Raw genomic sequence first — 48,843 nt, forward strand, 5'->3', positions numbered from 1 at the left:
CGGCGTGCTCACCATGGCTGAAATTCAGGCGCGCAACGTCCATGCCCTCCTCGACGAGAGCAAGAACCTTCTCATCGGTTCCGACAGCGGGGCCCAGGGTGCAGACGATCTTGGTTCGACGAGTCACGGCGTCCACGTTAGTCCTCCTTATTCCGCTCTGTGGAGTCTCCCGCTAACCCGCCGGTATCCATCTGGCGAACATCAGCCTCCGCCTCGGCCTCCTCGTCGGCCTTTCCGAGGGCGACGGGCGCGTCGTCCTTCGCCGGTCCGTCCTGCTCGGGGCCGGTTTCCGACGGTGCCGTCGCCGGGTCGTCGACGAACACCGACTCCTCGCGCCCCTTCGGGGCGAGGAGGAAGTAGGCGATGGCGCCGGCGAAGACGAGCGCCGCGGTGAAGACATTGATCCGGACGCCGAAGATCAGGGTGGCGTGGTCGTCGCGCATCAGCTCGATGAAGAACCGGCCGAGGCAGTAGCCCGCGACGTACAGCGCGAAGAGGCGGCCGTGGCCGATGCGGAAGCGGCGGTCGACGATCACGAGGAAGGCCGCGACCAGCAGGTTCCAGATGAGCTCGTAGAGGAACGTGGGCTGCACGACCGCGAGGACGACGCCGGTGCTGTGCCCGTCGAGCACGTCGGGGCCGCGCTGGCCCACGTCGTTGGCGCGCTCGTAGATCTCCAGGCCCCAGGGCAGCGTGGTGGGGCCGCCGTAGAGCTCCTGGTTGAACCAGTTGCCGAGCCGGCCGATGGCCTGGGCCACGATGATCGCGGGTGCGATCGCGTCTGCGAACGGGCCGAGCTTGATGCCCATCTGCCGGCAGCCGATGGCGGCGCCGACGCCGCCGAGGGCGACCGCGCCCCAGATGCCGAGGCCGCCGTCCCAGATGCGGAAGACGGCGCCGAGGCCGCGGCCGTTCGGGCCGAAGTAGGTGCTGAAGTCGGTCAGCACGTGGTAGAGCCGGCCGCCGATGAGGCCGAACGGGACGGCCCAGACCGCCACGTCGAGGACCTGGCCGGGCTTGCCGCCGCGGGCCACCCAGCGGCGGTCGCCCCACCAGCAGGCGACGACGATGCCGATGATGATGCACAGCGCGTAGGCGCGGATCGGGACGGGCCCGAGGTGCCAGACGCCCTGCGGAGGACTCGGGATGCTCGCGAGGATCACGCCCGTCACCCTACTGACCGCCCGCGCGGGCCGTCACTGCGAGCGCAGCCGCTCCCACAGCTCGGGCCAGGCGACGGTCCGTCCGGTGTAGAGCTGCACCACCGGATCCCCCGTCTCGCCGGGGGCCGGCACGGCCCGACGGTGCGCGAAGGCCCCGTCGAGCACGGGCGACGGGTCGCCGATCCAGAGCACCGCGCGGGCGTCCTCGGGCGGGCTGCCGAAGTAGTAATACGCCCGGTGCCCGCTGTACGCGCGGGGAAGACCCTCGTCGCGGCCGAAGAAGTCGACGGCCGCGGCGAAGGGGTAGCTCTCGGCCACGATGACGGTGCCGTCGCGCTCCGCGGGCGGCAGCGTCCGGTACGCGGCGACGACGGTGTCGGACAGGCCGCGGAGCATCGTGTCCCCCTCGACGAGCATCGTCGCGGGCGCTCGCAGCGGGGGCGTGCCGATCCGCTCCGCGACTGCCGGCGACCACACCGGCGACGCCGCGATCCAGCTGGCGGTGGAGCCGAGGAGCGCGAGGACCGCGATGGCGCGGAGCACGCCGCCGGCCCGGCGCCCACGCCGTGCCAGCCATCGCTCGGCGACGACGGCGCCCGCGGCCATCGGCAGCGCGTACACCGAGGCCAGGTAGTACGAACGGCCGTGCGTCAGCACGATCGCGACCACGACCAACACCAGGGCGACGCCGAGGAAGCGGTACGGGCGCAGGTCGCGCGAGCGCAGCAGCGCGACGACGCCGGCGAGCAGCAGCGGCAGCCCGATGAGCAGGCCCGCGCCGAACAAACCGACGAGCGCGAACCCGGCGCCGCCCGGCCACTCCGCCCGCACGACGGCCCCCATCCGGGTGTACGCCCAATCGTGCCCGGCCTGCCACCACAGCGTCGGGGCGATCGCGACCACCGCGAGGGCGCCGCCCGCCCAGAGCGCGGGCCGGGTGAGCAGCCGACGGGGCCCGCAGGCGAGGGCGGCGAGCGCCACCGCGATCCACAGCGCGGGCACGAGGAACTTGGTGAGCAGGGAGAGCGCCGTGACGGCGCCCGCGAGGAGCAGGAGGCGGTCGTCGCGGGTGCGCACCCAGCGGACCAGCAGGTACAGGAGGAGCGTCCACCACAGCGGGTCGAGCGAGTAGGTCGCGAGCCAGTGTCCGACGGAGCTGACCAGCGACATCGCGACCGCCGCCGCGGCGAAGGCCTGCGCGCCCGCGCGGCCGCCGAGCTCGCGGGCGAGGAGCCCGGCGAGCAGGGTGATCGCCACGACCGCGAGCGTCGCGGGCAGGCGCAGCACGACGAGGTTCCCGTGCGCGAGGTGATCGAGGCCGGCGGCGAGGAGGGGCACGAGCGGCGGCTGGTCGAAGTACCCGGCGGCGGGATGGTCGCGCCCGGCGACGACGAAGTAGGCCTCGTCGAAGAAGTAGCCGTAGTTGCGGCTGCCGAGCAGCATGACGGCGAGCACGACGGCGCCCACGAGGGCGAGCGGCGGCCGCGCGATCGGCGGGAGCGCGCCGCGCGATCCGGCGGTCGGAGCGGTGTCGGTGGTGATGACCTGCGATGTCATGCCTTCGACCGTCGCCGATCGGGCGCGACGCCGGTAGCGCCGTTCGGCGGCCCGTCGACCGACGAAAGGAGGTACCGGCCCCGTCGGGCCCCTCCCTACGATGGCTGCATGCCCCTCGCACCCGACGTCCGCACGCGAACCGCCCACGCGGCGCTGCTCGTGGTGTCGGCGGCGGGCACCGTCGCGCTGGTGATGGCGCTGTTCCCCGCGCTGCGGGGCGCCGGCCTGTGGCTGGGCGCGGCGGCGATGCTCGCGGCGTCCGCGGCGGTCGGGCTACTGCGCCCCGTGCTCGCGGCGCCCGTCGTCGCAGCCGCCTGCTGCTACCTGGTGCTCGGGCCCTGGGCCGAGGCGACGGCGTCCGGCGCAGCGATCTGGGTCGCGGTGGCGGCCTCGCTCGTCTCCTCGGCGGCGGCGCAGACGGCCCGGAGCCGCCGCGAGGCGGTGATCGCCTTCGCCCCGTTCGTGGTCTTCGCGGCCGCGGTGGCGGCGTCCTCGCACTCCGTGTGGGGCGCGCTCGGCTCGCTGGCCCCGGTGTTCGGCGGCACGACCTTCGGGCTGGGGCTGCGGCTGCGCGACGCCCAGCGGGAGCGGCGGGCCCTCGCCGCGCGGCAGGCCCGCGCCGACGAGCGGCTCGCGCTGGCGGCCCAGCTGCACGACCTCGCGACGGCGCGGCTGACCCGGATCGTGCTCGCGGCGCGCGCGACGGGGCAGCCGGGGATCGAGGAGGACGCGCAGGCCGCGCTCGCCGACCTGCGCCGGGTGGTGGTCGGGCTGCAGACCGCCGACGCCCCGCCCGCCCCGCTGGCGGTCGGCGGGCTCGTCGCCCCGGCCGATCTCGACGGCACCATCACGGACGCGGTGGACCGGGCCCGGGACACGGGCCAGCGCGTCGACCTGAGCGGGAACGTCGCCGCGCCGCTCCCCCGCGCGAGCGCCGACTGCCTGGCCCGCGTCCTCGAGGAGGGCCTGGCGAACGCGCGCAAGCACGCGGCCGGCGCCCCGGTCGACGTCGAGGTCACGGACCGCGGTGTCCGCGTGCACAATCCGTCGGCCGCCCCCGATCCCGCGCTCGCCGCGACCGGGAGCGGAACGGGACTGCGGGGCCTCGCGGCCCGCACCGCGCTCGTCGGCGGCACACTCCGGCACGGCCCCTCGCCCGACGGCGGCTGGACCCTGCAGGCCGATTTCCCGGCGGCCGCCCGATGACGACGGTGCGCGTCCTGGTGGCCGACGACGACCCGCTCGTACGGGAGTACCTGCGCTCGACGCTGTCGGCGGAGCCGGACCTCGACGTGGTCGCGACCGCGGCCGACGGGGCCGCCGCGGTCGAGGCGGGCATCGCCCACGCGCCGCAGGTCGCGCTGCTCGACGTGCGGATGCCCGGCGTCGACGGGATCGTCGCGACCCGGGCGCTGCGGGACCTCGATCCGCCGATCGCGGTCGTGCTCATCACCACCCTCGACACCGACGCGGTGCTGGTCGACGGTCTGGCCGCGGGCGCGGCGGGCTTCGTGGTGAAGACCGCCGAGCCGGCGCTGCTGGCGTCGGCGGTGCGCACCGCGGCGGCGGGCGGCTCGCTGCTCTCCCCCGACGCCCTGGCGCGCCTCGTGCGCCTCGCCGGCGACCGGCCGCGCCGCGACCCGCGCATCGACGCGCTCGGCGAGCGGGACCGCGACGTGCTGCGCGAGCTGGCGACGGGCGCGTCGAACGCGGAGATCGCGGCGCGCCTGTTCCTCGCCGAGTCCACGGTGAAGGGCTACGTCTCCGCGCTGATGACGCGCCTGGACTGCGCGAACCGGACGCAGCTCGCGCTGCTCGGGGCGGCGCTGTGAGCGCGCCCGACCTGGTGGTGCTGGGCCTCGGGCCGGCGGGGCGCGCGGTCGCGCACCGCGCCGCGGCGGCGGGCCTCCGAGTGCGAGCCTTCGATCCCGCGCCGGACGCGCGCTGGCGGCGCACCTTCGGGCTGTGGGCCGACGAGCTGCCGGCGTGGCTCCCCGCCGACGTGGTCGCGGCGGTGTCGTCGCCGCAGGTGATCGCGCGGACCCGGCGCGACCTGCGGCGCGAGTACGCGATGCTCGACGTGGACGCGCTGCAGGGCGCGCTGCCGCTGGACGGGGTGGACGTCCGCGCCGAGCGCGCGGGCCGCGACGGGCACGGCGCGGCGTTCGTGATCGACGCGCGGGGGCCGGCACCGTCGACCTCCGCGGACGTGCCCCGGCAGACCGCGGCCGGGGTGCTCGTCCCGGCGGGCGCGCACGAGGAGCTGTGGATGGACTGGCGGCCGGCGCCCGGCGTGCCGGACGACGCACCGGCGTCGTTCCTCTACGCGGTCCGGGTCTCGCCCGATGCGGTGCTGCTGGAGGAGACCTGCCTCGCGGGCGCGCCGGCGATCACCGTCGACGGGCTGGAGGAACGGCTGCGGGCGCGGCTGGCGGCCCGCGGCGTCGCGGCGGGCGAGCTGCACGAGCGGGTGGACTTCCCGCTGCTGCACGCCGGGCCACGGCGCGGGCGCGGCTGGTGCGGGGCGGGCGTGCGCGGGACGACGCTGCACCCCGCGACGGGGTACTCGGTGGCGGGCTCGCTCGCCTTCGCCGATGACGCGGTCGCCGCGGTGCGGGACGGGAGGAACCCGGTGACCGCGGACGCGGTGGCGGCGCACCGCCTGCGGGCGGCCGCGCTGCGCGCGCTGCTGGGGATGTCCCCGGCGGAGCAGCGCGACTTCTTCGAGGTCTTCTTCGGGCTCCCGGACCCGCGGGTGCGGGCGTTCCTCTCGCCGCGCTCCCCGGCGACGACGAACGCCGCAGCGATGGCTGCGGCGTTCGCGGCGGCGCCGTGGGGGCTGCGCCGGCGCCTGGCGCGGGGGGTTGCTCCTGTGGTTACTCCGCGGGCTTCTCGCCGGCGGCGTTGACCTCGGCCTGCTCGATGTCGAGCGCCTTGGCCTGGCCGATCAGGTCCTCGAGCGCGGCGGGCGGGAGCGCGCCGGCCTCGTTGTAGACGAGGTTGCCCTTCTTGAAGACCATGAGGGTGGGGATCGACCGGATGTTCGCGGCGGCCGCCAGGCTCTGCTCGGCCTCGGTGTCCACCTTCGCGAAAACCACATCGGGATGGGTCTCCGATGCCTTCTCAAAGGTCGGCGCGAACGCGCGGCAGGGCCCGCACCAGGAGGCCCAGAAGTCGACCAGCACGATATCGTTGCCGGTCACGGTCTGATCGAACTTGTCTGCGGTCAATTCAACTGTCGCCATACCCCCTCCAACGATTTTGCCGACTCCATGATTCCCATTCGCCAAAATGTCGGATGGGATCGCTATTGTCTACTCGGGCGCGCACCCGCGCGCCGCATGTACACCGAGTACATCTACTAAGGGGATACACATGACCGACGTGCTTCGCGCAGGAAACCAGCTCGGCCTCGGGGAGACCCTGGACTCCGCCAACGGCGGCTACACGCTGACCCTGCAGAGCGATGGCAACCTCGTGCTCACCGAGGGCACCGGCACCGTGGTGTGGGCCAGCGCGACCGACGGCAAGGGCGTCGAGCGGGCCAACTTCCAGACCGACGGCAACTTCGTGCTGTACAACGGCGCCGGTGAGGGCGTCTGGTCGACCAACACCGAGGGCTCGGGCGCCGACCGCATCGTCCTGCAGGACGACCGCAACCTCGTCGTCTACGCCGGCGACGCCGACAAGTGGGCCTCCAACACCGCCACCGACCAGCCCGCCCCGGCTCGTCAGGCCGCCCCGGAGCCCGAGCCCGTCGCCGCCGAGGCGCCGGCCGCTCCCGCGCCGCGCACCCACACCGTCGCCTCCGGCGACACCCTGTGGGCCATCGCCGAGCAGTACCTGGGCGACGGCAACCGCTACACCGAGATCGCGCAGCTCAACGGCATCGCGAACCCGGACCTGATCAACGTGGGCCAGGTCATCACCATCCCCTGATCGCCGAAGATCACGCTCTGAATCACGAAACCGGCCTGCACTCGCCCAGCGAGTGCAGGCCGGTTTCGTCGTGTCGGGGCCGCGCGGCCGAGGTCAGCGGTGGCGGGGATGGCAGCCGAGGGACGCGGAGACGACGGCGAGCGGCGTGCTCGCCAGGCGGAGGTTGTGGCGCTCCTCCGGCGTCATCGTCCAACGGGCGTGCAGACGACGGGCGAATGCGTACATGGTGCGGTTCCTTCTCGGCGGATCGGTCAAACGTGATCCATCGAGTATCGAACCGAACCACCGAGCGGGGCAACGCTTGTCGCGTTAAGACCGCGTATCGGTCACGCTAACCGTCATTCGCCGCGCAACAGCCCCTTCGCCACGTGCGTCACCTGGATCTCGTTGCTGCCGGCGTAGATCATCAGCGACTTCGCGTCGCGCGCGAGCTGCTCCACCCGGTACTCCGCCATGTAGCCGTTGCCGCCGAAGAGCTGCACGGCCTCCATCGCCACCTCGGTCGCGGCGCGCGAGCTGTACAGCTTCATGGCCGAGGCCTGCGCCAGCGTCGGCGGCTTACCGGCGCGCGAGGCCTCGATGGCGGTGAACAGCATGTTCTGCACGTTGATCCGCGCGATCTCCATCTCCGCCAGCTTGAGTTGGATGAGCTGGAACTTCCCGATCTCCTGGCCCCACAGGGTGCGCGAGCGCGCGTAGTCGATCGACAGGCGCTGCGCCTCGTTGATGATGCCCAGGCTCAGCGCCGCGATGCCGATGCGCTCGGCGGTGAAGCCCGCCTTCGCGGACGCCCCGCCGCCGCCCGGCGTCTCCTCCGTCTCGCCGAGCAGCCGGTCGGAGCCGAGGCGCACGTCGTCGAAGAACAGCTCGCCGGTGGGCGAGCTCATCATGCCCATCTTCTTGAAGGCCTTGCCCTGCGTGAGCCCCTCCATGCCCGTGTCCAGCACGAACGTGAGTACCTTGCGGTCGCGGATCGGCGTGCCGTCGCCCTCGTCGAGCTTCGCGAAGACGACGATGGTGTCGGCGTGCGGGCCGTTGGTGATGAAGGTCTTCTGTCCCTTGAGGATGTACCCGCCGGAGCCGTCGCGGCGCACCGTCGTCTTCATGCCGCCGAGGGCGTCGGAGCCGCTGTCGGGCTCGGTGATCGCCCACGCGCCGACCTTCTCCATCGTGACCAACTCGGGCAGCCAGCGCTTCTTCTGCGCGAGCGTGCCGCGGGACTTGATGGTGGACACCGTCAGCCCCATGGAGACGCCCATCGAGCCGATGAGGCCGAGGCTGACGCCCGCCATCTCGACGTTGAGGATGAGGAACATCGACGAGCTGAGCGTGCTGGAGCCGCCGGCCTTGGGCTTCTCCCCCGCCTCCTCGGCGGCCAGCTCGGCCTCGAGGTTCTCGCGGTTGACCTGGTCGATGCCGAAGGTCTGGAGCATCTTGCGGGTGATGTCGTACGGCGGCAGCGCGCCGGTCTCCAGCTCGTCGACGTGCGGGCGCACCTCCTTGTCGATGAACGCCCGCAGGGCGTCCCGCACCATCAGGTCTTCGTCGGACCACTCGAACACCGCAACCTCCATCAATAGAACGTGTTCTACATGTTGGGGTCCATCCTCGCACCTCGCGCCGCCCGACGGTGCGCGACCCCCCGGGAAGGCCTTGACCTCAACCATCGTCGAGGAAATACCGTCGGGGCATGGAGAGCTACACGGACGCCCGCATCCTCACGCAGCCGATCGGGTACTGGGCCGGCACGGCGAGCCGCGCGGTGGTGACCCGTATCCGCGCGACGTTGGAGGGCCACGGGCTGACGCAGCCGCAGTGGTGGGCCCTCAACTACATCGCGGTCCGCCCCGACGGTGTGCCGCTCGACGAGGTGGTCGAGTTCCACCGCGGCTTCGTCGACACCGGCGATGCGCTGCGCCCCGACGTGGCGTGCCTGGTCGCGACGGGGCTGCTCGACGAGGCGGACGGCGCGCTCACCGTCAGCCCGGCCGGCGAGCGGCGGCGCGCGGAGACCTGGCCCGACGTCCACGCCACCCTCGCCGCGATCCGTGAGGGCGTCACCGACGAGGAGTTCATCACCACGATCCGCACCCTGCAGCGGATGATCGACAACGTCGGCGCGACCGCCTGGCACGCCTGAGTCAGTTCACCTTGCGCTCCAACGCGTCCCAGAACGGGGCGCGGAGCACGAACTTCTGGATCTTGCCGGTGGCGGTCCGCGGGAGGGACTCGACGAAGTCGATCCGCTTGGGACACTTGTAGCCGGCGAGGTGCTCGCGGGTGTGGGCGATGAGTTCCTCCGCGGTCACCCCGTCGGCCACGACGATCGCCGTGACCAGTTCGCCCCACTTCTCGTCGGGGATGCCGATCACCGCGACCTCGCGCACCGCGGGGTGCAGGGCCAGCGCGTCCTCGACCTCGATCGACGTGACGTTCTCGCCACCGGAGATGATCACGTCCTTCTTCCGGTCGGCGATGGTGAGGTAGCCGCCCTCGAAGGTCCCCCGATCGCCGGTGTGGAACCAGTCGTCCTCGAGCGCCGCAGCGGTCTCGACGGGCTTGTTCCAGTACGCCGTGAGCGCGTGATTGGTCCGGGTGAGGATCTCGCCGTCCTCGTCGATCCGCAGCTCCACGCCGAGGGCGGGTGCGCCGGCGCGACCGAGCCGGCGGGCAACCTCCATCGGGTCGTCGCCCGCCCACTCGGCGCGCTCGCGGTTCACCGTGATCAGCGGCGACGTCTCCGTGAGGCCGTAGATCTGGATGAACTCCCAGCCCAGCTCGAAGCGCACCCGGTGGATCACGCGCGTGGGCGGCGGCGCGCCCGCGCAGATCACGCGGACGGTGCCGGCGCCCGGGATGGGGCCGTCCCACTCGGCGGCGGCGTCCAGCGCCGCGGTCACCACGGCGGGCGCGGCGCACATGATCGTCACGCCCTGGTCGCGGACCCGGCGGAGGATCTCGGCACCGTCGACCTTGCGGAGGACGACGTGCTTGATCCCGACCCCCGTGGCGGCGAAGGGCATGCCCCAGCCGTTGGCGTGGAACATCGGCAGGGTGTGCAGCAGCACGTCGTTGTCCGTGAGGGCGACGTGCAGCCCGAAGACCGTGGCGTTGAGCCACAGGTTGCGGTGCGTGAGCTGCACGCCCTTGGGCCGGGCGGTGGTGCCGGAGGTGTAATTGATGGTGGCGGTGGCGGTCTCGTCGCCCGCCCACGGCTTCGGCTCCGACGGGGCGCCCGCCGGGCCGAAGATCCGCTCGTCGTCCCGGCCGAGGACGAAGACGTGCTTCGCGGTCACGGTCTCGGCGAGGTGCTCGACCTCGGGGTCGAGCAGCAGCACGTCGGCGCCCGAGTCCTCGACGATGTACTCGACCTCCGCGGGCGCGAGCCGGAAGTTGACCGGGACGAGGATCCGGCCCCACCCGGAGACGCCGAAGAACGAGGTCAGCAGCCGCGCGGCGTTCTGGGAGACGATCGCGACGCGGCCGCCCACGGGGATACCCAGCTCATCGAGGCGCGCAGCCTGCCCGCGGGCCAGGGCCGCCATCTCGGCGTAGGTCTTCTCGCCCCACGACGGTGCCGGCTGATCCGGCTCGTCGACCATGCCGATGCGGTCGGGATAGACGATCTCGGCCCGGTTCAGGAAGTCGCGTACACCCAGATTGACGAACATGCCGTCAGGCTACGTGCGGGCCCGACGGCGAGGGGTCAGAACGCGAAGGTGGTGTAGCCGGTGGGGCGGGCGGCGACGATCTCGTCGATCGCGGCGAGATCCTCGATCGTCGGTTCCCACTCGGAGGCCGCGACGTTCGCGGCGATCTGCTCGGCGCGGCTGACGCCGGAGATCACGGATCCGACGGCGGGCTGCGCCGCGAGGCCGCCGATCGCGACGTCGAGCAGCGAGACGCCGCGGTCGTCCGCGAACGCCTGGAGGCCCTCGATGATGTCGAAGTCGGCGCCCTCGAGCCGGTGCGTCTCCTGGGCGAGACGCGTTCCCGCGGGGGCGGCCTGGTCGCGCTTGTACTTGCCGGTGAGCAGGCCGTAGGCCAGGGGGAAGTAGGGCAGCAGGCTCATGCCCAGGCTGTCGAGCGCGGGCACGAGCTCCGTCTCGGCGCTGCGGTTGTAGAGCGAGTACTCGTTCTGGGCGGTGATGAAGTGGGGCGTCCCCAGGGTCTCGGCCAGCCAGTCGGCGCCCACGACCTCCCAGGCCGTGAAGTTCGAGCAGCCGATGTAGCGGACCTTGCCGGACGCCACCAGGCCGGAGAGCGTCTCGAGGGTCTCCTCGAGCGGCGTGACCCGGTCGGGCGTGTGCAGCTGGTAGAGGTCGATGTAGTCGGTGCCGAGGCGCCGCAGGCTGCCCTCGACCGCCTTGTGGATGTAGTTGCGGCTCGCGCGGACGCCGTGGTCCTCGCCGTAGAGGCCCTGGGTGTCCATGCCGAACTTGGTCGCGACGACCACCTGGTCGCGGCGCGATCCGAGGGCCCGCCCGAGCAGTTCCTCGCTGGCGCCGGAGCCGTAGCTGTCGGCGGTGTCGAACAGCGTGATGCCGGCGTCGATGGCCGCGCTCACCACCTCGTCGGTGGCGCGCTGGTCGATGCGGCGGCCGAAGGCGTTGCAGCCCACGCCGAGCGTCGAGACGATGAGGCCGCTGGTTCCGAGGGGTCGATAGCGCACGCCGACCACGGTACGCAGTTCCGGCCGGGCCGTTGCCGCCCCGTCATATCTCTGACTAGAGTCAGAGATATGACGGAGGACCTGGCGCAGGTACGACGGTTCAACCGGGCGGTCACGCAGCGGCTCGGCGTGCTGCAGGACCAGTACCTCGCGCGGGACCGCCCGCTGGGGCAGGCACGGCTCCTCTGGGAGATCGGCCGTGCCGACGGCGGCGTCGACATCCGGGACCTGCGCACCCGCCTCGACCTCGACTCCGGCTACCTCAGCCGTCTCCTGCGCGCGCTCGAGTCGGACGGGCTGGTCACCGTCGGGCAGGACGACGGTGACGGCCGCGTCCGGACCGCGCGGGTCACCCCCGCGGGCGCGGCGGAGTACGCCGAGCTCGAGTCCCGATCCGAGGACGCCGCGCACGCGCTGCTCGATCCGCTCTCGGCCGGCCAGCGGGGGCGGCTCGTCGCGGCGATGGCCGAGGTGGAGCGGCTGCTGGTCGCCTCGCTGGTGCGGGTCGACGAGGCCGACGCGATGTCGGCGGCGGCGCGATTCGCGGCCCGGGCGTACTACGCCGAGCTCGGCGAGCGGCTGCAGGACGGCTTCGATCCGGGCGTCGGCGGCGCGGTCCGGGACGCGGCGATCACGCCGCCCGCGGGTCTGCTGCTGGTGGCGACGCTGCGCGAGGAGACCGTCGGCTGCGGGGCCCTCGCCTTCCAGGACGGCGGCTTCGCCGAGGTCAAGCGCGTGTGGGCGGCACCGTCGGTGCGCGGCCTCGGACTCGGCCGGCGGATCATGGCCGACCTGGAGGACCGGGCCCGCGAGGCCGGCGTGCGGACCGTGCGGCTGGACACCAACGGCAACCTCACCGAGGCGATCGCGCTGTACCTCAAGCTCGGATACCGCGAGGTCGAGCGGTACAACGACAACCCGTACGCGCACCACTGGTTCGCCAAGGACCTGTGAACCGCGCTCGCAGACCCGCGACGGGCCGGGCACGAAACCAGTCGATCAGCGAGATTCAAATCCGCGAGGCTCCCGCGCGGGTCGCGCATTAGCCACCCGCGAGGACGAAACAGCAGGTGAGGAGGCCCGCGCGCGCGACCCGACCGGCGGAATGCGACGCCCGCCCCGGTCCTTCGCCGGGGCACACACCTGAGGACGGCCGACACGGCCCGACCTGTTCCTATCGTTGCCGCATGCCAGCGACCGAACGACCGATCCGCGCCGATTCCGCGCGCATCGTCGCCGACGTCCTGCGCCAGGCGATCCACGACGGCACCTACCGCGGGACCCTGCCCGGCGAGGACGACCTCGGCGACCAGTTCTCCGTCTCCCGGGGCACCGTGCGCGAGGCCCTGGCGATCCTGCGCTCCGAGGGCTGGATCCGGCGGGGCCCCCGGGTGGGCACCGAGGTGATCGCCCGCACCGTCGACCACGGGCTCGACAGCCTGCGCGGGCTCCGCGAGACCCTCTCGCTGCACGGCGAGATCCGCAACCGGGTGCGCGCGGCGACGCGGCTGGTCCCGCCACCGATCGTGGCGGAGAAGCTGGGGATCCCCGCGGGCGACGAGGCGGTGTACCTCGAGCGGCTGCGGTTCCTCAACGACGAGCCCGTGAGCCTCGACCTGACGTACCTCGTCGCCGACATCGGCGACCTGCTGCTGGAACAGGACCTGGAGAACGAGGACGTCTTCCCCCTGATCGAAGCGGTCACGGGCCGTCGCCTGGGCACCAGCGACTACTGCCTGACCGCCGCGGCGGCCGATCCGCACACCGCCGCGAACCTCGAGATCGCCACCGGCTCGCCGCTCCTGCTCTACGAGCGCCTCACCCACCTCGAGGGCGGACGCCCCGTCGACCTCGAGTACATCCGCATCCGATCCGACCGGATCACCCTGCGCGGCACCCTGCATCGCGACTGACCGCACCGACACGGAGGAACACACCCATGGCACAGGTCGAACAGCGCGTCGACGTCCCCGTCACCATCGACGCCTCCCTCTGCATCGAGGGCTGCAACATCTGCATCGAGGCCTGCCCCCTCGACTCGCTGGCCCTCGACCCGAGCACCAACCGCGCCCACATGTACGTCGACGAGTGCTGGTACTGCGGGCCCTGCGCCGCGCGCTGCCCGACGGGCGCCGTCACCGTCAACATGCCCTACCTCCTGCGATAGCCCGTCCCAGCCCGGAGAACCCAGCCATGACATCCACCCTGCGCGCGATCGCCGTCGTCGCCGCCACCGCCGCCCTCGCGTCCTGCTCCCTCGAGCCCGCGGCCGACGAGTCCACCCAGACCCTCGTGGTGGGCTATCAGTCCAAGACCATCAACACCGTGACCGCGGGAACCCTGCTGCGCGCCAAGGGCTTCCTCGAGAAGCGCCTCGCCGGGATCGGGAAGTTCCGCGTCGACTGGCAGGACTTCGACACCGGCGCCCCGATCACGAGCGGCATGCTCGCCGGCAAGATCCAGATCGGCTCCATGGGCGACTACCCGCTGCTGATCAACGGATCCCGCGCGCAGTCGAGCCCTGACACCGAGACCGCGATGCTCTCGGTGACCGGGTCGAGCGCGCGGGGCGCCCTCAACTCGGTGGTGGTCTCCCCCGGCTCGCCGCTGCGCTCGCTCGCGGACCTGCGGGGCAAGCAGGTCTCCGCGTCGGTCGGCTCCGCCGGGCACGGCACCCTCGTCGCCGCGCTGAGCCGCGCGGGCATCGCCGTCGGCGATGTCACCGTCGTGAACCAGCAGCCGCAGGTCGGGGCGAGCGCGCTCGAATCCGGCCAGGTCCAGGCGCTGGCGCAGTTCGTCGCCTGGCCCGGACTCCTCGTTCGCCAGGGTAGGGCCCGCCTCCTCTACGACGGCGGCGAGCTGAACACGCCCACGCTGCACGGGGTCGTCGCCAACAAGAAGTACGCGGCGTCGCACCCGGACGTGGTGCGCGCCTTCCTCGAGGCGCAGCTCGACGCCACCGACTTCCAGCGGGAGCACCCCCTGCAGGCCGCGCAGGACGTCGCGCAGGCCAGCGGCCTCCCGGCCGAGGTCGTCTACCAGTACAACGGCCCGGGCGGCACCGACCCCAACCCGACGCTCGCCGCCCCACTCCTCGGAGCGCTCAAGGGCGACATCGGGTACCTGCAGTCGATCGGCCAGTTCGGCACACCGCTCGACGTCGACCGGTTCGTCGACCCGAAGCCCCTGGCCGACGCGCAGGTGGCGCGCGGCGGATTCCAGTACGACGCGGGCACTCCCGCGCCGAAGCCCACCGCGGAGATCTGGTTCGACGGCGCCGACGCCACCGAGACGGTCCCCGACGCGACGGCGCTGATCCGCTCGCTCGCCACGACCGACCGGAAGGTCCGCGCCGCGTACGTCTCCGACGCGCTGACCGGAACCCGCTGGTACGCCGACCAATCACTGTGGCTGCGCGACGGCGCGACGCTCGTGCCCTTCGCCGGCCCCGACGCCCGTGACCGCTACCGCGCGGAGCACCCCGGCGCAGTCCCCGTCGAGTACCGCGCCCTCCTCGAGGAGGCCCGACGGTGACCGCCCTCGACTCGCTCCCCGCCGCGGCGCTCCGGCGACCGGCCGCCGCTCCCGCCCGCCGCGCCGTGCTCCCGGCGTGGCCGGTGCGGGTGGCCGTCGTCGCCGCGGCGATCGGCGTCTGGCAGCTGCTCACCACGCAGCACGTCGCGCTCGGCTGGATCCGGTTCGACACGCTCCCGTCGGCGAGCGCCGTCGCCGAGCGGTTCGCGCAGTCGGTCCGCACCGGCGAGTACTGGCTGGACCTCGCGCAGTCCCTGATCCGGATCGGCACCGGCTTCGCGGTCGCCGCGGCGCTCGGGATCGCCGCGGGCGTCGCGCTCGGCCGTTCCCGCGCCGCCGAGCTGACCTTCGGCACTCTCATCGAGCTCGTCCGGCCCATCCCCGCGATCGCGCTGGTCCCGGTGATGATCCTGCTGCTCCCGTCGTCCGAGGCGGGCATGGTCGCGATCACCGCGACGGCCGCGTTCTTCCCCATCGCGGTGAGCGTGCGGCACGCCGTCCGCGCCCTCCCGACCGTGTGGGAGGACTCCGTGCGCACCCAGGGCGGCGGCGACCTCGCCGTGCTGTGGCGCGTCGTGCTCCCCGGATCGCTGCCCGGCGTCTTCTCCGGGCTGTCGGTGGGCGTCGGCGTCGCGTGGATCTGCCTCGTCTCCGCCGAGATGATCTCCGGGCGCCTCGGAGTCGGCTACCGCACGTGGCAGTCGTACACGCTCGTCGACTACCCCGCGGTCTTCGTCGGCATGCTGACGATCGGCGTGCTCGGCTTCCTCACCTCCGCCGTCATCGAGCTGGCCGGCCGCCGGGTCACCCGCTGGCTGCCGCGGGGCGACCGATGAGCGCCCCGGCGGTCAGCCCGCCCGCGCAGCGCGACGGGCTGCGACTCAAACTCGACACCGTCGACCTCGGCTACCGCGGCGCGACCGCCGTGCGCGCGCTCGACCTCACCGTCGAGCCCGGCGAACGCCTGGTTCTGACGGGCCCGTCGGGCTGCGGCAAGTCGACCGTGCTGCGCGCGCTCGCCGGGCTGCTCCGCACCGACGCCGGTGTCGTCCTCGCCGACGGTGCCCCCGTGACCGGCCCGGATCGCGACCGCGCCATGGTCTTCCAGGAGGACGCCCTCCTGCCCTGGCGCACTGTCGAGAACAACGTGCGGCTCGCGCTCGCGCTGCGGGGCGTGGCCCGGCACCGTCGCGCCGACGAGGCCCGGCGGTGGCTCGCCGAGGTCGGGCTGACCGCCTACGCGAAGCACCTGCCCCGCGAGCTGTCCGGCGGCATGCGGCAGCGGGTCCAGCTCGCCCGCGGCCTCGCGGGTGCGCCCCGCGCCGTACTCATGGACGAGCCCTTCGGCGCGCTCGACGCGCAGACCCGCGGCGACATGCAGCGGCTGCTGCTGCGCACGCTCGACGCCCACCCCGCCACCGTAGTCTTCGTCACCCACGACGTGGACGAGGCGATCTTGCTCGGCGACCGCATCGTCGTCCTCGGCCGCCGCGGCGAACCCGTCCGCGCGTCCTTCGACGTGCGCCGCGCACCGTCGGCCTCCGCCCTGCGCGCGGGCGTCGTCGACGCCCTCACCGACCGCTGACCAGCATCAGGAGTTCCATGGACATCCCCGAGATCGCCGACCGCACCCGCCTGGACTGCGACGTGCTCGTGATCGGCGGCGGGACCGCCGGCACGATGGCGGCGCTCACCGCGGCCGAGGCCGGCGCCGACGTGCTGCTGCTCGACAAGTCGCACGTGCGGCACTCCGGCGCGCTGGCGATGGGCATGGACGGCGTGAACAACGCCGTCATCCCCGGCAAGGCCGCGCCCGAGGACTACGTCGCCGAGATCACCCGCGCCAACGACGGCATCGTCAACCAGAGCACCGTCTACCAGACGGCGACCCGTGGTTTCGCGATGATCCAGCGCCTCGAGCGGTACGGCGTGAAGTTCGAGAAGGACGAGTACGGCGAGTACGCCGTGCGTCGCGTGCACCGGTCCGGCTCGTACGTGCTGCCGATGCCCGAGGGCAAGGACGTGAAGAAGGCGCTGTACCGGGTGCTGCGGCAGAAGAAGATGCGCGAGCGCATCCGGATCGAGAACCGCGTGATGCCGGTGCGGGTGCTGACCACCGGCAGCGGGTCCGATCGGCGGGCCGTGGGCGCGGTCGCCTTCAACACGCGGACGGGCGAATTCGTCGAGATCCGTGCCGGCGCGGTCGTGCTGGCGACGGGGCCGTGCGGCCGGCTGGGCCTGCCCGCGTCGGGGTATCTCTACGGCACCTACGAGAACCCGGCGAACGCCGGCGACGGTTACGCGATGGCCTATCACGCGGGCGCCGAGCTCAGCGGCATCGAGTGCTTCCAGATCAATCCGCTGATCAAGGACTACAACGGGCCCGCGTGCGCCTACGTGGCGAACCCGTTCGGCGGCTACCAGGTGAACGCCCGGGGCGAGCGCTTCGTGGATTCGGATTACTGGTCCGGCCAGATGATCGCCGAGGTGAAGTCCGAGATCGATTCCGCCCGTGGGCCGATCTACCTCAAGGTCTCGCATCTGCCGGAGGAGACGCTCGGCGAGCTGGAGTCGATCCTGCACACCACCGAGCGACCGACGCGTGGCACCTTCCACGCGAACCGCGGCCACGACTACCGCACGCACGACATCGAGATGCACGTCTCCGAGATCGGGCTGTGCGGTGGGCATTCCGCATCCGGGGTGTGGGTCGACGAGAACGCCCGCACCACCGTGCCCGGCCTGTACGCGGCGGGCGACCTGGCGTGCGTGCCGCACAACTACATGATCGGCGCCTTCGTCTTCGGCGAGCTTGCCGGGGCTGACGCGGTGCGGCACGCGCGCACGACGACACCCGTGGCGGACGGCCTGGAGTCGCAGGTCGCCGCCGCGCACGAGCTGATCTACGGCCCGGCGCGCAGGCCCGACGGTCCGCCGCAGCCCCAGGTCGAGTACAAGCTGCGCCGCTTCGTCAACGACTACATCGCGCCGCCGAAGACCGCACCGAAGCTGACCATCGCGATCGAGACCTTCGAGCGGATGCGCGGCGAGGTGGACGGCCTCGGGGCGCGGACGCCGCACGAGCTGATGCGCTGCGTGGAGGTCTCGTTCATCCGCGACTGCGCGGAGATGGCGGCGAAGGCGTCGCTGGCGCGCACCGAATCCCGGTGGGGGCTCTACCACGACCGCCCGGATCTGCCGGAGCGCGACGACGAGCGGTGGGGCCGGCACCTGAACCTGAGGTTGGGCGCCGACGGCGAGATGGAGTTCCTGACCCGGCCCGTGGCGCCGTACCTGGTGGCCGTCGACGAGTTCGACCACATCCCGGGGTCGTCGGCCACCGTCGAGGTGCTGGGGCCGCTGGCGGTGGCGCCGATCGGCGCGATCCCCGCTGCGGCCGAACGGCCGGCATCGGTGCCCGCGGTATCGCCACGGCTGCGCGAGCTGCTCGTGCTGGACGGCCCCTCCGTCGCGGAACTCTCTCCGTTCCTGTCCGATCCGGACACGACGGTGCGGCGCAGCGCGGTGTCCTTCCTCGTCGAGGGCGCGCCCGACGGCTTCCTCGCTCCCCTCGTCGCTGCGCTCGGCGACGCGGACGCCGCGGTCCGGCGCGCGGCCGCCGCGGGTCTGATCGAGCTGGTGGAGGTGCTGCCGTCCGCGGACGGGCTCGCCGAGTTCCTCGGCTCGGCGGACGCCGTGGTGCGGGCGGCCGTCGGCAACCTCCTGCGCTCGCTCAAGGCCGGGACGGTGGAGCAGTTCGCCGCCCTGCTCGGCGACGGCGACCATCGCGTACGCGTGGTGGGCGTGAGCGGGCTGGTCTCCCACGACGATTGGGCCGCGCTGGCGCCCGCGACCGACGACGCCAACCGGGAGGTGCGGATCGCCGTGGCCGCGGGCCTGGCGACCGTGGGCCGCGGCGGTGTCGATGCGGTGCGCGGCCTCGCCGGTGACCACGACCCGCTGGTCCGAGCCGCGGCTTTCGAGGCCCTGGGCGTGCTCGGCGATGCCACTGACCTCGACCTGCTCGGTGCCGGCCTCGCCGATCGGGCGTGGCAGGTGCGGCAGGGGGCGGCGCGGGGCGCCGTCGCGCTGGGGCCCGACGGTGCCGTCGCCGCACTCGAGTCCGCCCTCGGCGACCCGCACCTGGACGTGCGCAAGGCGGCCGTCGTGACGCTCCGAACGTGGCCGGAGGTGCCGGCGGTCGCCGCCGCACTCACCGCCGCGCTGGAGGACTCCGACGCCGACGTCCGCGCGCACGCGCGGCTGGCACTCGCGGCAGTGTGACGCGCGCTCAGCCCGCAGAGGGGTGCGCGGTCACCGGCAGGCCGATCTCCAGCATGCGAACGATCGACGGCGGGGTGAGCAGGCGCAACTCCCCCGGCGGTGCGGCCGGGGTGTAGCCCTCGAAGCTCCAGCGCAGCCAGGCGTCGTGCCACCGGAGGTATGCGTGCGTGCCGTCGGTGACCACGGCACCGTCGGGCGGCGTCGCGGTGACGGGCTCGTTCCCGGCCCGGCGCTCGGCGCGCAGCGCCCGGTCCATCGCCTTCGGCGTGTTCTCGACGTCGGGGTTCGCGAGGGCCCAGAGCCGCTTGAACTCGCGGTAGTCGGCGTTGCGGCACTCGCCGCACGGGCGGTGGCCGGCGGCGTAGGCGGTGGCCTCGTCGAAGAGGAAGAGCTGTGTGTACTTGCGGGGCTCGGGTTCCCGCGGCGAGCGGTAGCGGCCGTTGAAGTCGAGCCGGCACGCGATCCACATGGCGTTCGCGTGCTCACGGACGACGGTGCCGGTCTCGTCGTGCAGGATCCCGCGGTTGCCCAGGAAAGCACCGCGGGCCGGATCGGCGACGATCCGGCCCCACGGGTCGATCCTGTTGCGCAGCGGCATCGCCGGCGGTCTCTAGACGGTGAAGCCCAGGGCGCGCAGCTGCTCGCGGCCGTCGTCGGTGATCTTGTCCGGGCCCCACGGCGGCATCCAGACCCAGTTGATCTTGGCGTCGGTGGCGAGGCCGGACGAGACCAGCGCGGCGCGGGTCTGGTCCTCGATGACGTCGGTCAGCGGGCACGCCGCCGAGGTCAGGGTCATGTCGATGGTGACCGCGGCGTCGTCGTCGACCCGCAGGTCGTAGACGAGGCCCAGGTCGACCACGTTGATGCCCAGCTCGGGGTCGACCACGTCACGCATGGCCTCCTCGACGTCGAACAGGGTGGGCAGGTTCAGCGGGTTGTCGCCGGCCTGCGCCGGGTCGGCCGCGGTGCCGGCGGCCTCAGCAGTGTTCTCGCTCATGCCGTCTTCTCCTCCGAGTCGATGATCTGGGACAGCGCGTCCTTGAACGCCATCCAGCCGAGCAGTGCGCACTTGACGCGCGCGGGGTACTTCGCGACGCCGGCGAAGGCGATGCCGTCACCGATGAGGTCCTCGTCGCCCTCGACCTGGCCCCGGGACTGCAGCATCTCCGTGTAGGACTGCAGCATCTTCAGAGCGTCGCCGACGGGCTCGCCGATCACCTGGTCGGTGAGGACCGAGGTGGAGGCCTGCGAGATCGAGCAGCCCTGGCCGTCGTAGGAGACGTCGACGACGGTCTCGTGGTCGTCGGACAGGTGCACCCGCAGGGTCACCTCGTCGCCGCAGGTGGGGTTGACGTGGTGGACCTCGGCCTCGAAGGGCTCGCGCAGCCCGCGGCCGTGCGGGTGCTTGTAGTGGTCCAGGATCACGTCCTGGTACATCTGCTCCATGCGCATCAGATCACCCCGAAGAACTTCTGAGCCTTGACGATCGCGTCCGCGAGCACGTCCACCTCGGCGGGCGTGTTGTAGACGCCGAAGGAGGCGCGGGCCGTGGCGGCCACGCCGAACCGGCGGTGCAGCGGCCACGCGCAGTGGTGGCCGACGCGGATGGCGACGCCCTCGTCGTCGAGCACCTGCCCGAGATCGTGCGCGTGGATGCCGTCGACCACGAAGGAGACGGCGCTCCCCCGGTCCCGGTTCTCGGTCGGGCCGACGATCCGCAGCCCCTCGATGGCGTCGAGTCGGTCGAGCGCGGCGCCCACGAGCGCGTGCTCGTGCGCGGCGACGTCGGCCATGCCGAGGCCTCCGAGGTACTTCACGGCGGCACCGAGGCCCACGACCTGCGAGGTCATCGGCACGCCCGCCTCGAAGCGCTGCGGCGGCGCGGCGTAGGTCGAGCCCTCCATGGTGACGGTCTCGATCATCGAGCCGCCGGTGATGAAGGGCGGCAGCTGCGCGAGCAGCTCGCGCTTGCCGTAGAGCACGCCGACGCCGGACGGGCCGTACATCTTGTGGCCCGAGAAGGCCGCGAAGTCCACGTCGAGGTCCGCGAAGTCGACGGGGCTGTGCGGCACCGACTGGCACGCGTCGAGCACCACGAGGGCGCCGACGGCGCGGGCGCGCGCCACCAGTTCCGGCACCGGCGCGATCGCGCCGGTCACGTTGGAGGCGTGCGTGAACGCGACGATCTTCACCGAGTCGTCGAGCTCCAGCGAGTCCAGGTCGATGCGGCCCTCGGCGGTGACGCCGTACCACTTGAGCGTGGCGCCGGTGCGGCGGCACAGCTCCTGCCAGGGCACGAGGTTCGCGTGGTGCTCCAGCTCGGTGACGACGACGGTGTCGCCCTCGCGCAGGCGGTGCCCGCCGAGGACGGCGGCCGAGCGGTCGTCGCCGAGCGTGTACGCCACCAGGTTCAGCGACTCGGTCGCGTTCTTGGTGAACACCAGCTCGTCCGGCGAGACCCGCACGAACTCCGCGATCGCGGCGCGCGCGTCCTCGTAGGCGTCGGTGGCCTCCTCCGCCAGCTGGTGCGCGCCGCGGTGCACGGCGGCGTTGTGCGTGGTGAGGAACTCCCACTCGGCGTCGAGCACCGGGCGCGGCCGCTGCGAGGTGGCACCGGAATCCAGGTAGACCAGCGGCTTCTCGTCGCGGACCGTGCGGGACAGGATCGGGAAGTCGGCGCGGATCGCGTCGATGTCCAGGGCGGACTTCACCGAGGCGGTCATGCTCCGACGGCCTCGGTGAACTTCACGTAGCCGTTCTCCTCCAGCTCGTCGGCCAGCTCGGAGCCGCCCGACTCCACGATCCGGCCGTTCACGAAGACGTGCACGAACTCGGGGTGGATGTACCGCAGGATGCGGGTGTAGTGCGTGATGAGCAGGACGCCGCCGTGCTCGCGCTCGGCGTAGCGGTTCACGCCCTCGGAGACGACGCGCAGGGCGTCGACGTCCAGGCCGGAGTCGGTCTCGTCGAGGATGGCGAACTTCGGCTTGAGCAGGCCCAGCTGCAGGATCTCGTGGCGCTTCTTCTCGCCGCCCGAGAAGCCCTCGTTGACCGAGCGCTCGCCGAACTGCGCGTCGATGGACAGCTCGCCCATCGCCTCCTTGACCTCCTTGACCCAGTGCCGCAGCTTGGGGGCCTCGCCGCGGACCGCGGTGGCGGCCGAGCGGAGGAAGTTCGACATGGAGACGCCGGGCACCTCGACGGGGTACTGCATGGCCAGGAACAGGCCGGCGCGGGCACGCTCGTCGACGGTCATCGCGAGGACGTCCTCGCCGTCGAGGGTGATGGAGCCCTTGGTCACCTCGTACTTCGGGTGGCCGGCGATGGCGTAGCTCAGCGTGGACTTGCCGGAGCCGTTGGGGCCCATGATCGCGTGGGTCTCGCCCGAGTTGATCGTCAGGTCGACGCCCTTGAGGATCTGGATCGGCTCGGCGTTCTCGTCGGCCTGCACGACGTTGACGTGCAGGTCACGGATTTCCAGAGTGGACAAAATGATTCCCTATCAGTCTTAGACGCCGGCGGTGGCGAGTTCGTTCTCGATGGCTGCGGAGAGCCGCTCACGCAGCTCGGGGACGGAGATCCGGTCGATCAGCTCCTGGAAGAAGCCGCGCACGACCAGGCGGCGGGCCTCGTCCTCGGGGATGCCGCGCGAGCGCAGGTAGAACAGCTGCTCGTCGTCGAACCGGCCGGTGGCGCTGGCGTGGCCCGCGCCCTCGATCTCGCCGGTCTCGATCTCCAGGTTCGGCACCGAGTCGGCGCGGGCACCGTCGGTGAGGACCAGGTTGCGGTTGAGCTCGAAGGTGTCGGTGCCCTCGGCCTCGGCGCGGATCAGCACGTCGCCGACCCACACGGTGTGCGCGTCGGGCCGCTTCGAGGACGGATCGCCCTGCAGCGCGCCCTTGTAGACCACGTTCGACTTGCAGTTCGGCACCGAGTGGTCGACCAGCAGGCGCTGCTCGAGGTGCTGCCCGTCGTCGGCGAAGTAGAGGCCGAACAGCTCGGCGTTGCCGCCGGGGGCGTCGAACTGCACTCGCGGAGTCATGCGGACGAGCTCGCCGCCGAGCTGCACCGCGAAGTGCCGGACGTGGGCGTCGCGGCCCACGCGCACGTGGTGCTGGGTGACCCACACGGCGTCGTCGGCGAAGTCCTGCGCGTCGATGATCTGCAGCGCCGCACCGTCGCCGAGGATGATCTCGATGTTCTCGGCGACCGTGCCCGAACCGGTGTGATCGAGCACGACCACGGCGCGGGCGTGCCGCTCGAGCCGCACCTGGACGTGGGTGAAGGCCGTCTTGCCCTCGCCCGGTCCGGCGATCCGCACGAAGACGGGCTCCGCGACCTCGGCCTCCTTGGCGACGGTCAGCACGAAGGCCTCCGTCATGGAGGTGAAGGCCTGCGCCGCGACGCGGTCGAAGGGCGTGCCGCCCTGGCCGAGGCGCTCGTCGCCCTTGGCGACGGTCTCGAAGGTCACGCCCTCGGGCGTGGCGTCGACGGTGGCGGTCACGGCCCCGTCGGCCTGGGCGGAACCGTCGTGCAGCCCCTTGAGGCGGCGCAGCGGCGTGAACCGCCAGGCCTCGTCGCGGTGGCTGGGGATCTCGAAGGCGGCCGCGTCGAAGGACGTGAACAGCTCGCCCTTGTTGGCGACGGGGTGGGCCTCGACGGCCTCGTTGAGAGTGTTGCTCACTAGCCCACGGACCCTTCCATCTGCAGTTCGATCAGGCGGTTCAGCTCGAGCGCGTACTCCATCGGCAGCTCCTTGGCGATGGGCTCGACGAAGCCGCGCACCACCATGGCCATGGCCTCGTCCTCGGTGAGGCCGCGGCTCATCAGGTAGAAGAGCTGGTCGTCGGAGACCTTCGAGACGGTGGCCTCGTGGCCCATCGTCACGTCGTCCTCGCGGATGTCGACGTACGGGTAGGTGTCCGAGCGGGAGATCGTGTCGACCAGCAGCGCGTCGCACTTCACGGTGGACTTGCTGCCGTGCGCGCCCTTGTTGATCTGGATCAGGCCGCGGTAGCTCGCCCGGCCGCCGCCGCGGGCGACCGACTTGCTGACGATGTTGCTCGACGTGTTCGGCGCGAAGTGCACCATCTTGGAGCCGGTGTCCTGGTGCTGGCCCTCGCCGGCGAAGGCCACGGAGAGCACCTCACCCTTGGCGTGCTCGCCCATCATCCACACGGCCGGGTACTTCATGGTGACCTTGGAGCCGATGTTGCCGTCGATCCACTCCATGGTGGCGCCGGCCTCGGCCTTGGCCCGCTTGGTGACCAGGTTGTAGACGTTGTTCGACCAGTTCTGGATGGTCGTGTAGCGGCAGCGGCCGCCCTTCTTGACGATGATCTCGACGACCGCGGAGTGCAGCGAGTCCGACTTGTAGATCGGCGCGGTGCAGCCCTCGACGTAGTGCACGTAGGCGTCCTCGTCGACGATGATCAGGGTGCGCTCGAACTGGCCCATGTTCTCGGTGTTGATCCGGAAGTAGGCCTGCAGCGGGATGTCCACGTGGACGCCCTTGGGCACGTAGATGAACGAGCCGCCCGACCACACGGCCGTGTTCAGCGCGGAGAACTTGTTGTCGCCCGCGGGGATCACCGAGCCGAAGTACTCCTCGAAGAGCTCCGGGTGCTCGCGCAGACCGGTGTCGGTGTCCATGAAGATGACACCCTTCTCCTCCAGGTCGGCGCGGATCGAGTGGTAGACGACCTCGGACTCGTACTGGGCGGCGACGCCGGCGACCAGGCGCTGCTTCTCCGCCTCGGGGATGCCGAGCTTGTCGTAGGTGTTCTTGATGTCCTCGGGCAGGTCCTCCCAGGACTCGGCCTGCTTCTCCGAGGAGCGCACGAAGTACTTGATGTTGTCGAAGTCGATGCCGTCGAGGTCACTGCCCCAGGAGGGCATCGGCTTCTTCTCGAAGATGCTCAGGGCCTTGAGGCGCTGGTTCAGCATCCACTCCGACTCGTTCTTCTTGCCGGAGATGTCGGCGACCACGGCCTCGGAGAGGCCGCGCTGCGCCGAGGCGCCGGCGGCGTCGGAATCGTGCCAGCCGTAGCCGTAGGTGCCCAGGGAGGCGATGGTCTCCTCCTGGGACAGCGGGCCGTTCTCGACCGTTGTCATCGAAGCTCCTTAGCGGGTTGCTCGCGGACCACGCGCTCAAGGGGCACGTGGGTGGTGCATGCGCGGTCACCATTGGCGATGGTGGCCAAACGCTGTACATGAGTTCCCAACGCCTGTTCGATCGCCGAAATTTCGGCCTCGCACAGTTCGGGGAACTCGGATGCGACCTCCGACACCGGGCAGTGGTGTTGGCAGATCTGGACGCCGTTGCCCACTTCTCGGGCATCGGCGGAGAATCCGGCGTCCGAGAGGGCCGCCGCGATCCTACGGGCACCGTCCACCGGGTCCGCGGACTCGGTGGGGCTGATGGTGCCGATGGCCTGCTCGGCCCGGCGCCGCGCGAAGGTGCGCACCGCCTCCTCGCCGCCGACCTCGCGCAGAGCGCGGAGGGCGTCGACCGCCAGGGCGTCGTAGCCCTGGCCGAGGCGACGCCGCCCGGAGGGCGTGAGCAGGAACTCCTTCGCCGGACGTCCCCGCCCCCGGCCGCCCAGGCCCGACGGTGGCGCGACCGTCACGTCGCCCGCCTCGAGCAGATTGTCGAGGTGGCGGCGCACGGCGGTGGTCGTGATCCCCAGGGCCTCGCCGATATCGGCCGCGGTGGCCTGGCCCCGGTTCATGAGCAGCCCGACCACGGCGTCACGGGTATCCCCGTCACGCTGGGCCGATGAGGCGTGCGCCTCGTGCTGCTCGTATTTCACAACACGATTGTTTCCTAATTCGCCCAGCACTTCCAGCAAGGTCAGGCTAAGCTCAGCCCTCGCCGACCGACCGGCCGTCGGGCGTCAGCCGCCTCCCGAGGTGCTTCGTTGTGCGCAGCACCAGCGACCGGTCGACGATCGCGACCTCCGCGTCCGACTGCTCGATCACCGCCTCCACCCGCGCCACGTCGTCGAGCCCCGGCAGCCACATCGCCAGCACGATGTTGCACGTCCCGATCGACGTGGCGAGCAGCCGCACGTCCCGCAGCGTCCCGAGGCGGCGCAGCACGCGGTCGGTGGACCGCGCCGGGGCCCGCAGGAAGAACCAGGCGTAGACCGGCCGCTCCGAATACCGTCGGGCCACCTCGGTACGGACCACGACGCCGTCCGCTGCCAGGACCGTGTTCAGAGCGGCCCGCGCCCGGTCCACGCCGATGCCGGCTCGCTCCGCGAGATCGGCGGCGCGGATCCGCCCGTCGGCGGCGAGCGCCGACAGCACACCGTCGAACTCCGCCCCCGACAGGCCCGCCCGCTGCCGTCCGTGCGACCGCGGTACCGCCTCGAGCGCGGCGAGTTCCTCGTCGGAGAGGGTGCGCAGCCGCCACGACCGGGCGTCGGAGGCGATCGTGGTGCAGACGTGGGTCCGCGAGCTCATCACCCCGCGCACGGCGCCGAGCCGGTCGAGCAGGTACTCGCCGAGGCGGTCGTCGCCCTCGACGGCGACGGTGATCACCAGGTCGCGGCCGCCCGCGGTGACGTCGATAGTGATCGCCTCGGCGTCCCCCGCCACCTCGGCGGCCACCTCGAGGGTCCGCCCGGGCTCGCACGAGAGCTCGACCAGCGCGAGCACGGTGCGCCGCGAGAACCGATAGGCCGTGACCCACGCGTAGCCGCCGTCGCGCAGGCGCGCCCACCGCCGCGCCGCGGTCACCGGGTCGCAGCCCAGAACGGCGCCGATCCGCGACCACGGAGCGCGCGGCACCACCTGCAGCGCGTGGATCAGCCGCAGGTCGTCGGTGTTCAGACCGTCCCGCCCCGCGGACGTGTCCTGGATCACTCCGCCGTCCGGAATCGGACCTCGGTCGGATGAAACTGCGTTCATGAACGAATTCTCGCCGCTTTCCTGCATCAGTGCGGTCGAACCATCCGAAAGCCGGATCATTCTTCACACCCAGCCCACCGCCCGAAAGACCTCACCCATGGCACAGCCGATCACCACGGCCCGCTCCGACCACCGCACCGGGTTCACCGCGCGCGACCTGTGGCTCCCCGCACTCGCGGCACTCGTCATCACCGCGGTCTTCCAGTTCATCGGACCGTGGACCATCAGCCTCGGATTCGCGAAGATGACCGTCTACCCGATGGTCTGGGGCCTGATCGCGGGCGCGATCGTCTCCGCGCAGCGGCTCGTCCCCTTCACCCCGCGCATGTGGAAGGTGGCCGACCGCCTCATGGCGACCGCCGTCGCCATGCTGGTCACCCTGCTGGGCTTCACCATCGGGCCGAACCTGCCGACGCTGGCCAAGGCCGGACCTGCCCTGCTGCTGCAGGAGGTCGGCCACCTCTTCGGCACCATCGCCCTGGCGCTGCCGATCGCGGTGTTGCTGCGCATGGGCCGCGCGACGGTCGGCGCGACGTTCGCCATCGACCGCGAGGCGAGCTTCGCGATCGTCGGCGGGAAGTACGGCACGGACTCCGAGGAGTACCGGGGCGTGATGTCGATGTACGTCTTCGGCACCATGTTCGGCGCCATCGTCGTCGCGCTCGCGGCGTCCACCGTGACCTCGCTGAACATCTTCGACCCGCAAGCGCTCGCGATGGGCGTCGGCGTCGGTTCCACCTCGATGATGGCGGCCGGCCTGGCCGCGATCACCTCCGCGCACCCGGAGATGGCCGATCAGGTCAAGGCGCTCGCCACCACGTCGAACATGATCACGATGATCCTGGGCACCTACGTCGGAGTGTGGATCGCGCTCCCGCTCGCCGACAAGGTGTACCGCTTCCTGACCCGCAAGCGCCCCGAGCACGCCGCGAAGGTGACCGCCGAGGTGGTCGCGGCCCGGGAAGCCGGAGCGCCCATCCAGGCGGAATCCACCGACGTCGCCGTGAACGTCCCGCTCAAGGTCGCGATGCCGATCGTCCTGGTGCTCGGCGTCGTCACCGCCACCATCGCCGCGAAGCGGTTCGACCCGTGGATCCTCCTCGGCTACGCCCTGGTCGCCGTGGTGACCCTCGCGGCGATCGGCCTCGGCCGGGCCGTACGGGACCGGATTCCGATGATCATCTGGGCCAGCGTCATCGGCACCGCCCTCTCGAGCCCGTGGTCCCCCGTGCAGGCGTCCATCGTCAAGGCCGGCGCGTCGATCAACTTCCTCTCGCTCTGCTGCGTCGTGCTGACGTGCGGCGGCCTTGCCATGGCCCAGAACCTGCCCGCCCTGCGCCGCATCGGCTGGCGGATCGTCCCCGTCGGGATCGTCGCCATCATCGCCTCGTTCCTCCTCGCCACCGTCATCGCCGAGTTCGCCCTCGGCCTGTGGCACTGACCTCCGACCGCACACCGAAGGAGAACCCCATGACCGTCACCGCCGGAACCGACCTGCACGCCGCCGTCGCGGCCGCCGTCGCCGAGGACGCAGCCACCCTCATCGTCCTGTCGCACGACCTGCACGAGCACCCCGAGCTCGCCTTCGAGGAGCAACACGCCGCCGAAGTCCTCGCCGACCTCTTCGAATCCCGCGGCTTCGCCGTCGAGCGGGGCGCGTACGGCCTGGACACGTCCTTCACCGCGACCACCGGCACCGGGGACCTGCACGCCGTCCTCTGCGCCGAGTACGACGCGCTCCCCGGCCTCGGCCACGCGTGCGGCCACAACGTCATCGCCGGGATCACCACGGGCGCGGCCCTCGCCCTCGCGCCGCTCGTCGACGAGCTCGGCCTCACCCTCACCGTGCTCGGCACGCCCGCCGAGGAGCACGGAGGAGGCAAGGTCGAGCTGCTCCGGGCCGGCGCCTTCGAATCGGCCGTGCTGTCGGCGATGGTGCACCCCATCAACGGCGACGCGGCCGCGGAGGTCTCCGCCGCGGACGTCACCATGCAGTCCGTCGACCGGTTCGACGTCGTCTTCCGCGGCCGGTCCGCGCACGCCGCGGCGGCTCCGGACCAGGCGATCAACGCCGAATCGGCGGCGGCCCTGGCCCAGGTCGCGATCGGCCTGCTCCGCCAGCACGTCCCCGACGGCATGCGCCTGTCGGTGGTGGGCAACGCCGCCGGCCGGGTCACCAACATCGTGCCCGCCGAGGCGCGCCTGTCGGCCGAGGTCCGGTCGGCGGACCTGGAGCAGATGCTCGCGATCAAGCAGCGGATGCTGGCCTGCTTCGAGGGCGCCGCCATCGCGACCGGCTGCACCTGGGAGCAGCACCGCGCCGAGCCGCGGTACCTCTCGATCACCCCCGACGCCGCCCTGGCGGCCGCCTGGGACGCGAACCTGACGCGCTCCGGGCGCGACGTCGCGCGACATCCCGCGGACGGCGGCGGGGGCTCCACCGACATGGGCAACGTCAGCCGCGTGGTGCCCAGCATCCACCCGGTGATCTCCATCGCCGACGCGGGCGGGCCGCCGCACACGATCGAGTTCGCCGCGGCGGCGCGCACCCCGCAGGCCGACGCCGCGGTGCTCGACGGAGCCACGATCCTGGCCGGCACCCTCGTCGACGTCGCGCGCGACCCGGAGGTGCGCGCCGACCTGCTCCGGCGCTTCGCCGCGCGGCCCGAAGGCGCGACGACGATCGACCAGAACATCGACTGACGCGGCGCACCGGGCCGCGCGGGCCCGGGCACCGTCTACTCTTGCGGACGTGCGCGCTACCCCCTCTCTCCCGGCTCCCGTGCGCACGTTCGCGGACTACCTCGGCCTGACCAAGCCCGGTGGGGCACCGTCGGGCATCGCGGCGAGCGGCCCCGGCGGCACGGTGAACCGCCTGCACACCGACGAGCAGCAGTACCCGGACCTCAACGCCCAGGAGAAGCGGACGGTCCGCACGATCGCGACCTTCGGCGGCGTCGGCGCCGTGCTCATCGCCTTCGGCGCGCTGGGCGTGGGCGCGTTCCCGGTGGTGCAGAACCCCATCGCCGGGCGCCGGCTCATCGGTCTCATGTTCCGCATGCAGTCGACGGCTTTGACGGTGACGATGGTCGGCACCGCGATGCTGATGATCGCGTGGGTGCTGCTTCGCAGGTACACGATCGGCTACCTCAACCCGAACGCGCACGCCGAGCCCGCTCCGCCGCGCCGGCTCACCCGCCGCGGCTTCGACCGGATCCTCGCGCTGTGGGTACTGCCGTTCCTGTTCGCGCCCCCGATGTTCAGCAAGGACGTCTACTCCTATCTGGCGCAGTCGGAGATCACCGCGCGCGGGCTGGACCCGTACAAGATCGGCCCCGCCGCGGCGCTGGGCATCGACCACGTCTTCACCCGCTCGGTGCCGAACATCTGGCGCGACACCCCGGCCCCGTACGGGCCGCTGTTCCTCTACCTCGGTCGCGGCATCACGTGGCTGACCGGCGAGAACGTGGTCGCCGGGGTGGTGCTGCACCGCGTGCTGGCCCTGGCCGGCGTGGCGATGATCGTGTGGGCGCTCCCCCGGCTGGCGCGCCGCTGCGGCGTGAACGAGGTGGCCGCGCTGTGGCTCGGCGCCGCGAATCCGCTGGTCATCTTCCATCTCATCGCGGGCATCCACAACGAGGCGCTCATGCTCGGCATGATGCTCGTCGGCATGGAGTGGGCGCTGCGCGCGATCGACTCCGGACTCCCGTTCCTGAACGGCTTCAGCCCCACCCGAGCGGGCGGCCTGCTCACGGCGGGCGCGGCGATGATCGCCCTGTCCGGGCTGATCAAGATCACGTCCGTGCTCGCGCTCGGCTTCATCGGCATGGCCCTCGCGCGACGCCTCGGCGGCAGCTTCCCCAACATCGGCGGCCGGCTGCGCGACTGGCGCACCGCCCTGGCGGAGTGGAGACCGAACGCCGGCCGCACCCTCGTCGCGCTCGCGACGTCCGCGGGCTTCCTGGTGGTCGTGCTGGTCGTCGTGGTGGTCGTGGTCTGCCAGGCGACGGGCCTCGGCTACGGCTGGCTCGACGCCGGCACCCTCGGCACGGCCAACAAGGTCCGCTCCTGGCTCTCCATCCCGACGGTGCTGGGCCTCGGGACCGGGCAGGTCGGGGTGCTCCTGGGCCTCGGCGACCACACCACGGCGATCCTCGCCATCACCCGGCCGATCGCCGCCGCGCTCGCCGCCGTGATCGTGCTGCGCATGCTCATCGCCACCCTGTCGGGCCGCATCCACCCCGTCGGCTCGCTCGGCATCTCGATGGCGGCGCTGGTCCTGCTCTTCCCCGTCGTGCAGCCCTGGTACCTGCTGTGGGCGATCGTGCCGCTCGCCGCGTGGGCCACCGCGCCCGGCTTCCGCCTGGCCGCCGTGATCGTCTCCAGCGTGATCTCGGTGATGCTCATGCCCAACGGCGGCGAGATCGAGCCCTACGTGATCGCCAAGGCGGGCATGTCGACGGTCGTCATCGTCGCGCTGGCCGTCTACCTGGCGTTCGAGCTGCCCCGCCACCGCGAACGGCGCCGCCGGCGCAGCCGGGTAGTCTGACTTCCCGTGCCCGCACTGTCCGCGACCTCCGTCACCAAGCGATTCGGCGACGTCGTCGCCGTCGACGGACTCGACCTCGCCGTGGAGCGCGGCAGCGTCCTCGCCCTGCTCGGGCCCAACGGCGCCGGCAAGACCACCACCGTCGAGATGTGCGAGGGCTTCGGCTCCCCCGACTCCGGCAGCATCGAGGTCCTCGGCCTCGACCCGGTGGCCGACGCCGCGCGCCTCAAGCCCCGGATCGGCGTCATGCTGCAGGGCGGCGGCGCCTACCCCGGCGCGAAGACCGGCGAGATGCTGCGGCTCGTGGCCGCCTACGCCGCCAATCCCCTCGATCCCGACTGGCTGCTCTCCACGCTCGGCCTGACCGACGTGGTGAACGTCAGCTACCGCCGGCTCTCCGGCGGCCAGCAGCAGCGGCTGTCCCTCGCGTGCGCGCTCGTCGGACGCCCCGAGCTGGTCTTCCTCGACGAGCCCACCGCCGGCCTCGACGCGCAGGCGCGGCTGCTCGTGTGGGACCTCGTCTCCGCGCTGCGGCGCGACGGCGTCACCGTCCTGCTCACGACGCACCTGCTCGACGAGGCGGAGGCCCTCGCCGACCGGGTCGTCATCATGGACCGCGGCCGCGCGGTGGCCGACGGTACGCCCGAGGAGCTCACGCGCCACGGCGCCGAGCACGAGCTGCGGGTGACGGCACCGTCGGGCCTGGACCCCGCGGCCCTGGCCGGCCGGCTGGGCACGGGCTTCACCGCGACGGTGGACAGCACCGACGCGCACGGCTCCGTCTACGTGGTGCGCGGCGCCGAGGTGACCCCCGCGGTGATCGCCGACGCGGCGGCGCACTTCGCGGCGCAGGGCGCCCTGCTGACGGACCTGCGGGTGGGCACGCGGACCCTGCAGGACGTCTTCCTCGATCTCACCGGCCGCGACCTGAGGGGATGACGTGACCCGAACCGAGCCCCGATTCGCCCCCGGCACCTTCCTGCCGAACCCCGAGGCGGCGCGCCCCACGGCGATGCTCGCCGCGCAGACGCGCATGGAGCTCACGCTCCTGCTGCGCAACGGCGAGCAGCTGCTGCTCACCATGTTCATCCCGATCGCGCTGCTCGTCGGCTTCGCCGTGCTGCCCATCGGCGGCGACGCCACCCGCATCGACTCCCTCGTCCCGGCCGTGATGGCCGTGGCGGTGATGTCGACCGCGTTCACCGGCCAGGCCATCGCCGTGGGCTTCGACCGGCGCTACGGCGCGCTCAAGCGGCTCGGCGCGACGCCGCTGCCGCGGTGGGGCGTCATCGGTGGCAAGACGCTCGCCGTGGTGATCGTGGTGATCCTGCAGGCCGTGATCCTGGGCGGGATCGGCCTCGCGCTGGGCTGGCGCCCGGAGCCCGTCGGGCTGCTGCTGTGGGTGCCGATCCTCGCGCTGGGCGTCTTCGCCTTCGCCTCGCTGGGCCTGCTGCTGGGCGGCACGCTCAAGGCCGAGGTCGTGCTCGCGCTGGCGAACCTGCTGTGGTTCGTCATGGGCGCGATCGCCTCGCTCGTCGTCGTGCGCGAGCACGTCCCGGACGCCGTGCTGCTCCTCGCCCGACTGTCCCCGTCGGGCGCGCTGACCGAGGCGCTGACCCGCGCGGCGACGCTCGGCGCCGTCGACTGGTTCGGCCTGGCGGTGCTCGCCGCGTGGGGCGTCGTCGGCTCCGCTCTGGCCGTCCGCCTGTTCCGCTTCACCGGTTAACCACTACAGGTCGTAGTAGCCGCGCGGCACCCACGTACGATGATCGGCGTGTACCAGCTCTTCCTGCGCCTCGTCGACCGCCTGCCGCTCCCCAGCGTGAAGGCGCAGCAGCGGATCGCGCTCGCCGCTCTGCTCGCCCAGGCGCTGATCGCCGTCACCGGATCGGTGGTGCGCGTGACCGGCTCCGGGCTGGGCTGCCCCACCTGGCCCAAGTGCTTCGACGATTCCCTGCTGCCGATCCCGCAGGACGAGGTCCCGTGGTGGCACCAGGCCATCGAGTTCGGCAACCGGCAGATCGCGGTGTGGATCGTGGTCACCACGTCGATCGCGATCGTGCTGGCCGTGACGAGGGCCCGGCGGCGCCGCGAGATCCTGGTCTACGCGTGGATCCTGCCCTTCTCGACGTTCGCCCAGGGCATCCTCGGCGGCGTCACCGTGCTCACCGGCCTGCGCTGGTGGGTCGTGGGTGCCCACATGCTGGTCTCCTGCGCGATGGTCTGGATCGCCGCGACGCTGTACGCCAAGGTCGGCGAACCCGATGACGGCGTCGAGATCGAGGCGGCACCCGCCGGCGCCCGGCGGCTGGTCGCCGTCTCCGCGGTGGTCATGTCCTTCGTGCTCGCGGCGGGCGTCGTGGTCACGGCCGCCGGCCCGCACGCGGGCGACCGCACCAATCCGAAGGCCATCGACCGCCTCGACGTGTCGATCCCGCTCCTGTCGCTGACCCACGGCCTGCTGGTGGCGGCGTACGTCGCGATCCTGATCTGGGCGGCCGTACTCGTCGTGCGCGGGCCGTCGAGCGAGGCCGTCCGGCGACGCCTGAAGATCGTCTTCGCGGTGGTCGCGGCGCAGTCGCTCATCGGCGTGGTCCAGTACTTCACCGGCGTCCCCGCGCTGCTGGTGGTGCTGCACGTGGCGGGCGCGATGTCGGTGATCACCGAGACCGCGATCCTCTACCGGCTGATGCGGGCGCGGGTGCTGCGCGCCTCCGACGGCACGCCCGATAAGCTGGCGGCATGACTGAGCAGGCCCCCGGCAACGTCGTCTCCCGCCTGAAGCGCTTCGCCGCCCAGCACGACGGGGCGACCGCCGTGCTGCAGAACATGGGCGAGGAGGGCGTGCGCATCACGCTCGTCGGCGGGGACGGGATCATGGGCGACCAGATCGTCGCGAACCCGGCGCAGGCGAAGGACGCGGCCGAGAAGGCCGGCCTCGACACCTCCGACTGGGACCGCGAGCTGGTCAGCAAGGCCACCACGGAGCCCGGCCACCACGAGCGGATGGCCGGCTACCGGGCTTCGTCCCGCTAGCACCCGCGCGATCCGGCCGCCGAGCGCGACTCAGGCGCGCTCGTACTGCGCCAGGATCACGCCGATGTCGAACGCGCGGTGCGAGACGAGCTTCCACTGCTGCGGCGCGAAGCCGCCCGCGAACAACGGGATGCCGTCGCCCGCGGTCACCGGGTAGATCTTCAGCGCCAGCCTGTCGACCTCGGGAGCGAGAGTCGCGGCCAGCTTTCCGCCGCCGCACAGCCAGATGTCGCCGCCGTCCTCCTGCTTGAGCGCCCGCATGTGTGCGACGGGGTCCTCGGCGACCACCTCGACCTCCGGGAAGTCCGCGGCGTCCAGCGACCGCGAGTAGACGATCGTGCGCAGGTGCGCGTACGGGTCGTTCACGCCCATGTCGGTGCCCAGCGCGTACGTCGCGCGCCCCATCACCACGGTGTCCCACTTGGTGAGCGGCGGCGTGATGCCCAGCGCCTCGTGCAGGCCCGTCGGCAGCCCGTCGCCCCACTCCTCGTTCATCTGCCGCGAGTACTCCTCGTCGACGGGGTAGAAGTCGTACTGGCCCTCGGGGCCGGCGATCCGGCCGTCGAGCGAGACGGCGACGTAGTACACGAGTGAACGCAAGCGAGGACTCCTCGATCGACGGGATGAGCGCGGGCCGGATTCTGCAGCCCCGTCGACCCTGCCACACCGCGTGCGGTAGAGATGAGTCATGCGCGCGATCACGGTGACAGAACACGGCGGCCCGGAAGTCCTGACCTACGGCGAGGTTCCGGACCCGGTGCCCGGACCGGGCCAGGTGCTGGTCCGCACGAGCGCCATCGGCGTCAACTTCATCGACACCTACTTCCGCGAGGGCATGTACCCCACCGCGCTGCCGTACGTCCCGGGCAGCGAGGGCTCCGGCACCGTCGTCGCGCTCGGCGAGGGCGTCACGAACCGCGCGGTGGGCGACGTGGTCGCGTGGTGCGACGGGCCCGGCTCCTACGCGGAGCTCGTGACGGTGCCGGCGGAGCGCACCGTCGCGGTGCCCGACGGGGTGGCGCCCGAGGTCGCGGCGTCGGTCCTGCTGCAGGGCATGACGGCCCACTACCTGGCCCACGACTCGCACCCCGTGCAGGCGGGCGACACCGTGCTGGTGCACGCCGGCGCGGGCGGCACCGGCCTGCTCGTGACCCAGATGGCGACGGCGCTGGGCGCCCGCGTGATCACGACGGTGTCGACCGACGAGAAGGAGCGCCTCTCGCGCGAGGCGGGCGCCTGGCAGGTGCTGCGCTACGACGAGGACGTCGCCGCCCGGGTGCGCGAGCTGACGGACGGCGCGGGCGTCGCCGCGGTGTACGACGGCGTGGGCAAGGACACCTTCGAGGCCTCGCTTCTCGCCACGCGACACAAAGGCATCGTCGTGCTGTTCGGCGCCGCGTCGGGCCCCGTGCCGCCCTTCGACCTGCAGCGCCTCAACCCGCTGGGTTCGCTGTTCGTGCAGCGCCCCACCCTGGCGCACCACGTCGCGACGCCGGAGGACTTCGCCCGGCGCAGCGGCGCGGTGCTCGACGGCCTGCGCGACGGCTCGCTGCGGTTCACCGTCGGCGCGACGTACCCGCTGGCGGAGGCCGGACGCGCCCACACGGACCTGCAGGCGCGCCGGACCACGGGCTCGGTGGCGCTACTCCCCTGACAGCGCGGCAGCGGTGAGCGCGGCACCGTCGGCCGGACGCGCGGCGAGCCAGCGGCGGTACCGCCCGAGGGCCCGTCGCACGACGGCGAGGTCGCGGACCAGCGCGAGCGCGGGCAGGACGCCGGGGCGCGGGTCCTTCCCGGCGGCCATGCGCCGCAGCTGGTGGCGGACCTGCGCCATCGAGGCCATGGACGCGAGGGGCTTGTTCTTCCACGTCACGGGCCGCAGGGCGCCGACGGTGCCGTCGCCCGCGCGCCACCGGGCGGGCAGGTCCGGGGTCACGGACAGCGCGGTCCCGATGCCCACGACGGCGACGTTCTCCGCGAGGACGGCCTCGGCGGTCTCGCGACGCGTGATGCCCCCGGTGAGCATGAGCGGGATCTCGCTGGTGACCGCGAGGTCGGCGGCGAGCTCGAGGAAGTAGGCCTCGCGCGCGACGCTGCGGGCGTCGCCGGGGCGGCCGTCGGCCGCGGGGCCGGTCGCGCGGCCGGTCATGGCGGGGCTCTCGTAGCTGCCGCCCGAGATCTCCACGAGGTCGACGCCGAGCGGCGCGAGCATGGCGATCACAGCCTGCGCGTCGGTGGCGTCGAAGCCGCCGCGCTGGAAGTCGGCGGAGTTGAGCTTCACGGCGACGGCGAAGCCCGGCGAGACCTCGGCCCGGATCGCCCGGACGACGTCGAGCAGGAGGCGGGCGCGGTTCTCGAGCGAGCCACCCCACTCATCGGTGCGGGTGTTGACCAGCGGCGAGAGGAACTGGGAGAGCAGGTAGCCGTGCGCGGCGTGCACCTCGACCCCGTCGAATCCGGCCTCTTCCGCGCGACGGGCGGTCGTGGCGAAGCGGGCGACGGTGGCGCGGATCTGCGCCTCGGTCATCGCGGTCGGCGTGGCGAACCGGCTCGAGAGGGCGCTGCCGAGGTCGACGGACTTCGCGGACGGCCCCCAGACGACGCCGGGCATGTCCTTCTGGATCTGCCGGCCCGGGTGGCTGATCTGCATCCAGATGCTCGCCCCGTTCTCCGTGGCGGCCGCGGCCCAGGCCCGGAACGGCGCGAGCGGCGAGCGCGCGTCGAGGACGATCGCGCCGGGCCCGGTGAGCGCCTCGGCGTGGACCATGACGTTGCCGGTGATGAGCAGGCCGGTGCCGCCGGCGCCCCAGCGGCGGTACAGCTCGACGGTGCGCCCGTCGGGCGCCTGCTCCGCGCCCGCGAGGCCCTCCTCCATCGCGGCCTTCGCGATGCGGTTGGGCAGGACGGCGCCGGAGCGGAGCGTGAGCGGGGAGAACAGGTCGGACATCGGGCGCCTTTCGCGACGGTGTAAGCATCGCTCACATCGTGTGAGCGGTGCTTACACTAGATCCACATGTAAGCGGTGTCAACACTGGGGTAGATTGATCAGCATGAGCACCACCTACCACCACGGCGACCTGCCCGGCGCGCTCGTCGGCGCCGCCGTCGAGATCCTCGACGAGGAGGGCGGCGCCACCGACCTGTCGCTGCGCGCCGTCGCCCGCCGGGCGGGGGTCTCGACCGCCGCGCCCTACCGCCACTTCCCCGACCGCGGCGCCCTGATCTCGGCCGTCGCGGCCGTCGGATACCGCGAGCTCGCGGCCGCCCTGACCGCCGCGTCGCCGGCACCGTCGGGCCCGGACGACCTGGCCGACATCGCGATCGCCTACGTCGACTTCGCGCTGCAGCGCACCGGCCTCTTCCGCGCGATGTTCGCCGAGCCCTGCGGCACGGACCCGGACCGCGTCGAGGCGGTGGACCTGATCAAGGCGTACCTGACGGGGCTGATCGGGCAGACCCTGCAGGGCGCCGCGTCGGATTCCGAGGACACCGCGACGGCGGTCTGGGCCCTCGTACACGGGCTGGCGTTCCTGCACCTGGACGGCAAACTCGACGCCTCGTCGCCGGAGGAGGTGCACCGGCGCGTCCGCGCGACGGTGACCGCCGCCCTCGGGATCGCGCAGGCCTGATCGCCGGGCGGCTCAGCGGGAGGCGAACTCCGCCAGGCCCGGGCCGCTCAGCTCGGCGAGGTAGTCGTCGCGCCCGGTGAGCGCCATGACCAGCGCGACGGTGGGCCCGGCGACCTCCGGGCCGTCACCGACGGCGAAGGCGCCGTCGGTCGCGCGCAGCCGCAGGCCGCGGGCCCGGGTCGCCGACGGCAGCATCAGGTCCGAGCCGGCGTAGAACGCCGCGACGCGCTCGAGCACGCCCGCCGGGTATTCGCGCACGATGCCGAGCGGGCGACGGATGTCCTCGCCGTGCACCACGATCTCCCCGAGCATCGCGGCGACGGGGATCGGCGCCTTCGTCCGGCTGGTGCACACGCCGCGGAACTGCCGCAGCGTGTCCGCGGGGGCGTCGCCCAGCCGTTTGGCGAGCCGCTGCGCGACGTTGGCGTCGAAGTCGAAGCGGTTGCGCAGGACGCCCGCGAACCAGACGACGGGATTGTCGGACGCCCCGGCGGTGAGGTGGGCCAGGACCTCGCGGACCGTCAGACCCGCGCAGAGCGACGGGGTGCCCCACCGCTCGTCCGTCAGGGCGCCGAGATCCTCGGCCAGCGCGGCGCGTTCGGCGAAGATCAGCGTCCAGAGGTCGCGGTCGGAGGCGGCCATCAGTGACCGAGCAGCTGCCAGACGGTGCTGTAGTTGAGGATCGAGTCCACCGAGAGCGCGCAGAACAGCACCGCGAGGTAGTTGTTGGACTGCAGGAAGACCTTGAGCGGCTTGATCTCCTGGCCCGCCTTGGTCTGCGAGTACAGCTTGTGGACCGCGTAGAGGAACCAGGCCCCGCACAGCGCCGCGGCGATCGCGTAGACCAGGCCGGCGGCGGGGATCAGCACCAGCGTCGTGATGACGGTGGCCCACGTGTACCAGACCATCTGCCGCGCGACGACGGTCTCCGGCGCGACGACGGGCAGCATCGGGACGCCGGCGGCCTTGTAGTCCTCCTTGTAGCGCATCGCGAGCGCCCAGGTGTGCGGCGGCGTCCAGAAGAAGATCACCAGGAACAGAACGATCGCCGGCCACTCGATGGTGCCGGTCGCGGCAGCCCAGCCGACGAGCGTGGGCATGCAGCCCGCGGCCCCGCCCCAGACCACGTTCTGGGAGGTGCGCCGCTTGAGCAGCATCGTGTACACGAACAGGTAGAACGCGATCGTGACCAGCACCAGCACCGCGGACAGCAGGTTCGCCATCTGCCACAGCCACACGAACGAGGCCGCGGCCAGGACGAGGCCGAAGATCAGCGCGTGCCGGACGGGCACCGCGTGCCGCGCGAGCGGGCGCCGCTCGGTGCGCTTCATCTTCTGATCGATGTCGGCGTCCGCGACCATGTTGAGCGTGTTCGCCGACGCGGCGCCGAGCCAGCCGCCGAACAGCGTCGACAGGATGAGCGGAAGGTTCACGTGGCCGCGGTCGGCCAGCAGCATCACGGGGATGGTGGCGACGAGCAGCAGCTCGATCACCTTCGGCTTGGTCAGCGCGATGTACGCGAGCACCGTCTGCCCGACGCGGCCGGCGAAGGACGCGGGGACCGGCGCGGCCGCCGAGCGAGCGTCTGGGGTGTTCGTCCCGTGCCCGCCCTTGAAAACCATCTGTGCCGCACTCTCTTCTGCCGTGTCCGGACGCGACCGGACGTGACGTTTCTTCCGCGGCCGGGGCTGACCGACCGCGGGCGGTGGGGCAGCTGCCCCGCCGCGGGCCCGCGACCGGCGCCGACCCCATCTACTACGAGCCATGGTAGTCCTCCGACTCCCCGGCGCCGAATCGGGATCGCCGCCGCGAACCGTGGCGGTGGCCACCCGTCGCCCTACCCGGTAGTTTCCGCAGACCGTGCGTCGCCGCCGAGTAGGGTTCACACTTGAGCACGCACGCCCCCACGACCAGGAGAGTCCGCCAGCCGTGACCAGCACCGCCGAGATCCACACCCTCACCACTCCGCATCACCCCGCCGACTGGACCGATCTCGACACGCGCGCGGTGGATACCGCCCGGGTGCTGGCGGCCGACGCGGTGCAGAAGGTCGGCAACGGCCACCCCGGCACCGCGATGAGCCTCGCTCCCCTGGCCTACACGTTGTTCCAGAAGCTCATGGTCCACGACCCGTCGGACACCCACTGGATCGGCCGCGACCGGTTCGTGCTGTCCTGCGGCCACTCGAGCCTCACGCTCTACACCCAGCTGTACCTGGGCGGCTTCGGCCTGGAGCTGGGCGACCTCGAGGCGCTGCGCACCGAGGGCTCGCTGACCCCCGGCCACCCCGAGTACCGGCACACCAAGGGCGTCGAGATCACCACCGGCCCGCTGGGCCAGGGCCTCGCGTCCGCGGTGGGCATGGCGATGGCCTCGCGCTACGAGCGCGGGCTGTTCGACCCGGAGGCCGCGCCGGGGCAGAGCCCGTTCGACCACTTCATCTACGTCATCGCCTCCGACGGCGACATCGAGGAGGGCGTCACCTCCGAGGCGTCCTCGCTCGCCGGCACCCAGCAACTGGGCAACCTCGTCCTCTTCTACGACGACAACAAGATCTCCATCGAGCACAACACCGACATCGCGCTCTCCGAGGACGTGGCGAAGCGGTACGAGGCCTACGGCTGGCACGTGCAGTACGTCGAGGGCGGCGAGAACGTCACGGCGATCGAGGAGGCCACCGCGGCCGCCAAGGCCGTCACCGACAAGCCGTCGATCATCATCGTGCGCACCGTCATCGGCTTCCCCGCCCCGAACAAGATGAACACGGGCGGCGTGCACGGCTCGGCGCTCGGCGGCGACGAGGTGGCCGCGGTCAAGGAGATCCTGGGCTTCGACCCGGCGAAGAGCTTCGACGTGGCCCCCGAGGTCATCGCGCACTCGCGCGAGCTGATCAAGCGCGGCCAGGCCGAGCACGAGGCGTGGAACGTGCGCTTCGACGCCTGGGCCGCCGCCAACCCGGAGCGCAAGGCGCTGCTCGACCGGCTCGAGGCCGGAACCCTGCCCGCGGGCTGGGACGCCGAGCTGCCGACCTGGTCGGTCGACGACAAGGCCATCGCGACCCGCGCCGCGTCCGGCGCCTTCCTCGCGGCCGCCGGCCAGACCCTGCCCGAGCTGTGGGGCGGCTCCGCCGACCTCGCGGGCTCGAACAACACCACGATCAAGGGCGCCGACTCCTTCGGTCCCCCGTCGATCTCGACCGAGGACTGGAACGCGCAGCCCTACGGCCGCACGCTGCACTTCGGCATCCGCGAGCACGCGATGGGCTCGATCCTCAACGGCATCGTGCTGCACGGGAAGACCCGTCCCTACGCCGGCACCTTCCTGCAGTTCGCGGACTACATGCGCCCCGCCGTCCGCCTCGCGGCCCTCATGGACATCGATCCGATCTACGTGTGGACGCACGACTCGGTCGGCCTCGGCGAGGACGGCCCCACGCACCAGCCGGTCGAGCACCTCGCCGCGCTGCGCGCCATCCCGGGCCTGAACGTGGTCCGCCCCGCCGACGCGAACGAGACCGTCGCGGCGTGGAAGGCCACCCTCGAGCGCACCGGCGGCAACGGCCCCACGGGCCTGATCCTCACCCGCCAGGGCGTGCCGATCCTGCCCGGCACGTCCGCCGAGGGCGTCGCGCGGGGCGGTTACGTCCTCAAGGAGGCCGACGGTGCCGCCCCCGACGTGATCATCATCGGGACCGGGTCCGAGGTGCAGCTGGCCCTGCAGGCCGCCGACCTGCTCGCGGCGAAGGGCATCAAGGCGCGCGTCGTCTCCATGCCGTCGGTCGAGTGGTTCCACGCCCAGGACCAGGCGTACCAGGACAGCGTCCTGCCGCCGTCGGTCAAGGCGCGCGTCGCCGTCGAGGCCGGCATCGCCCAGTCCTGGTGGCGCATCGTCGGCGGCTTCGGCGAGGTCGTCTCGCTCGAGCACTTCGGCGAGTCCGCCTCCGACAAGGTCCTGTTCGCTAAGTACGGATTCACCGGCGAGAACGTGGCCCAGAAGGCCGAGCAGTCCCTCGCCAACCTGAAGGGATAACCACACCATGGCTCAGAACCCGAATCTCGCCGCCCTGTACGAGGCCGGCGTCTCCGTCTGGCTCGACGACCTCTCGCGCGGCCTGATCCAGTCCGGCAAGCTCGCGGAGCTCCCGGAGACGGACTCCGTCACCGGCGTCACCACGAACCCGGCGATCTTCCAGGCGGCGCTGTCCAAGGGCACCGAGTACGCGGCGCAGGTCGCCGAGCTCGCCGCCCGCGGCGCCGGGGTGGACGAGACGATCCGCACCGTCACCACCGACGACGTGCGCGCGGCGTGCGACGTGCTCGCCCCCGTCTTCGAGAAGACCGGCGGCGTCGACGGCCGGGTCTCGATCGAGGTCGACCCGCGCCTCGCGCACGACACCGAGGGCACCGTCGCCCAGGCGATCGAGCTGCACAAGATCGTCGACCGGCCGAACGTGCTCATCAAGATCCCCGCGACGCTCGCCGGCCTGCCCGCGATCGCCCGCGTGATCGCCGAGGGCATCTCGGTGAACGTGACGCTGATCTTCTCGGTGGAGCGCCACCGCCAGGTCATGGACGCCTACCTCGACGGCATCGAGGCGGCGGCCGCGGCCGGCCGGAACGTGGCCGACATCTACTCGGTCGCCTCGTTCTTCGTCTCCCGCGTGGACACCGAGATCGACAAGCGGCTCGACGCGATCGGCACCGACGCGGCGCTCGCGCTGCGCGGCAAGGCCGGCCTCGCCAACGCGCGCCTGGCCTACGCCGCGTACGAGGAGATCTTCGGCGCGGCCCGGTTCGCCGCGATCGAGGGCGCGAACGTGCAGCGCCCGCTGTGGGCGTCGACGGGCGTGAAGAACCCGGCGTACAAGGACACCCTGTACGTCGCGGAGCTGATCGCCCCGAACACCGTCAACACCATGCCCGGCGCCACGATGGCGGCCTTCGCCGACCACGGCACGGTCACCGACGGCACGATCATCGGCCGCGCGGAGGAGTCGGCGCAGGTCTTCTCCGACCTGCAGGGCGCGGGCGTCGACCTGTCGGCCGTCTTCGAGCTCCTCGAGACCGAGGGCGTGGAGAAGTTCGAGCAGGCCTGGCAGCAGCTGCTCGACGCGACCGCCGAGCAGCTCAAGACCGGGGCCTAACACCCGGTGACCTGGACCAAGCGCGCTGCCGCGACCTCGGATCGAAACCGGACGGGTGGGGCCCGATGATGCCCGGCAATCCCCTGAGGGACCCGAAGGACCGTCGCCTGCCGAGGATCGCGGGGCCCTCGTCCCTGGTGATCTTCGGCGTCACCGGCGACCTGTCGCGGCGCAAGCTGATGCCCGCCGTATACGACCTCGCGAACCGCGGGCTGCTCCCGCCCGGCTTCTCGCTGGTGGGCTTCGGCCGCCGCCCGTGGACCGACGAGGACTTCGCGGCGACGGTCCGGGAGGCAGCGAAGGCCCACTCGCGCACCGAGTTCCGCGACGACGTCTGGGAGCGCCTGGCCGAGGGCATCCGGTTCGTCCAGGGCGCCTTCGACGACGACGACTCGTTCGACCGACTCTCGGCGGCGCTGGCCGACCTGGACGCCGAACGGGGCACGGGCGGCAACACCGCCTTCTACCTCTCCATCCCCCCGGACGCCTTCCCCACGGTGTGCGAGCAGCTCAAGCGCTCGGGCCTGGCGGACCAGTCCGAGGGCTGGCGGCGCGTGGTGATCGAGAAGCCCTTCGGGCACGACCTCGAGTCCGCGCAGAAGCTCAACGCCGTGGTCAACGACGTCTTCGCCGAACAGTCGGTCTTCCGGATCGATCACTACCTCGGAAAGGAGACGGTGCAGAACATCCTGGCTCTGCGCTTCGCGAACCAGCTGTTCGAGCCGACATGGAACAGCCACTACGTGGACAGCGTCCAGATCACCATGGCCGAGGACATCGGCCTCGGCGGCCGCGCCGGCTACTACGACGGCATCGGCGCCGCCCGCGACGTGATCCAGAACCACCTCCTGCAGCTGATGGCGCTCATCGCGATGGAGGAGCCCACCAGCTTCCACCCGGCGGAGCTGCAGGCCGAGAAGATCAAGGTGCTCTCGGCCACCTCCCCCGTGGAGCCGCTCGCGGAGACCTCCGCGCGCGGCCAGTACGGCCCGGGCTGGCAGGGCAGCGAGAAGGTCGTGGGCCTGCTCCAGGAGGAGGGCTTCAGCGAGACCTCCACCACGGAGACCTACGCCGCGATCACCGTCGAGATCGCCTCCCGGCGGTGGGCGGGCGTGCCCTTCTACCTGCGCACCGGCAAGCGACTGGGGCGCCGCGTCACGGAGATCGCGCTGATGTTCAAGCGCGCGCCGCACCTGCCCTTCGACGACACCATGACCGAGGAGCTGGGCCAGAACGCGCTCGTCATCCGCGTGCAGCCCGACGAGGGCGTGACCCTCCGGTTCGGTTCCAAGGTGCCGGGCAGTTCCATGGAGGTCCGCGACGTCAACATGGACTTCAGCTACGGCGAGGCCTTCACGGTGAGCTCCCCCGAGGCCTACGAGCGGCTGATCCTCGACGTGCTGCTCGGCGAGCCCTCGCTGTTCCCGGTGAACGCCGAGGTCGAGCTGTCGTGGAAGATCCTCGACCCGGTGCTCGCGCTGTGGGCCGAGGGCGGCCGGCCCGAGGAGTACGAGTCCGGGACGTGGGGCCCGGCGTCGGCCGACGCGATGCTCGACCGGACCGGAAGGACGTGGCGGCGCCCATGATTCTCGATCTGCCGGACACCTCCACCCAGGACGTCTCGAAGAAGCTCGTGCGCCTGCGCGAATCGGGCGGCGCGGTCACCCTGGGCCGCGTGCTCACGCTCATCATCTCCGCCGAGGAGGGCGAGCCCACCGAGAGCGCCATCGAGGCCACCAACGCCGCATCGCGCGAGCATCCGTGCCGCGTGATCGTCGTGGCCCGCGGTCCGCGCGCGGAGCGGACCCGGCTCGACGCGCAGATCCGCGTCGGCGGCGACGCCGGCGCGTCGGAGGTCGTGGTGCTGCGCCTGTTCGGCGAGCTGGCCGACCACGGCGCCTCGGTCATCGTGCCCTTCCTACTCCCGGACACGCCCGTCGTCGCCTGGTGGCCCGGCGCCGCGCCCGCGGTGCCCTCCGCCGACAAGGTGGGCGCGCTCGCGACCCGCCGCATCACCGATGCCACCGCGTCCGACGATTCCGTCGCCGTGCTCGCGCGGCGCCGCGACGGCTTCGCGCCGGGCGATTCGGACCTCGCGTGGTCGCGGATCACCCCGTGGCGTGCGCTCCTGGCATCGGCGTTGGACCAGCCGCCGTTCGAGCCGATCACGTCCGCGGTGGTGACGGGACCGTCGAACAGCCCCGGCATCGACCTGCTCGCGGGCTGGCTGCGGGCGCAGCTCGGCGTGCCCGTGCGGCGCCGGGCCGGCAGCTTCGAAGTGCAGCTCGACCGCGCGAGCGGGCCGCTGCGCCTGGAGTTCGACCAGAACTCCACCGCCGTCCTCGTACGGCCGGGCCAGCCCGACGGACGCGTCGCGATCCGCCGACGCGACGTGGCGGACTGCCTCGCGGAGGAACTGCGCCGCCTCGACGACGACGACATCTACTACACGGCGTTGGGCGGCGTGTCCGACGTGGATCGATCGGAGATGCCCTGATGACCGAGCCCACCGTCCGCACGTTCGACGATGCCGACGCTCTCGTCGCGGCCGCCGCCGACGACCTGGTTGCGGTGATCGAGCAGGCGCAGGCCGAGCGGGGCTTCGCCTCGATCGTGCTGACCGGCGGCACCAACGGCAACGCGCTGTCGGCGGCGCTGCGGGAGCGGGTGATCGACTGGTCGCGGATCGACGTCTTCTTCGGCGACGAGCGCTTCGTCGCGGGCGACGACCCCGACCGCAACGTGCTGCAGGCCGAGGACACGCTCCTCGCGCACGTGCCGATCCCCGACGCGAACGTCTACCGCTTCCCTGCATCGGACGAGTTCAGCGGCGACGGCGAGCTCGCCGCCCGCGTCTACGCGAAGCGCCTGGCCGACAACGCCGCCGCCCGCGGCAACGCCGTCACGGCGGGTGAGGGCACCGTGCCCCGCTTCGACGTGCACCTGCTCGGCATGGGCGGCGAGGGCCACATCAACTCGCTCTTCCCCGACACCGACGCGGTCCGCGAGACGGACGCCGTCGTGGTGTCGGTGCGCGACTCCCCCAAGCCGCCGCCGCGGCGCCTCACGCTGACGCTGCCGGCGGTCGCCGCCGCGCGCCGCGTGTGGCTGCTCGTCTCGGGCGCCGAGAAAGCCGAGGCCGTGGCCGCCGGGGTCGGCGGGGCGTCGCCCGAGGACTGGCCCTGCGCCGGCGCACACGGCTCCGAGGAGACCGTCTGGTACCTCGACGGTGCCGCCGCGTCCCGGCTCGGCTAGGACTGCTCCAGCACGATCGTCGGCACGCCCAGTGCGGGGTCCTTGACCGTCGCGACTCGTGTACCCGGCTTCGCGCCGCGCCGCACGTCGCTCACGGTGACCCCCTGCTCGGTCAGGCGGGCGTGCGTCGCATCAGCGTCGACGGTGCGCCAGGCGAGTCCCCACAGCGCGTCCGGGCCGGCGGGGTCGACGCCCTCTCCCTCCTGCAGGACCACCTCGACGAGCAGGTCGCCGCGGCGGAGGAACAGCTGGTGCACGCCCCACGACTGCACCCGGTCCAGGCGCAGGTCGAAGTCGAGCCGGCCGCACAGGGTGGCGATGATGCGGTCGCGGTTCGGCGAGGTGAGCACGACGTGGTCGACGCCGGTGATCTCCGCGCCGGGCGCGGCGCCGGGCACCGTCGGGCCGGCGTAACCGAGGGCGAGTCCGTCTGCGGGTCCGGCGAATCCGGTGCCGACATCCGTCAGGGGCAGTCCTCGTCGTTCGGCGAGCTTCGCGGCCATGGCGGCGTCGTCCGCCGCGACGAGGAGCCCCGAGGCGCCCGCCCACGACGGTGCGCCGACAGCGACGTCGATGGCGCCCGCGGTGTGGATCTCGGCCGGATCGGCGCCGAGGAGCCGCGCGTGGGCTGCCCGCGCCTCGGCCGGGACGTCGAGGATGACCAGGTCACGTGCAGCTGCGGAAGTCACCCCGTCATCCTGCCGCATGGGATTCACGCGGGCTGCGTGCCGGTCCAGGTGGTCCACCCGTCACCCATGGCCTTGATCCCGCTGGTGCCCGCCGACACGGCGACCTCACCGACCGAGGAGATCGGGCTGTTTCCCGCGAGAAGGAACGCTGTCTGGACGACTACACCGTCGTCGACGGCGCGCGTCGTCGCCGCGGCAACGTTGTCGATGCCGGTGCTCGTGCGGCGCAGCGCCCGCGCGGCCGTGCCGAGGGCGGCGAACTTGTCCGCGAGCCCCTCGAGCTTGGTGGTGAGCTTCCGAAGCACTCCGGCGAAGCGCTGGGCCAACGCTGCTCCGCGCAGCAGGATCGTGTTCGTTGCCGCGACCACGGAGGCACCGCCCGTGGGAATCGATGTCGCCGTGGCGGCCGCGTAGCTCGCCGCGGCCCACACGGCGAGGGATGCGAGCTCGTCGCGGATGAAGTTGCGAACCTCGACGACGAGGGCTCCCGCGATGCTCAAGCCGGTCGCGGTGGATCTCGCCGCGGTGCCGAGGGCTTCGCTGTGCTCGGCGAGAGCGGTCGTGGCCGTGCGATACGCATCAGCATCGACGCCCGACCACCCGGACGACGTGGCGGACGAGGCCGTCCGCACGGCGTCGGCCACAGCCGCGAGAGGAGTGGCGACCTTCTCGGTCCAGATTTCGCTCAGGTCCTCGATCTTGTCCGGATTTCCGGACACGGCGTCCAGAGAGGACTTCAGCGCCGGGATCGCCTCGATGACCCAGCCCACGCCGGAGGCGAAGAAGGTGCCGATCGGATCCTGCACCGCGCTGCTCACTTCGGAGCCGATGCTCACGACCGCGGCGAGCAGCCCCATCGCGCTCTGATCCTCGACCACGGCCTCCGCGGCGTCGACCACGGCTTCGGCGAGCGGTACACCGGCGACGGCGTCGCCGACGGTGCCGATCACGCCGTCGCCGCTCATCTTCGCCCGGTTTCCGTCAACGCGGTGGCGCCGCCCTGATCCGTCTCCTGGTTCACCGTGATGTTCCGCCGGAACTCGGTACGGTGCGTCTCGAGTTCGCCGCTATGCGTGGAGACCGATTCCGTGAGGTCGTCGAGAGCGGAGTTCACCCGGGTGGCCAGCCACCCGAAGAGGGCGCCGTAGTCACCGTCGCCCACACGGTTCGACGACGACGTCGTCCCGGCCGTACTCACGGTCGTCGCGATCGTCGTGAGCGCCTGCTCATGAGCGACAGCGGTGGCCGGCGTGATCACACAGTCCGTCACCGGTCCACCTCCCCCGTGTACTGATCCCAGAAGTCGAGCCCCGGATAGAACTCGGTGGCGATCGAGTGGACCTCCCTGGCCGCTGCCTTCTCGGCCAGGGAGGCCGCCGTCATGATCTCCGCGCTCAGAGCCTCCCCCGAGTACTCCATCGCGCGTCCCGCGATCACCACCCCCGTGAGTCGTCCCCCCATCCCGACGGTGACCCGCAC

General features: G+C 72.2%; 51 protein-coding genes. 26 read left to right on the top strand and 25 right to left on the bottom strand.

Annotated elements, in window-relative coordinates:
- The 3 genes from LB823_RS16110 to LB823_RS16120 form a co-directional block, all read right to left on the bottom strand.
- A partial coding sequence (locus LB823_RS16110) for a pyruvate kinase (protein ID WP_146436822.1) occupies window positions 1–127 on the bottom strand: 127 nt, incomplete at its 3' end.
- Window positions 128–137: 10 nt separating this feature from the next.
- The gene (lgt, locus tag LB823_RS16115) at window positions 138–1,163 is read right to left on the bottom strand and encodes a prolipoprotein diacylglyceryl transferase (RefSeq protein WP_224648564.1); all 1,026 of its coding nucleotides are present in this window, start codon (window positions 1,161–1,163) and stop codon (window positions 138–140) included.
- A 33-nt stretch (window positions 1,164–1,196) separates the two neighbouring features.
- On the bottom strand, window positions 1,197–2,720 hold the full coding sequence (locus LB823_RS16120) for a glycosyltransferase family 39 protein (RefSeq protein ID WP_224648567.1): 1,524 nt from the start codon (window positions 2,718–2,720) through the stop codon (window positions 1,197–1,199).
- A 108-nt stretch (window positions 2,721–2,828) separates the two neighbouring features.
- Between LB823_RS16120 and LB823_RS16125 the strand changes: the two genes are divergently transcribed.
- From LB823_RS16125 to LB823_RS16135, 3 genes are read left to right on the top strand one after another with little or no spacing between them, the layout of a single operon-like run.
- Window positions 2,829–3,926: a sensor histidine kinase gene (locus LB823_RS16125; RefSeq protein ID WP_224648569.1), complete on the top strand. Its 1,098-nt coding sequence runs from the start codon at window positions 2,829–2,831 to the stop codon at window positions 3,924–3,926.
- Window positions 3,923–4,552 carry a response regulator transcription factor gene (locus LB823_RS16130; RefSeq protein WP_224648571.1) on the top strand — a complete coding sequence of 210 codons (630 nt, stop codon included), beginning with the start codon at window positions 3,923–3,925 and terminating at the stop codon, window positions 4,550–4,552. The genes LB823_RS16125 and LB823_RS16130 overlap by 4 nt, the downstream gene beginning before the upstream one ends.
- Complete coding sequence (locus LB823_RS16135; protein ID WP_224648583.1) at window positions 4,549–5,628, top strand: lycopene cyclase family protein; 1,080 nt, start codon at window positions 4,549–4,551, stop codon at window positions 5,626–5,628. Before LB823_RS16130 ends, LB823_RS16135 begins: the two co-directional genes overlap by 4 nt.
- On the opposite strand, the gene trxA is transcribed toward LB823_RS16135, so the two are convergent.
- A complete protein-coding gene (gene trxA, locus LB823_RS16140) occupies window positions 5,597–5,965 on the bottom strand; it encodes a thioredoxin (RefSeq protein WP_224648586.1) in 369 nt (122 codons plus the stop codon). The genes LB823_RS16135 and trxA overlap by 32 nt on opposite strands.
- Window positions 5,966–6,095: 130 nt before the next feature.
- Between trxA and LB823_RS16145 the strand changes: the two genes are divergently transcribed.
- Window positions 6,096–6,659, top strand: a complete 564-nt coding sequence (locus tag LB823_RS16145) for a LysM peptidoglycan-binding domain-containing protein (protein ID WP_224648588.1) — start codon at window positions 6,096–6,098, stop codon at window positions 6,657–6,659.
- A gap of 93 nt (window positions 6,660–6,752) precedes the next feature.
- On the opposite strand, the gene LB823_RS23815 is transcribed toward LB823_RS16145, so the two are convergent.
- Together LB823_RS23815 and LB823_RS16150 are read right to left on the bottom strand one after the other, a co-directional pair.
- Window positions 6,753–6,884, bottom strand: coding sequence for a hypothetical protein (locus LB823_RS23815; RefSeq protein WP_255603811.1), 132 nt, complete (start codon window positions 6,882–6,884; stop codon window positions 6,753–6,755).
- A 113-nt stretch (window positions 6,885–6,997) separates the two neighbouring features.
- Entirely contained in the window at window positions 6,998–8,221 is a 1,224-nt protein-coding gene (locus LB823_RS16150) for an acyl-CoA dehydrogenase family protein (protein WP_224648711.1), read from the bottom strand.
- A 128-nt stretch (window positions 8,222–8,349) separates the two neighbouring features.
- Here LB823_RS16150 and LB823_RS16155 point away from each other — a divergent pair, with 128 nt between their 5' ends.
- Window positions 8,350–8,799, top strand: coding sequence for a MarR family winged helix-turn-helix transcriptional regulator (locus LB823_RS16155; RefSeq protein ID WP_224648590.1), 450 nt, complete (start codon window positions 8,350–8,352; stop codon window positions 8,797–8,799).
- Window position 8,800: 1 nt separating this feature from the next.
- On the opposite strand, the gene LB823_RS16160 is transcribed toward LB823_RS16155, so the two are convergent.
- The gene (locus LB823_RS16160) at window positions 8,801–10,330 is read right to left on the bottom strand and encodes an AMP-binding protein (RefSeq protein WP_224648592.1); all 1,530 of its coding nucleotides are present in this window, start codon (window positions 10,328–10,330) and stop codon (window positions 8,801–8,803) included.
- A 35-nt stretch (window positions 10,331–10,365) separates the two neighbouring features.
- Window positions 10,366–11,331: an aldo/keto reductase gene (locus tag LB823_RS16165; RefSeq protein ID WP_224648594.1), complete on the bottom strand. Its 966-nt coding sequence runs from the start codon at window positions 11,329–11,331 to the stop codon at window positions 10,366–10,368.
- 69 nt (window positions 11,332–11,400) lie between these two features.
- Here LB823_RS16165 and LB823_RS16170 point away from each other — a divergent pair, with 69 nt between their 5' ends.
- The 7 genes from LB823_RS16170 (at window position 11,401) to LB823_RS16200 (ending at window position 19,149) form a co-directional block, all read left to right on the top strand.
- Entirely contained in the window at window positions 11,401–12,285 is an 885-nt protein-coding gene (locus LB823_RS16170) for a helix-turn-helix domain-containing GNAT family N-acetyltransferase (protein ID WP_224648596.1), read from the top strand.
- Window positions 12,286–12,518: 233 nt separating this feature from the next.
- Window positions 12,519–13,244: a GntR family transcriptional regulator gene (locus LB823_RS16175; RefSeq protein ID WP_224648598.1), complete on the top strand. Its 726-nt coding sequence runs from the start codon at window positions 12,519–12,521 to the stop codon at window positions 13,242–13,244.
- A gap of 26 nt (window positions 13,245–13,270) precedes the next feature.
- Window positions 13,271–13,498: a ferredoxin family protein gene (locus LB823_RS16180; protein WP_068520690.1), complete on the top strand. Its 228-nt coding sequence runs from the start codon at window positions 13,271–13,273 to the stop codon at window positions 13,496–13,498.
- A gap of 26 nt (window positions 13,499–13,524) precedes the next feature.
- Entirely contained in the window at window positions 13,525–14,865 is a 1,341-nt protein-coding gene (locus tag LB823_RS16185) for an ABC transporter substrate-binding protein (RefSeq protein ID WP_224648600.1), read from the top strand.
- Window positions 14,862–15,701, top strand: a complete 840-nt coding sequence (locus tag LB823_RS16190; protein WP_224648602.1) for an ABC transporter permease — start codon at window positions 14,862–14,864, stop codon at window positions 15,699–15,701. Before LB823_RS16185 ends, LB823_RS16190 begins: the two co-directional genes overlap by 4 nt.
- The gene (locus tag LB823_RS16195) at window positions 15,698–16,450 is read left to right on the top strand and encodes an ABC transporter ATP-binding protein (RefSeq protein ID WP_224648604.1); all 753 of its coding nucleotides are present in this window, start codon (window positions 15,698–15,700) and stop codon (window positions 16,448–16,450) included. The genes LB823_RS16190 and LB823_RS16195 overlap by 4 nt, the downstream gene beginning before the upstream one ends.
- Window positions 16,451–16,467: 17 nt before the next feature.
- Complete coding sequence (locus LB823_RS16200; RefSeq protein WP_224648606.1) at window positions 16,468–19,149, top strand: fumarate reductase/succinate dehydrogenase flavoprotein subunit; 2,682 nt, start codon at window positions 16,468–16,470, stop codon at window positions 19,147–19,149.
- A 7-nt stretch (window positions 19,150–19,156) separates the two neighbouring features.
- On the opposite strand, the gene LB823_RS16205 is transcribed toward LB823_RS16200, so the two are convergent.
- Genes LB823_RS16205 through LB823_RS16245 form a run of 9 tightly spaced genes read right to left on the bottom strand, consistent with a single transcriptional unit; the run spans window position 19,157 to window position 27,063 of the window.
- Window positions 19,157–19,747: a hypothetical protein gene (locus LB823_RS16205; protein WP_224648618.1), complete on the bottom strand. Its 591-nt coding sequence runs from the start codon at window positions 19,745–19,747 to the stop codon at window positions 19,157–19,159.
- A 12-nt stretch (window positions 19,748–19,759) separates the two neighbouring features.
- Window positions 19,760–20,146 carry a metal-sulfur cluster assembly factor gene (locus tag LB823_RS16210; RefSeq protein WP_224648620.1) on the bottom strand — a complete coding sequence of 129 codons (387 nt, stop codon included), beginning with the start codon at window positions 20,144–20,146 and terminating at the stop codon, window positions 19,760–19,762.
- Window positions 20,143–20,601, bottom strand: coding sequence for a Fe-S cluster assembly sulfur transfer protein SufU (gene sufU, locus LB823_RS16215; protein ID WP_224648622.1), 459 nt, complete (start codon window positions 20,599–20,601; stop codon window positions 20,143–20,145). The genes LB823_RS16210 and sufU overlap by 4 nt, the downstream gene beginning before the upstream one ends.
- The gene (locus LB823_RS16220; protein ID WP_224648625.1) at window positions 20,601–21,872 is read right to left on the bottom strand and encodes a cysteine desulfurase; all 1,272 of its coding nucleotides are present in this window, start codon (window positions 21,870–21,872) and stop codon (window positions 20,601–20,603) included. The genes sufU and LB823_RS16220 overlap by 1 nt, the downstream gene beginning before the upstream one ends.
- Window positions 21,869–22,639 (bottom strand): Fe-S cluster assembly ATPase SufC, encoded by a 771-nt coding sequence (gene sufC, locus LB823_RS16225; RefSeq protein ID WP_224648627.1) that lies wholly within the window; start codon window positions 22,637–22,639, stop codon window positions 21,869–21,871. Before sufC ends, LB823_RS16220 begins: the two co-directional genes overlap by 4 nt.
- Window positions 22,640–22,657: 18 nt before the next feature.
- Complete coding sequence (gene sufD / locus LB823_RS16230; protein ID WP_224648629.1) at window positions 22,658–23,833, bottom strand: Fe-S cluster assembly protein SufD; 1,176 nt, start codon at window positions 23,831–23,833, stop codon at window positions 22,658–22,660.
- A complete protein-coding gene (gene sufB / locus LB823_RS16235; protein ID WP_224648631.1) occupies window positions 23,833–25,263 on the bottom strand; it encodes a Fe-S cluster assembly protein SufB in 1,431 nt (476 codons plus the stop codon). Before sufB ends, sufD begins: the two co-directional genes overlap by 1 nt.
- Entirely contained in the window at window positions 25,260–26,000 is a 741-nt protein-coding gene (locus tag LB823_RS16240; protein WP_255603815.1) for a metalloregulator ArsR/SmtB family transcription factor, read from the bottom strand. Before LB823_RS16240 ends, sufB begins: the two co-directional genes overlap by 4 nt.
- 13 nt (window positions 26,001–26,013) lie before the next feature.
- Window positions 26,014–27,063, bottom strand: coding sequence for an Lrp/AsnC family transcriptional regulator (locus LB823_RS16245; protein ID WP_224648633.1), 1,050 nt, complete (start codon window positions 27,061–27,063; stop codon window positions 26,014–26,016).
- A 97-nt stretch (window positions 27,064–27,160) separates the two neighbouring features.
- Between LB823_RS16245 and LB823_RS16250 the strand changes: the two genes are divergently transcribed.
- Genes LB823_RS16250 through LB823_RS16280 form a run of 7 tightly spaced genes read left to right on the top strand, consistent with a single transcriptional unit; the run spans window position 27,161 to window position 34,648 of the window.
- Entirely contained in the window at window positions 27,161–28,504 is a 1,344-nt protein-coding gene (locus LB823_RS16250) for a DUF3100 domain-containing protein (RefSeq protein WP_224648635.1), read from the top strand.
- 29 nt (window positions 28,505–28,533) lie between these two features.
- Window positions 28,534–29,766 (top strand): amidohydrolase, encoded by a 1,233-nt coding sequence (locus tag LB823_RS16255; protein WP_224648638.1) that lies wholly within the window; start codon window positions 28,534–28,536, stop codon window positions 29,764–29,766.
- Window positions 29,767–29,815: 49 nt separating this feature from the next.
- On the top strand, window positions 29,816–31,612 hold the full coding sequence (mptB, locus tag LB823_RS16260; protein WP_374201339.1) for a polyprenol phosphomannose-dependent alpha 1,6 mannosyltransferase MptB: 1,797 nt from the start codon (window positions 29,816–29,818) through the stop codon (window positions 31,610–31,612).
- 6 nt (window positions 31,613–31,618) lie between these two features.
- Window positions 31,619–32,551: an ABC transporter ATP-binding protein gene (locus tag LB823_RS16265; RefSeq protein WP_224648640.1), complete on the top strand. Its 933-nt coding sequence runs from the start codon at window positions 31,619–31,621 to the stop codon at window positions 32,549–32,551.
- Between the two features lies 1 nt (window position 32,552).
- Window positions 32,553–33,338, top strand: a complete 786-nt coding sequence (locus LB823_RS16270; protein WP_224648652.1) for an ABC transporter permease — start codon at window positions 32,553–32,555, stop codon at window positions 33,336–33,338.
- Window positions 33,339–33,377: 39 nt separating this feature from the next.
- On the top strand, window positions 33,378–34,358 hold the full coding sequence (locus LB823_RS16275) for a heme A synthase (protein ID WP_224648655.1): 981 nt from the start codon (window positions 33,378–33,380) through the stop codon (window positions 34,356–34,358).
- Window positions 34,355–34,648 (top strand): hypothetical protein, encoded by a 294-nt coding sequence (locus LB823_RS16280; RefSeq protein WP_224648657.1) that lies wholly within the window; start codon window positions 34,355–34,357, stop codon window positions 34,646–34,648. The genes LB823_RS16275 and LB823_RS16280 overlap by 4 nt, the downstream gene beginning before the upstream one ends.
- Window positions 34,649–34,678: 30 nt before the next feature.
- On the opposite strand, the gene LB823_RS16285 is transcribed toward LB823_RS16280, so the two are convergent.
- Window positions 34,679–35,248: a dihydrofolate reductase family protein gene (locus LB823_RS16285; protein WP_224648669.1), complete on the bottom strand. Its 570-nt coding sequence runs from the start codon at window positions 35,246–35,248 to the stop codon at window positions 34,679–34,681.
- Window positions 35,249–35,336: 88 nt separating this feature from the next.
- On the opposite strand from LB823_RS16285, the gene LB823_RS16290 reads away from it, so the two are divergent.
- Window positions 35,337–36,302: a quinone oxidoreductase gene (locus LB823_RS16290; protein WP_224648671.1), complete on the top strand. Its 966-nt coding sequence runs from the start codon at window positions 35,337–35,339 to the stop codon at window positions 36,300–36,302.
- Here LB823_RS16290 and LB823_RS16295 read toward each other — a convergent pair.
- Window positions 36,291–37,595 (bottom strand): NADH:flavin oxidoreductase/NADH oxidase family protein, encoded by a 1,305-nt coding sequence (locus LB823_RS16295; RefSeq protein ID WP_224648673.1) that lies wholly within the window; start codon window positions 37,593–37,595, stop codon window positions 36,291–36,293. The two genes, LB823_RS16290 and LB823_RS16295, sit on opposite strands and share 12 nt — an antisense overlap.
- A gap of 103 nt (window positions 37,596–37,698) precedes the next feature.
- Here LB823_RS16295 and LB823_RS16300 point away from each other — a divergent pair, with 103 nt between their 5' ends.
- A complete protein-coding gene (locus LB823_RS16300) occupies window positions 37,699–38,277 on the top strand; it encodes a TetR/AcrR family transcriptional regulator (protein WP_224648675.1) in 579 nt (192 codons plus the stop codon).
- Window positions 38,278–38,289: 12 nt separating this feature from the next.
- Here LB823_RS16300 and LB823_RS16305 read toward each other — a convergent pair whose 3' ends face one another.
- On the bottom strand, window positions 38,290–38,919 hold the full coding sequence (locus tag LB823_RS16305) for a maleylpyruvate isomerase family mycothiol-dependent enzyme (protein WP_224648677.1): 630 nt from the start codon (window positions 38,917–38,919) through the stop codon (window positions 38,290–38,292).
- Window positions 38,919–39,899, bottom strand: a complete 981-nt coding sequence (locus LB823_RS16310) for a heme o synthase (RefSeq protein WP_224648679.1) — start codon at window positions 39,897–39,899, stop codon at window positions 38,919–38,921. The genes LB823_RS16305 and LB823_RS16310 overlap by 1 nt, the downstream gene beginning before the upstream one ends.
- 307 nt (window positions 39,900–40,206) lie before the next feature.
- Here LB823_RS16310 and tkt point away from each other — a divergent pair, with 307 nt between their 5' ends.
- From tkt to pgl, 5 genes are all read left to right on the top strand, one after another.
- A complete protein-coding gene (gene tkt, locus LB823_RS16315; protein ID WP_224648681.1) occupies window positions 40,207–42,306 on the top strand; it encodes a transketolase in 2,100 nt (699 codons plus the stop codon).
- A 7-nt stretch (window positions 42,307–42,313) separates the two neighbouring features.
- Window positions 42,314–43,420, top strand: coding sequence for a transaldolase (gene tal, locus LB823_RS16320; RefSeq protein ID WP_224648683.1), 1,107 nt, complete (start codon window positions 42,314–42,316; stop codon window positions 43,418–43,420).
- A 65-nt stretch (window positions 43,421–43,485) separates the two neighbouring features.
- Window positions 43,486–45,006 carry a glucose-6-phosphate dehydrogenase gene (gene zwf, locus LB823_RS16325; protein WP_224648685.1) on the top strand — a complete coding sequence of 507 codons (1,521 nt, stop codon included), beginning with the start codon at window positions 43,486–43,488 and terminating at the stop codon, window positions 45,004–45,006.
- Window positions 45,003–45,917: a glucose-6-phosphate dehydrogenase assembly protein OpcA gene (gene opcA, locus LB823_RS16330; RefSeq protein WP_224648698.1), complete on the top strand. Its 915-nt coding sequence runs from the start codon at window positions 45,003–45,005 to the stop codon at window positions 45,915–45,917. The genes zwf and opcA overlap by 4 nt, the downstream gene beginning before the upstream one ends.
- Entirely contained in the window at window positions 45,917–46,675 is a 759-nt protein-coding gene (gene pgl, locus LB823_RS16335; RefSeq protein ID WP_224648701.1) for a 6-phosphogluconolactonase, read from the top strand. Before opcA ends, pgl begins: the two co-directional genes overlap by 1 nt.
- Here pgl and LB823_RS16340 read toward each other — a convergent pair.
- The 4 genes from LB823_RS16340 to LB823_RS16355 form a co-directional block, all read right to left on the bottom strand.
- Window positions 46,672–47,364: a VOC family protein gene (locus LB823_RS16340; RefSeq protein WP_224648703.1), complete on the bottom strand. Its 693-nt coding sequence runs from the start codon at window positions 47,362–47,364 to the stop codon at window positions 46,672–46,674. The two genes, pgl and LB823_RS16340, sit on opposite strands and share 4 nt — an antisense overlap.
- Window positions 47,365–47,387: 23 nt before the next feature.
- Window positions 47,388–48,329, bottom strand: a complete 942-nt coding sequence (locus LB823_RS16345) for a hypothetical protein (RefSeq protein WP_224648705.1) — start codon at window positions 48,327–48,329, stop codon at window positions 47,388–47,390.
- Entirely contained in the window at window positions 48,326–48,634 is a 309-nt protein-coding gene (locus tag LB823_RS16350) for a hypothetical protein (RefSeq protein ID WP_224648707.1), read from the bottom strand. Before LB823_RS16350 ends, LB823_RS16345 begins: the two co-directional genes overlap by 4 nt.
- On the bottom strand, window positions 48,631–48,843 hold a 213-nt coding region (locus LB823_RS16355; RefSeq protein ID WP_224648709.1), incomplete at its 5' end, for a hypothetical protein. The genes LB823_RS16350 and LB823_RS16355, both read right to left, overlap by 4 nt.

The sequence above is a fragment of the Tsukamurella sp. M9C genome, assembly GCF_020169415.1.
Lineage (GTDB): Bacteria > Actinomycetota > Actinomycetes > Mycobacteriales > Mycobacteriaceae > Tsukamurella.

Coding starts and splice junctions, on each gene's coding strand:
- LB823_RS16290 (WP_224648671.1), top strand. CDS start 35,337: ATGCGCGCGATCACGGTGACAGAACACGGCGGCCCGGAAGTCCTGACC.
- LB823_RS16195 (WP_224648604.1), top strand. CDS start 15,698: ATGAGCGCCCCGGCGGTCAGCCCGCCCGCGCAGCGCGACGGGCTGCGA.
- LB823_RS16175 (WP_224648598.1), top strand. CDS start 12,519: ATGCCAGCGACCGAACGACCGATCCGCGCCGATTCCGCGCGCATCGTC.
- LB823_RS16310 (WP_224648679.1), bottom strand. CDS start 39,899: ATGGTTTTCAAGGGCGGGCACGGGACGAACACCCCAGACGCTCGCTCG.
- LB823_RS16275 (WP_224648655.1), top strand. CDS start 33,378: ATGATCGGCGTGTACCAGCTCTTCCTGCGCCTCGTCGACCGCCTGCCG.
- zwf (WP_224648685.1), top strand. CDS start 43,486: ATGATGCCCGGCAATCCCCTGAGGGACCCGAAGGACCGTCGCCTGCCG.
- LB823_RS16305 (WP_224648677.1), bottom strand. CDS start 38,919: ATGGCCGCCTCCGACCGCGACCTCTGGACGCTGATCTTCGCCGAACGC.
- LB823_RS16280 (WP_224648657.1), top strand. CDS start 34,355: ATGACTGAGCAGGCCCCCGGCAACGTCGTCTCCCGCCTGAAGCGCTTC.
- LB823_RS23815 (WP_255603811.1), bottom strand. CDS start 6,884: ATGTACGCATTCGCCCGTCGTCTGCACGCCCGTTGGACGATGACGCCG.
- LB823_RS16200 (WP_224648606.1), top strand. CDS start 16,468: ATGGACATCCCCGAGATCGCCGACCGCACCCGCCTGGACTGCGACGTG.
- LB823_RS16210 (WP_224648620.1), bottom strand. CDS start 20,146: ATGAGCGAGAACACTGCTGAGGCCGCCGGCACCGCGGCCGACCCGGCG.
- opcA (WP_224648698.1), top strand. CDS start 45,003: ATGATTCTCGATCTGCCGGACACCTCCACCCAGGACGTCTCGAAGAAG.
- LB823_RS16185 (WP_224648600.1), top strand. CDS start 13,525: ATGACATCCACCCTGCGCGCGATCGCCGTCGTCGCCGCCACCGCCGCC.
- sufU (WP_224648622.1), bottom strand. CDS start 20,601: ATGCGCATGGAGCAGATGTACCAGGACGTGATCCTGGACCACTACAAG.
- LB823_RS16155 (WP_224648590.1), top strand. CDS start 8,350: ATGGAGAGCTACACGGACGCCCGCATCCTCACGCAGCCGATCGGGTAC.
- LB823_RS16295 (WP_224648673.1), bottom strand. CDS start 37,595: ATGTCCGACCTGTTCTCCCCGCTCACGCTCCGCTCCGGCGCCGTCCTG.
- LB823_RS16170 (WP_224648596.1), top strand. CDS start 11,401: ATGACGGAGGACCTGGCGCAGGTACGACGGTTCAACCGGGCGGTCACG.
- LB823_RS16130 (WP_224648571.1), top strand. CDS start 3,923: ATGACGACGGTGCGCGTCCTGGTGGCCGACGACGACCCGCTCGTACGG.
- LB823_RS16300 (WP_224648675.1), top strand. CDS start 37,699: ATGAGCACCACCTACCACCACGGCGACCTGCCCGGCGCGCTCGTCGGC.
- LB823_RS16125 (WP_224648569.1), top strand. CDS start 2,829: ATGCCCCTCGCACCCGACGTCCGCACGCGAACCGCCCACGCGGCGCTG.
- LB823_RS16255 (WP_224648638.1), top strand. CDS start 28,534: ATGACCGTCACCGCCGGAACCGACCTGCACGCCGCCGTCGCGGCCGCC.
- LB823_RS16180 (WP_068520690.1), top strand. CDS start 13,271: ATGGCACAGGTCGAACAGCGCGTCGACGTCCCCGTCACCATCGACGCC.
- LB823_RS16345 (WP_224648705.1), bottom strand. CDS start 48,329: ATGAGCGGCGACGGCGTGATCGGCACCGTCGGCGACGCCGTCGCCGGT.
- LB823_RS16205 (WP_224648618.1), bottom strand. CDS start 19,747: ATGCCGCTGCGCAACAGGATCGACCCGTGGGGCCGGATCGTCGCCGAT.
- LB823_RS16120 (WP_224648567.1), bottom strand. CDS start 2,720: ATGACATCGCAGGTCATCACCACCGACACCGCTCCGACCGCCGGATCG.
- pgl (WP_224648701.1), top strand. CDS start 45,917: ATGACCGAGCCCACCGTCCGCACGTTCGACGATGCCGACGCTCTCGTC.
- trxA (WP_224648586.1), bottom strand. CDS start 5,965: ATGGCGACAGTTGAATTGACCGCAGACAAGTTCGATCAGACCGTGACC.
- sufB (WP_224648631.1), bottom strand. CDS start 25,263: ATGACAACGGTCGAGAACGGCCCGCTGTCCCAGGAGGAGACCATCGCC.
- LB823_RS16245 (WP_224648633.1), bottom strand. CDS start 27,063: ATGAACGCAGTTTCATCCGACCGAGGTCCGATTCCGGACGGCGGAGTG.
- LB823_RS16250 (WP_224648635.1), top strand. CDS start 27,161: ATGGCACAGCCGATCACCACGGCCCGCTCCGACCACCGCACCGGGTTC.
- tal (WP_224648683.1), top strand. CDS start 42,314: ATGGCTCAGAACCCGAATCTCGCCGCCCTGTACGAGGCCGGCGTCTCC.
- LB823_RS16160 (WP_224648592.1), bottom strand. CDS start 10,330: ATGTTCGTCAATCTGGGTGTACGCGACTTCCTGAACCGGGCCGAGATC.
- LB823_RS16145 (WP_224648588.1), top strand. CDS start 6,096: ATGACCGACGTGCTTCGCGCAGGAAACCAGCTCGGCCTCGGGGAGACC.
- LB823_RS16220 (WP_224648625.1), bottom strand. CDS start 21,872: ATGACCGCCTCGGTGAAGTCCGCCCTGGACATCGACGCGATCCGCGCC.